Here is a 57,671-nt window from a genome sequence, read left to right as displayed (position 1 = left end):
TGAAAAGATTCAAATTCAATGTGGGAGAGACCTGGTCCGAATTTGAGAAGAATTTCGAAGATTTCAAAGTGGGAAAGATCAACATTCTGATAGGTGTTCAGGCGTACTACGGAAAACTGACGAGAGGTGTCGATCTTCCCGAAAGAATAAAATACGTGATCTTCTGGGGAACTCCTTCCATGAGATTTTCACTGGAACTCGACAAAGCACCGAGGTTTGTTCTTGCCAGGGTTTTAAAGGAAATGGGTTTGATAAAAGCTCAGGAGAACCCAGATGTCGAGGAGCTCAGAAAGATAGCGAAAGAGCATTTAACTCAAAAAGAATTCGTTGAGAAAGTGAAAGAAATGTTCAGAGGAGTGGTTGTTAAAGATGAAGACCTGGAGCTGATCATCCCAGATGTTTACACCTACATACAAGCGTCTGGGAGATCCTCCAGAATACTGAACGGTGTGCTGGTCAAGGGTGTTTCTGTGATCTTCGAAGAAGACGAGGAGATTTTCGAATCGCTGAAAACAAGACTCCTTCTCATCGCAGAAGAAGAAATAATAGAAGAGGCCGAAGCGAACTGGAAAGAATTGGTTCACGAGGTAGAGGAAAGCAGGAGAAGAAGCGAAAGGGAACTGACCGACACGTCAAGATCCCTTCTGATCATCGTGGAGTCTCCGACCAAAGCAGAAACACTCTCCAGATTCCTTGGAAGGGCTTCTTCTCGGAAAGAGAGAAACATAATTGTCCATGAAGCGGTGACAGGCGAGGGAGTGATACTCTTCACCGCGACGAGGGGACACGTCTACGATCTTGTTACAAAGGGAGGAATTCACGGAGTAGAGGAAGAAAATGGAAAATTCGTTCCCGTGTACAACTCTCTGAAAAGATGCAGAGATTGTGGATACCAGTTCACGGAGGATAGGGATGAGTGTCCTGTATGTTCTTCGAAAAACATAGATGATAAGACAGAAACGCTCAGAGCTCTAAGAGAGATTTCACTGGAGGCAGATGAAATCCTTGTGGCAACAGACCCGGATGTTGAAGGAGAGAAAATATCCTGGGATGTGACTCAGTATCTTCTTCCGTCCACCAGATCTTTGAGGAGAATAGAAATGCACGAAATCACAAGGTACGGTTTCAAAAAGGCAAGGGAAAGCGTCCGGTTCGTTGATTTCAATCTGGTGAAGGCACAGATCGTGAGGAGAGTGCAGGACAGGTGGATAGGGTTTGAACTCAGTGGAAAACTGCAGAAAAGATTTGGAAGATCGAATCTCTCGGCAGGCCGGGTGCAATCCACCGTTCTGGGATGGATAGTAGAGAGAGAAGAAGAATACAAAAAGAGCGAAAAAGATTTCACTCTCCTTGTTCTGGAAAACGGTGTGAATCTGGAAGTCGAAGGGAAAATCGCAGACGATGTGGTAACCGTTGTGGAACTACAGGAAGCCGAAGAAGAAAAAAATCCGCTACCACCATACACAACATCTTCGGCACTATCAGAGATTTCACAAAAATTGCGGCTCGGTGTTCAAGAAGTGATGGACATCCTTCAAGATCTTTTTGAAAAAGGTTTCATCACCTATCACAGAACGGATTCAACAAGAATTTCTCTTGAGGGTCAGAACGTCGCGCGAACCTACCTCAGGAAGATAGGAAAAGAGGATATATTCATGGGAAGAAGCTGGTCAACAGAAGGCGCTCACGAGGCGATAAGGCCCGTGAAGCCTATAGATGCCAGGGAACTTGAGGAGATGATCGAAGAAGGTTTGATAGCCGATCTCACCAAGAAACATTTGAGAGTTTATGAACTCATCTTCAACCGCTTTCTTGCCAGTCAATCCGCGGCTGTGAAGGTGAAAAAACAGATCGTGACAGTCGATGTGGATGGTAAGCGGATGGGAATAGAACAGATAGTCGAGATTTTGAGAGACGGCTGGAATCTCTTCGTGCCGTTAACAGTTTCTCCAAGATTTGAACACAGAACCTACAAGATAAAAGAAAAAAAGTTTTACAAAAAACACACCGTTCCTCTCTTCACTCAGGCTTCTATTGTGGAAGAAATGAAGAAAAGAGGTATTGGAAGACCTTCTACTTATGCAAAAATAGTAGAGGTACTTTTCAGAAGAGGCTATGTGTACGAAGACAAATACAAGAGAGTTCGACCAACCAGATTTGGTGTGATGGTCTATTCCTATCTGAAAGAGCGTTATGAGAAATACGTCACAGAAGAGACCACACGAAGATTAGAGGAGATCATGGATAAGGTGGAAAGGGGAGAGAAAGATTATCAAGCAACTCTGAGGCTTTTATATGAAGAAATAAAATCTCTCATGGAGGAGGGGTAATGTATGTGGCTGCTCTTTTTAATTCCGCTTGTTGCACTCGGTTTTGCTGCCGCAAACTTCGCAGCCGTCGTCAGAAAACCAGAGGGGACCGAGCGGATGAAAGAGATTTCCTCCTACATCAGAAGTGGAGCAGATTCCTTCCTTGCACACGAAACAAAAGCTATTTTCAAAGTTGCCATCGTCATAGCGATACTCCTCATGATTTTCACAACCTGGCAGACGGGTGTGGCGTTTCTCCTGGGAGCCGTTATGAGTGCATCTGCTGGTATCGTGGGAATGAAGATGGCCACCAGGGCAAACGTCAGGGTGGCGGAGGCTGCAAGAACCACAAAGAAGATAGGTCCCGCTTTGAAAGTGGCGTATCAAGGCGGAAGCGTTATGGGTCTTTCCGTTGGTGGATTCGCTCTGCTTGGACTCGTCCTGGTGTATCTGATTTTCGGAAAGTGGATGGGACAGGTGGACAATCTGAACATATACACGAACTGGCTTGGAATAAACTTTGTTCCTTTTGCGATGACCGTTTCTGGATACGCCCTTGGATGTTCAATCATTGCCATGTTCGATAGGGTCGGTGGAGGAGTTTACACGAAGGCCGCTGATATGGCAGCCGACCTCGTTGGGAAAACCGAATTGAACCTCCCGGAAGACGATCCCAGGAATCCGGCAACGATCGCAGACAATGTGGGAGACAACGTGGGAGACGTTGCGGGGCTCGGAGCGGACCTTTTGGAGAGCTTTGTTGGAGCGATAGTTTCTTCCATAATCCTCGCTTCTTACATGTTCCCGATCTACGTTCAGAAGATAGGTGAGAATCTGGTACATCAGGTACCGAAAGAAACGATACAGGCGCTCATCAGCTATCCTATCTTCTTTGCTCTTGTTGGTCTTGGCTGTTCGATGCTTGGAATACTCTATGTGATCGTAAAGAAGCCATCTGATAATCCTCAAAGAGAACTCAACATCAGCCTCTGGACATCCGCGCTGCTCACAGTTGTCCTCACAGCCTTTCTGACGTATTTCTATCTGAAAGATCTTCAGGGACTCGATGTAGTCGGATTCCGATTTGGAGCCATCTCACCCTGGTTCTCAGCGATCATAGGCATCTTCTCAGGGATTCTCATAGGATTCTGGGCCGAGTACTACACGAGCTATCGCTACAAACCGACCCAGTTTCTGAGTAAATCTTCTATCGAAGGAACCGGAATGGTCATTTCGAACGGACTTTCGCTTGGTATGAAGAGCGTGTTTCCTCCCACTCTAACACTTGTTCTTGGTATTCTTTTTGCTGATTATTTTGCGGGTCTCTACGGTGTGGCGATTGCCGCGCTTGGAATGCTTTCGTTCGTTGCAACATCCGTTTCTGTTGACAGCTACGGTCCCATTGCGGACAACGCGGGCGGAATAAGCGAAATGTGTGAACTGGATCCCGAAGTCAGGAAGATCACGGATCACCTCGACGCGGTCGGTAACACCACCGCAGCCATAGGAAAAGGATTCGCTATAGGATCCGCTATCTTTGCAGCGCTTTCGCTCTTTGCGTCTTACATGTTCTCCCAGATCAGTCCTTCTGATATTGGGAAGCCTCCTTCACTCGTGCTTCTTCTGAACATGCTCGATGCGAGGGTCATAGCAGGCGCCCTCCTTGGTGCAGCCATCACATATTACTTCAGTGGATATCTTATTTCGGCAGTTACCAAGGCAGCTATGAAGATGGTGGATGAGATCAGAAGACAGGCTCGAGAGATCCCAGGACTGCTGGAAGGTAAGGCCAAGCCTGACTACAACAGGTGTATTGAGATCACAAGCGACAACGCTCTGAAGCAGATGGGTTATCCTGCGTTCATAGCGATTCTCACACCGCTTGTGACTGGTTTTCTCCTCGGAGCGGAGTTTGTTGGAGGAGTGTTGATAGGAACGGTCCTCAGTGGTGCGATGCTCGCAATTCTGACGGCCAATTCTGGAGGAGCCTGGGACAACGCGAAGAAGTACCTGGAAGCGGGTAATTTGGAAGGGTACGGAAAAGGTTCCGAGCCGCACAAAGCGCTGGTTATAGGAGACACGGTTGGAGATCCTCTCAAGGACACCGTTGGACCTTCTCTTGACATTCTCATAAAGATCATGTCGGTGGTCTCGGTGATAGCTGTCTCCATATTCAAACACGTTCACCTGTTCTGATAAACGGGGGCTTCGGCCCCCTTTAAAATTGTGATAGGATTTCATGGGGGGACTTCACGTGGAAAGAAAAAAGCTCATTGCGAAATTTGTCGAAATCGCGTCAGAGAAAATGGGAAAAGATCTTGAAACGGTTGATGAGGAAAACACATTTGAAGAGCTCGGATTCGATTCGATAGACGTGATAGATCTTGTGATGTTCTTCGAGGATGAATTTGCCTTGAGAATAGAAGATGAGGAAATATCGAAAATCCGGAAGGTTAAGGATTTGATCGATATCGTAATCAAGAAGCTGGAGGAGATCGACGATGAGGTATCTGAGGGCTGACGAAAGGTGTCTGATCTGCAGTCTCAGACAGGCGGAGAATCTTCTGAAGAAAACCATCACTTCTCCCGAAAAGAGATGGGTGATCTTCAGAGAAGTTTTCAGGATTATGAGTGAGATGAAGTGGGGTATGAAGCCTCTCGAAGTTAACGGAGAGGTTCACAGGTTCATAATGGAGTACATAAAGGAAGAAGATCCTTTCAAAGAGGAGAAAAGAAGATCGAACGATATGGCCATAAAACTCGTTGAAATGTTCAGGCCAGAAATTTTGAACTCTCCTGACCCTGTGTATTCCGCCGCAAAGCTCGCTGTTTCTGGGAATCTGATAGATCTCGGGATACCGGGATGGAGTGTTGATGAAATCTTTGAAAAACTACACGAGGCTTACGAAAGGCCGTTCGACAGAGAAGACTTCGAGGAATTCAGGAATGTGTTGATGAACGCTTCCACTCTGTTCTATGTGGCTGACAACGCGGGAGAAATCGTGTTTGACAAGTTCTTCATAGAAGTCCTGAAGATGGAGAATCCATCGCTGGAGGTAGTTGTGGCGGTTCGTGGCAAACCCATTATCAACGATGCAACCATCGAGGACGCAAAGTACATCGGTCTGGAAGAGATCGCCACTGTTATTAGCTCTGGAGTGGACGAACCTGGTGTCATGCTTGACAAAGCAAGTGAGGAGTTCAGAAAGGCATTCTTTGAGTTCGATGTTGTGATCTCCAAAGGCCAGGGAAACTTCGAAGGTCTCTACGAAGAGGAGAAAAAGAATCTCTTCTTCCTCCTGACAGCAAAGTGTGATTTCGTTGCCGAAGTACTGAACGTTCCTCTGGGCGGTAAGGTCTTCATCTCTTCTTCCTCCCTCTGATTTCTCTCGTGGAGGTGAAAGAAGTTGATAGAAAAAATCAAAGAGTACGTGCTGAGTACTCTTGGAACGTTGATCACTGCCGTTGGACTCGTTGTTTTCCTCATACCGAACGATATAGCGGCTGGTGGAGTGAGTGGACTTTCGATAATACTTCACAGTTTCGTACCGATCCCCGTTGGTGTGTGGATGTACATACTCAACGGTTTGCTCTTTTTGATAGCTTTCTTGACGATAGGTTTTGATTTCAGCGCGAAGACTATTTATTGCACCTTTGTTTTTAACTTCTTCGTGGATCTTTTCGACCGCATTATTCCCCTTCCAAAGTACACCGGTGATGATCTGTTTCTTGCCGTGTTTTTTGGAACCATCCTCACAGCTTCCGGCCTTGCCATAACTTTCTCCCAGAACGCTTCCACAGGAGGAACGGATATTCTGGCCAGGATTCTGAACAAGTACTTCTGGATATCTATGGGAACGGGGCTGCTCATGGTGGATGTCGCGATAGCGGTGCTTGCAGGACTTGTTTTCAGTGCCAGAACAGGCATGTACGCACTTCTTGGAGTTATTTTGAACGGTATAATGGTGGATTTCATGATGAGAGGTATTGAGCAGTCGAGTGAGGTGATCATTATCTCTGAAAAATGCGATGATATAAAAGACTTTGTGCTGAACGTTCTTCAAAGAGGAGCTACTTACATTCCCGCAAAGGGAGCTTACACCGGCAAAGAAAGGAAGATACTTCTGGTGGTGGTGAGGAGAAGGGAATTGAACGAACTGATCAGGTTCATAAAGAAGGCTGATCCAAAAGCCTTCGTCATAATCAAGGAAGTGAGGCAGGCCCTTGGAGAAGGGTTCAAAGAACTGGAGGAGTTGTGAGATGTACTACAAGGTGGCTGTCTCTGGTTCGGGAAAAGTGCTGAATGTTTTCTCTTCAGAAGAGCTTTTGACTGGTGAAAGAGTGTGGTTGAAGTGGCGAAACGAAAAAGTCAAGGGCTACGTACTGGAACGATCATTTTCACACGAAAACGAAGCAACGCTCAGTGAAAGGGACGGTAAAAGTTTTCTAAGCGAAGGACATGTGAAAACAGCAGAATGGGTGTCTGAAAGGTTTTTCTCACCCGTAGGAATGGTTTTCGATCTGTTTTTCCCACAGGGTATCGACGATTACAAAGAGGAAGTGGTTGTTTCGGAAAGCCCGTTTTTGGATTTCGACAGGATGACTCTGCGCGATTTTCTTGAAAATTTCGGGGAAAAAGCTCTGAAAGAAATGGTGAAAAAAGGCCTGGTGAGGGTGGAGAAAAATTTCTATGTGAAAGAGCCAAGACCTCGTGTGAAAAAGCGATTGTTTCTGAAGAAGAGAATAAGTGAAATTATTCGAGAACATCTAACTGTGAAGCAGAGAATGGTGGTGGAATACCTTCAATTCAACGATGGGGTCCCTCTTGAGGAGCTGCTGGAGGATCTGGAGGTTTCAAAGAGTGTGATTGAAACTCTTCAAAGGAAGAATATAGTAGAAATAGTGAGTGGTGACGTTTTTCCAAAAAAGAGAAGGATCCTTCGCGGTGATTTCAAAGGAAATATCTCGAAGGAAAATCTTTTTTTTGGTCCTACTGGAAGTGGAAAAACCGAGGCTTTGTTCGAGTTGATCGATGTGTATTCGAGGAAAGGAACTGTGCTTTTCCTCGTACCGGAAGTTTCCGTCCTCACCCACACGCTTTCACGTCTGAAGGGAGCCTTCCCGGACTTGAAAATAGGGATTTATCACAGCTACCTTTCCAGAGCGAGGAAAAATCTGGAGTGGTACAAAGCGGCTAGTGGAAAAATCGATGTGCTTTTGGGAACACGCAGTGCTGTTTTTGTTCCAGTTAAGAATCTTTCTCTCTTGATAGTCGACGAAGAACACGATGAGAGTTTTTATCAACACACTCGACCTTCTTACGATGCCGTCATGGTTGCAAGGAAAATCTCTGAAGTTTTCGATGTTCCAATAATTCTGTCTTCTGCAACACCGGATTTGTGGACCTACAGAGAGGCAAAAGAGGGTCGCATCAGAACGTTCAATTTTACGAGAAGGTTCGGGAATCTGTCTGTGGAAGTTGTCGATATGCGAAATGAAGAGAAGATAGGAAGTTTTGCGAAAAAGACCCTTGACAGAATAGAGGAGACCCTCGAGGAAGGCAAGAGAGTTCTCATCTACGTAAGGAGAAAAGGTTTCTGGGGCCGCGTCCAGTGTGAAGTGTGTGGGTACGTGCTCAAATGTGAAAATTGTGATGTGTCTCTGGTGTACCATTCAGATACGCATTCCTTGAAATGTCATCAATGTGGGCGTGAGTACGGATTGGTTGAATCCTGTCCTCGCTGTGGAGGGCGTCTTGTCGGAAGAACAGCGGGAACAGAAAGAGTGGAAAGGGAACTGAAAAGGTACTTTCCGACTCGCAGGATAGCGAGAGTCGATAGAGAGGTTGTCGATAACATCATGGAGCTGGAAAGTTACATAGACAAATTGATCAGAGGCGAGATAGATATACTCGTTGGAACCAGGTTGATCACAAAGAGTCTCAGTGTACCCGAAATAGGTCTCGTATGTATCATGGATGTGGATTCTTTGATCTTCAACCCTGATTATTCGTCTTCGCTTCGTACGTTTCAGTTGATCGTTCAGGCACTTGGGAGAGCATCAAGAGGAGATCAGGGGAAGGCGATTATCCAGACTTACAACCCGGAGGACACGATCATCAGAAAAGCTCTGGAAGAAGATGTGAACGGTTTTTATGCCGAAGAACTCGAAAGAAGAAAAGCCCTTGGTTATCCTCCATACCGTCACCTCATCCAGGTTGCTGTGAAGTCCAAGAATCCGGAAGTTGGAAAGAATTCTCTGACTTCTCTAAAAGAATTTCTGAAAGGCGAGGAGGTTCTTGGACCCGTCGAGCACTGGGTTTTCAAACTGAGAGGATTCTACAGGCACCATCTCATTGTGAAAACAGAAGACTTGGAGAGAGTACTTCCGAAACTGGAAAAAGCGTTGAGAATACTGGGAATCGATGCGATTGTTCGGGTCGATCCACCCACGCTCGAGGTATCGGATTAATCTTGATGTTACTTTATCGTATCTTTTTCTTAATTGAAAGAGGTTGAAGGGGATGCTATTATTAATCTCGGCGACGTTGAGATGAAGGGTCTTCAGAAAGCGGAAAAGAAGAATAGAACCCGGAAAGAGAAGTTACGAACTCAGAGTCGAAGCAAACTTCAAGGTTCTTGTCCCCGGGTCATTGAAATATGGATAGCAGCCCCCCAGTTTGTTGAGCCTGGATCGAATCTTATATGGAGGGTTTGATCCTGGCTCAGGGTGAACGCTGGCGGCGTGCCTAACACATGCAAGTCGAGCGGGGGAAACTCCCTTCGGGGAGGAGTACCCAGCGGCGGACGGGTGAGTAACACGTGGGTAACCTGCCCTCCGGAGGGGGATAACCAGGGGAAACCCTGGCTAATACCCCATACGCTCCATCAACGCAAGTTGGTGGAGGAAAGGGGCGTTTGCCCCGCCGGAGGAGGGGCCCGCGGCCCATCAGGTAGTTGGTGGGGTAACGGCCCACCAAGCCGACGACGGGTAGCCGGCCTGAGAGGGTGGTCGGCCACAGGGGCACTGAGACACGGGCCCCACTCCTACGGGAGGCAGCAGTGGGGAATCTTGGACAATGGGGGAAACCCTGATCCAGCGACGCCGCGTGCGGGACGAAGCCCTTCGGGGTGTAAACCGCTGTGGCGGGGGAAGAATAAGGTAGGGAGGAAATGCCCTACCGATGACGGTACCCCGCTAGAAAGCCCCGGCTAACTACGTGCCAGCAGCCGCGGTAATACGTAGGGGGCAAGCGTTACCCGGATTTACTGGGCGTAAAGGGGGCGTAGGCGGCCTGGTGTGTCGGATGTGAAATCCCACGGCTCAACCGTGGGGCTGCATCCGAAACTACCAGGCTTGGGGGCGGTAGAGGGAGACGGAACTGCCGGTGTAGGGGTGAAATCCGTAGATATCGGCAGGAACGCCGGTGGGGAAGCCGGTCTCCTGGGCCGACCCCGACGCTGAGGCCCGAAAGCCAGGGGAGCAAACCGGATTAGATACCCGGGTAGTCCTGGCTGTAAACGATGCCCACTAGGTGTGGGGGGGTAATCCCTCCGTGCTGAAGCTAACGCGTTAAGTGGGCCGCCTGGGGAGTACGCCCGCAAGGGTGAAACTCAAAGGAATTGACGGGGGCCCGCACAAGCGGTGGAGCGTGTGGTTTAATTGGATGCTAAGCCAAGAACCTTACCAGGGCTTGACATGCCGGTGGTACCTCCCCGAAAGGGGTAGGGACCCAGTCCTTCGGGACTGGGAGCCGGCACAGGTGGTGCACGGCCGTCGTCAGCTCGTGCCGTGAGGTGTTGGGTTAAGTCCCGCAACGAGCGCAACCCCTGCCCCTAGTTGCCAGCGGTTCGGCCGGGCACTCTAGGGGGACTGCCGGCGACGAGCCGGAGGAAGGAGGGGATGACGTCAGGTACTCGTGCCCCTTATGCCCTGGGCGACACACGCGCTACAATGGGCGGTACAATGGGTTGCGACCCCGCGAGGGGGAGCCAATCCCCAAAGCCGCCCTCAGTTCGGATCGCAGGCTGCAACCCGCCTGCGTGAAGCCGGAATCGCTAGTAATCGCGGATCAGCCATGCCGCGGTGAATACGTTCCCGGGCCTTGTACACACCGCCCGTCACGCCACCCGAGTCGGGGGCTCCCGAAGACACCTACCCCAACCCGAAAGGGAGGGGGGGTGTCGAGGGAGAACCTGGCGAGGGGGGCGAAGTCGTAACAAGGTAGCCGTACCGGAAGGTGCGGCTGGATCACCTCCTTTCTAGGAGATGAATGGGGGCTGCTATCCATATTCCAATGGCTCGGGCTCGTAGCTCAGTCGGTCAGAGCGCACGCCTGATAAGCGTGAGGTCGGTGGTTCGAGTCCACCCGAGCCCACCATTGGTGGGGACGTAGCTCAGCTGGGAGAGCGCCTGCTTTGCAAGCAGGAGGTCAGGGGTTCGAATCCCCTCGTCTCCACCAAGGTGAAGGGTCATTGAAAACTGCATAGGGGAAAGTAGGAGGTCAAGGTACTAAGGGCACGCGGTGGATGCCTTGGCGGCGGGAGGCGATGAAGGGCGTGGCAAGCTGCGATAAGCCCGGGGGAGCCGCAAGCAGGCGTTGATCCCGGGATTCCCGAATGGGGAAACCTGGGTGGCCGTTGAGGCCACTCGCCGCCGAAAGGCGGTGCGACACCGGGGGAAGTGAAACATCTCAGTACCCCGAGGAAAAGAAATCAACCGAGATTCCCCTAGTAGCGGCGAGCGAACGGGGAGGAGCCCAAACCAGCGTGGTGTCAAAGCCCGTGGGCGTTGCCACGCTGGGGTTGTGGGACACGGCCGGGCGAGGCCACGGACTCGCCGGGGAGTTACAAATCCCTCCTCTAGCCGAACCACCTGGGAAGGTGGGCCGGAGAGGGTGACAGCCCCGTAGGCGAAAGGGGAGGGACTCCCTGGGCCGTGCTCCCGAGTACCACGGGACACGTGGAATCCCGTGGGAAGCTGGGGGGACCACCCTCCAAGGCTAAATACTACCCGCCGTCCGATAGCGCACCAGTACCGTGAGGGAAAGGTGAAAAGCACCCCGGAAGGGGAGTGAAAGAGGACCTGAAACCGCGTGCCTACAAGAAGTCGGAGCCCCCATTTGGGGGTGACGGCGTGCCTTTTGATTAATGAGCCCGCGAGTTGCCGTCGGTGGCGAGGTTAAGCCGACGAAGGCGTAGCCGTAGCGAAAGCGAGTCCGAACAGGGCGCTCAGTCACCGGCGGCAGACCCGAAGCCGGGTGAGCTACCCCTGGGCAGGGTGAAGGTGGGTTAAAACCCACTGGAGGCCCGAACCGGTGGACAGTGAAAAGTCCTCGGATGACCTGGGGGTAGGAGTGAAAAGCTAACCGAACCCGGTGATAGCTGGTTCTCCCCGAAATGCATTGAGGTGCAGCCTCGGGCGGTCTGTGCAGGGGGTAGAGCACTGATGGGGCTAGGGGGGTTTCCTCCGAACCCCGTCAAACTCCGAATCCCTGCACACAAAGCCCGGGAGTGAGCCCGCGGGGGATAAGCTCCGCGGACGAGAGGGGAACAACCCAGACCGCCGGCTAAGGGCCCGAAGAGGTGGCTAAGTGGTAAAGGATGTGGAGCGCCTAAGACAGCTGGGATGTTGGCTTAGAAGCAGCCATCATTTAAAGAGTGCGTAACAGCTCACCAGCCGAGGCGCTCTGCACCGAAAATGTAACGGGGCTCAAGCCACCCCCCGAAGCCGCGGGTCAGTACCTCCGCTGGAGGTACTGGCGGTAGGGGAGCTTTCCGCTGTAGGGTGAAGGCGGACCCGCGAGGGCCGCTGGACGAGGCGGAAGTGAGAATGCGGGCATGAGTACGCGAAAGGAGGGTGAGAATCCCTCCCCCCGTAAGCCCAAGGGTACCTGGGGAAGGTTCGTCCGCCCAGGGTTAGCCGGGACCCTAAGGTGAACCCGAAAGGGGTAGCCGAAGGGAAGCCGGTTAATATTCCGGCGCCACCTGCGGTCGATGGTACGAGGGGTGACGCAGGAGGGTAGGCGCCGGGGGCAAGTGGCATGCCCCTCCAAGCGGTTAGGGCGATGACGGGCGTAGGTAAATCCGCGCCCCGAGCCTGAGCCGTGATGGGGAGGTCCCTTCGGGGACCAACGGCGCTGACCCCACACTGCCGAGAAAAACCTCGCGTACCGCTTGAGACCGTAGGTGCCCGTTCCGCAAACCGACACAGGTGGGCGGGCTGAGAAGGCTCAGGGGAGCGGGTTAACCCTCGCCAAGGAACTCGGCAAATTGGCCCCGTAACTTCGGGAGAAGGGGTGCCGCGTTAGGGTGAACCCAGGGGAAGGGGCAACCCGGAAACTGGGGGAGCCCGAGGCGGTCGCAGTGACAAGGCCCTGGCGACTGTTTACCAAAAACACAGGTCTCTGCTAACTCGAAAAGAGGAAGTATAGGGACTGACGCCTGCCCAGTGCCGGAAGGTTAAGGGGAGGGGTGAGGCTCCCCTTGTGGGAGCGTAGCTCCGACCCGAAGCCCCGGTAAACGGCGGCCGTAACTATAACGGTCCTAAGGTAGCGAAATTCCTTGTCGGGTAAGTTCCGACCTGCATGAATGGCGTAACGACTGGGGCACTGTCTCGGCGGGGGGCCCGGCGAAATTTCAGTCTGGGTGAAGATGCCCAGTACCCGCGGCTAGACGGAAAGACCCCGTGGAGCTTTACTGCAGCCTGGTATTGGGCTCCGGTGCATCGTGTATAGAATAGGTGGGAGGCTGTGAAGCCGCCTCGCCAGGGGCGGTGGAGCCGCCAGTGGAATACCACCCTCGGTGCACTGGAGTCCTAACCTGACCCTGTGAAGAGCAGGGTGGGGACAGTGCCAGGTGGGCAGTTTGACTGGGGCGGTCACCTCCTAAAAGGTAACGGAGGTGTGCAAAGGTCGGCTCAGGTGGGTTGGAAATCCACCGCAGAGTGCAAGGGCATAAGCCGGCCTGACTGCGAGGCCGACAGGCCGAGCAGGGGGGAAACCCGGCCCTAGTGACCCGGCGGTCCCGTGTGGAAGGGCCGTCGATCAACGGATAAAAGTTACCCCGGGGATAACAGGCTGGTCCCGCCCGAGAGTTCACATCGACGGCGGGGTTCGGCACCTCGATGTCGGCTCATCCCATCCTGGGGCTGAAGCAGGTCCCAAGGGTTGGGCTGTTCGCCCATTAAAGGGGTACGTGAGCTGGGTTCAGACCGTCGTGAGACAGGTCGGTCCCTATCTGCCGCGGGCGTAGGAGGCTTGAGGGGGGTCCTCCCTTGTACGAGAGGACCGGGAGGAGGGGGCCTCTGGTGTACCGGCTGTCGCGCCAGCGGCATACGCCGGGTAGCTATGCCCCTAAGCGATAACCGCTGAAAGCATCTAAGCGGGAAGCGCGCCCCAAGATTAGGCCTCCCATCCCGTTAAGGGAGTAAGGCCGGTCCGAGAAGAGGACCTTGATAGGCCGGGGGTGTAAGCGCCGCAAGGCGTTGAGCCCACCGGTACTAATCGGCCGAGGCCTTGACCTCCGAAATCCCCTATGCAGTTTCCAGTGACCCTTCGAAGTATCCCCGGGTGCCGATACTGGGGCGGGAAACACCCGGTTCCATTCCGAACCCGGCCGTTAAGCCGCCCTGGGCCGATGGTAGTATGGGGGCAGCCCCATGCGAGAGTAGGTAGCGCCCGGGGATTTGTTTTTTTATAGATCATCTTTTGTTATAATAGTAACAAGGGGGTGATATCGTGGCGGAAAAACTTCCTATAAAAACTGTGATGGCAATCCTTGTGGAAAACAGAAGAGAAACGGCAGAGAAAGTTCAGAAGATTCTCACGGCCTGGGGTTGTCTGATCAAGACAAGACTCGGCCTTCACGATGGTGTTCTCGACAACTGCTCAGAAGCGGGTCTCATAGTTCTTGAACTTGTGGGAAGTCCTGAGCAACATAGAGAACTCTGCGACAAACTCAACAAACTTCCGGGTGTGAAAGCAGACTACATGGAACTTTCATTCGATGAAGAATGAAGCCCCTCGAAAAGAGGGGCTTTTGTTTTACCAGGCGGTCCAGGTGACCCAGAGCCTCACGTTGGTGATGGTGACCGTGACGGTGGCATCAGTGGTGGACTCGTATTCGTTTTGACCAAAAATCACCCATAGAGTGACATCTTCGCCGTTGTTTATCTTGTCGAGTGCTGCTTTCAAGGCGCTTGAGTCGTTGGCGGAGATGGAAAGAGAGTATTCGGTTTTTTGAGAAGTATCTATATCGATATTCACATCTCCAGTCTCTGGAATGGACGTTGGTTCTTCAAGTGAAAAATCTATGAAACCATTAAATGTGAGGCTTCCTTCAACTGTGATCTTTCCAGACACTTCGATGTTGTGGAAATGTACTGTTCCAGGAACTCCCGCACTTTGCTGCGCGCTTTTCACATCTTCTGCTTTGATCGTGAAGCTTGTCCACCTTGCTTCTAGTGTAGTAGAACTTCCCGCTGGTACTTCGAACACCTGAGGTTCGATACCGGGGTTCCCAAGGTCGATGGGGATAGGCACCGGGATACATCCGGAAACCAGCATGAGAATACCAGCTGTGATCAGAGCCAACCAGGTGAGCACCTTTTTCATATTTTCACCTCCTTCTCTCTGAATGATAACACTTTGAAATTGTTTCTCAAAGCGTGTTAAAATCACCATGAGAGGTGATTGTATGCCGGTCACGTTTCTCACAGGCACTGCAGAGACTCAGAAAGAAGAATTGATAAAGAAACTACTGAAGGATGGAAATGTGGAGTACATAAGGATCCATCCGGAGGATCCTGACAAGATCGATTTCATAAGGTCTTTACTCAGGACAAAGACGATCTTTTCCAACAAGACGATCATTGATATCGTCAATTTCGATGAGTGGAAAGCGCAGGAACAGAAGCGTCTCGTTGAACTTTTGAAAAATGTACCGGAAGACGTTCATATCTTCATCCGTTCTCAAAAAACAGGTGGAAAGGGAGTAGCGCTGGAGCTTCCAAAGCCATGGGAAACGGACAAATGGCTTGAATGGATAGAAAAGCGCTTCAGGGAAAATGGTTTGCTCATCGATAAAGATGCCCTTCAGCTGTTTTTCTCCAAGGTTGGAACGAACGACCTGATCATAGAAAGGGAGATTGAAAAGCTGAAAGCTTATTCCGAGGACAAAAAGATAACGGTAGAGGACGTGGAAGAGGTCGTTTTCACCTATCAGACTCCGGGATACGATGATTTTTGCTTTGCCGTTTCCGAAGGAAAAAGGAAGATCGCTCACTCTCTTCTGTCGCAGTTGTGGAAAACCACAGAGCCCGTGGTGATTGCCACTGTCCTTGCGAATCACTTCCTGGATCTCTTCAAAATCCTCGTTCTTGTGACAAAGAAAAGATACTACACCTGGCCTGATGTGTCCAGGGTGTCCAAAGAGCTGGGAATTCCCGTTCCTCGTGTGGCTCGTTTCCTCGGTTTCTCCTTTAAGACCTGGAAATTCAAGGTGATAAACCACCTCCTCTATTACGATGTGAAGAAGGTTAGAAAGATACTGAGGGATCTCTACGATCTGGACAGAGTCGTGAAAAGCGAAGAAGATCCAAAGCCGTTCTTCCACGAGTTCATAGAAGAGGTGGCACTGGATGTATATTCTCTTCAGAGAGATGAAGAATAACTGGTACAGCCTCGCGGCCCTTCTCTCAACCATATACAGCAGGCACCTCGATGTGGAAGCAAGACCTGTGAAGTTTGAGGAAATAAAGAAGTTCCCTCCAGAAAAGACCATCGTTGCCTATTCCTTCATGAGTTTTGACCTTGATACCGTCAGAGAGGAAGTCAAAACATTGAAGGAAAGGGGATACACGCTCATCGCGGGAGGACCGCATGTGACAGCCGATCCAAAAGGCTGCTTGAGAATGGGATTCGATCACGTTTTCACGGGGGATGGAGAGGAGAATATTTTGAGGTTCTTGATGGGGGAGAGAAAAAAGATCTTCGATGGTATCTCAAAGAGAGTCAACTTGAACCACTACTCACCTTTCCTACCTTCGAAAGGAATCTACATGCCCATCGAAATCACGAGGGGATGCCCGTTTTCTTGTGCGTACTGTCAGACACCGATCATCGCTGGAAGACAGGTGAGACACCGTGATGTGGACGTCGTTGTTCACTACGCGAAACTCGGTGTGAAACACGGAAGGAAGCTCGCTCGTTTCATAGCTCCCAACTCCTTCGGCTATGGTTCGAAGAATGGAGTAACACCCAATGTAGAGAAGATAGAAGAACTCCTGTATGGACTCAAAAGGGTTGGTATCGAAGAAATATATTTCGGAACGTTTCCTTCCGAAGTGAGGCCAGAGTCTGTGACCGACGAAGTACTCAAAGTGGTGAAAAAGTACGTCAACAACCGTTCCATAGTGATAGGTGCCCAGAGCGGAAGCGACAGGATCTTGAAGATCATAAAGCGTGGCCACACGGTTGAACAGGTAGAGGAAGCGATAGAAAAGATCTCTCTTCACGGTTTTATTCCACACGTTGATTTCATATTCGGCTTCCCGTTCGAAACGGAAGAGGATGTGGAGAAAACTTTCAGCTTTATTGTTAAAATAGTGGAGAGATACGGCGCAAAGATCCATGCGCACACCTTCATGCCGCTTCCCGGGACGGAACTTTTCAATGCTGGGCCCGGAAGACTCACAGAGGTTCATTACAAATTTCTGGGGAGGCTCGCTTCAAAGGGTATTCTCGACGGTTACTGGATGAAGCAGGAAATGCTTGCGAGGAAGGTGTACGAAATTGCGAGTGGCGGCAGTACAGATGTTACCAGCGATCGGTGACTTCGAAGGAAATCTGGAGAGAATAGAACAGTTCATAGAGATGGCTGTTTCGGAAGGAGCCGAAGTCGTTGTCTTTCCGGAGCTCACAATCAGTGGGTACACCTGGGACGAGGCGATTCTGAAAAGGGGAGCCTTGTTTTTTTCAGAAGTCGCAAAGAAAAAGCTCTTGAAGCTTTCAAGGGAAGGACAGATACTGATAGCTGTTGGTACACCAAGGATCGTTCTGGGAAAGCTCAGAAACTCGCTTGTGATTTTCAAGAAGAAAAAGGAATTGCTTTTCTACGATAAAACACATCTCTTTCGTGGAGAGAAAAACGTCTTTGAACCTGGGGAGTATTTTCTTGTGTTTTCTTACAGAGGGGTAGTTTTTGGCACGTTGATCTGTTATGAGATCGGCTTCCCTGAAATATCACGTATTTTAACATTCAAAGGGAGCAAAGTGATTCTTTCGGCCTTTGCTTTTGGGAAAGCTCGGGGGCACACGTACGATGTTGCCACAAGATCCAGGGCGGTTGAGAACGGAGTTTTCCTTGTGGCATCCTCCATGTGCGGCGAAGGTTTTGTGGAATTCGTCGGAAGAACGAGAATAGTGGGTCCAAACGGAAAGGTTATGAACGAGATAGAGAGCGGTGAAGGTTTGATCTGTGAAGATCTCGATCTAGATGCTGTTTATCATTACAGATACGACGAAGAAGGAGATTCTCACGCTTACCTTAGAAACTACATATCCCACCTTTACACGCTTCAGAAGGGGAGGTTATGAGGGTGAAATACTTCGGAACCGACGGAATAAGGGGAATCTTTGGTGAAACACTCACAGATGAGCTGGCCTTCAAGGTGGGCAAAGCGCTGGGAGAGATTGTCGGAGAAGGGAAAGTTATCGTGGGAAAGGACACGAGGGTTTCGGGGGATTCGCTCGAAGCGGCTATTTCCGCTGGCCTCACGTCCATGGGGGTGGACGTTCTTCTGTGCGGCATTCTTCCAACGCCCGCGGTGGCTCTCCTCACGAGGATCACCAGGTCGTTCGGTGTTGTCATTTCGGCTTCTCACAATCCTCCAGAATACAACGGCATAAAGGTGTTGAAGGGTGGATACAAGATACCGGACGAGATGGAAGCAGAGATAGAGAAGAGACTGGAAAACGGGAGTTTCTTAACCCGCTCGGTTGTCGGCAGGACAAAATCGTTTAGAGAAGGAAGGGACATGTACATCGGAGCGGTCCTTGAAATGTTCAGGGATCTCGATCTCACAGGTGAGATGGTATCCCTGGACCTTGCGAACGGTGCCACAACGACAACTGCCAGAGAGGTTTTTGAATTCCTTGGAGCGAAAGTAGAGGTGTTCAACGATTCCCAGGACGGACTCCTCATAAATCAAGGATGCGGAGCCACTCATCCCAGGTTTTTGGCCGAAGAGATGAAGAACGGGAAGGTGGGATTCACCTTCGATGGTGATGGAGACCGTGTGATAGCTGTAGACGAAGAAAGAAACGTTGTGAACGGAGATAGGATCATAGGGATCCTCGCAGTTGGGTTGAAAGAAGAGGGACGTCTAAACAGCGATACCGTGGTGGGCACCGTTATGACGAATGGAGGCCTCGAAGATTTTCTCAAAGAAAAAGGGATAAGACTTCTTCGAACGAAAGTTGGAGACAAATACGTTCTTGAAAAGATGCTCGAAAGTGGAGCGAATCTGGGAGGAGAGAGATCCGGTCACATAATAATCCTCGACAGAAGCACTACGGGAGATGGTTTGATAACCGCTTTGGAGCTGATGAGAGTCCTCAAGCGATCGGGAAGAAAGCTTTCTGATTTCGCGAAGGAGATACCAGATTATCCGCAGATCACAAAGAACGTAAGGAGAACGGAGCGAATGTCTCTCGAAAATGAGAATCTGAGAAAGATCGTTGAAGAGAGCACTTCCAGGGGCTACCGTGTGGTGATAAGACCGTCCGGTACAGAGCCCGTTATAAGAATCACGGTTGAGGGAAAAGACAGAGAGGAGATAGAAAAGATCGTGGAGGAGATTTCAAGGGTTCTCGAGAGTTGATATCCCGTATTCTATCCATATCTTCGCGAGGGTCAACATTTCTCCCCATCCGACTGCACACTCGAGCTTTATTTTCATGTCCTCTTCGTTGAGGACGATCGTGTGGTCTTCTACCTGAACCCAGGTGCCGTTGTAGCTTGAAGGGAAGAACTCCATCTTGACGCGGGATCTGAATCCATCTTCGTATGTGTTCCAGGAGAACTCTATGAGATTGGGAGGTTCTAACCTATGGATGATACCTTCGTCCGTCACTTCCTCCCCAAACGTTTTTCTGAACCACCTGAAGAAGATCTTTCCTCCTTCCTTGAGTTCCATCTTCATACCATCGGTGAACCAGCCGTCCCAGCCGTTTTCGTTAACGAATACCCTCCACACCTTCTCCAGGGGAGCTCTGATGTGAACGCCCGCCGTTGTGGGAGGTATCTTCATCCTTCTCCCTCCTGTAGACATCGGTTATTTCTTTTTCCAGTTTCAGGAAGGCTTCGACTACTTCTGGTGAATAGAGCTTCCCGGAAAGGGATTCTATCTCTCTGAACGCTTCTTCAAGTGGTTTTGGGTTTTTGTAGGGTCTTCTGGAAACCATGGCGTCGAAACTGTCCGCCACTGCTACGATGAGGCCAGAAATGGGTATTTCTCTCTCCTTCAGTCCCCTGGGATACCCGGACCCATCCCATCTTTCGTGATGCGTGAGAGCGATCTCCGCTCCAAGTTGAAGGATAGGGGAGTTGCTCCGGCTGAGGATCCTGAATCCGATGGTGGTGTGTTGTTTCATGATTTCGAATTCTTCCGGTGTGAGAATACCGGGCTTCAACAGGATTCTGTCGGGTATTCCGATCTTTCCAATATCGTGGAGGGGAGCGGCGAACTGAATCTCTGTGACGAAAACCTCGCTCATTCCCATTTCTTCAGCAATCCTTCCTGAGAGCCATCCAACCCTCTCTGTGTGTCTGTGTGTCTCCATGTCCCTGTATTCGGAAAGCATGTTCAGTATTTCCAGAACTTCGAAGAGAAAGTCTTCGTATTCTGTGAAGAACTCCTCCGCGGTTTTTTCCAGAAGGAAGAGTTTTTTCTTCAACGATTTCAGATAGCTGTTTCTGTACATATGGAAGACTCTGTTTCTGAGGGCGTGGGTTATTTTCAATCTCAACAGTTCGAGATTGACAGGTTTTTTGATGAAATCATCGGCTCCTGCCTCCACACATTTCTTTACTATTTCAGTGTCGTCGTACGCGGTTACGACGAAGACCACACAGGATGGATTCTTCGCTTTTATCTTGTTCACCACTTCTATTCCACTCATCCCTGGTAGCATCACGTCTACCAGCGCGACATCGACGTTTTCCGAAAGCTCGACGGCTTTCTCTCCGTTTTCTGCTTCGATCACGTTGAACCCGGAGAGCTTCAGGTACTGTCCCATGGCTTCCCGTGTGATGTCATCATCTTCCACGATCAGTACTGTCATTTTTATCCCTCCTGAGGGGAAGGGTTATTACGAATGTGGTCCCGTCCTTTTTTATGACTTCCATCGAACCATTCAGATAGTTCACCAGTTTCTTCACTGTGAAGAGTCCAAATCCGTTTTGTTCCTTCAAACCCGGTCCTGTGTCAGAAACACGCAAGTTGATTTTATCATTTTTCTTTTCTATTTTGAGAACCACTCTTCCAGAAGGTGTGTACTTCACCGCGTTTGAAAACAGGTTCAAAACCAGTGCGAGGAAAGCATCTTTGTCGATTTCGAGTTCGTCGAATTCCATTTCGATGTCTGTTTCAAGGTTTTTGAGCCGAGCCGTTTCCAGAATCGGTTCCAGGGCTTTTTCCACGTCATTCTTCCTCAGAACTTCGCTTCTTCCTATCGACGTTTTGAGGATCCTTTCTATCTCTTCTGTCATTTCGTGGCAGAGTTTTTCTATGTTTCTAACCACAGGCGAGGTCTCTGGGAACTGTTGTTTCAAAAGTTGAGCACTCACGTAGATGGCGTTCACCGGGTTTTTCAAATTGTGGGCGAGGTTCTTGGTGAGTACAACGTACATATCCTGAAATTTTTGTTTTTCTTCCAGAAAGGATATGTACTCCTCGGCAAACTTTGAAAAAGCATCTCTTAACTTTGGAAAATAAGAAGACACTTCTTGTGAAAAATATTTGCTGAGCATCTCTCTCACTCTGTTTTGATCATCTTCACGCAGGATTTCCGGTATGATTCGCAGGATTTCGATGAGAAAGTTGTAAAGGTTCGTGACGGCAGAAGAAATTCGTTCGGGAGGAATCTCGAGTTCCTTTGAGAGCTTTTCTGCTTCTTCTTTGGGTGTCTCCACGTACTTTTTAACGAAGTGCCACATCAAAAAGATACTGCCCGATGCCACATGGTAGGGATATGCACTTCTGAAAAAGTAGAAAAAAATCGAGGAAATGGAATAAAGAAACAAACTCACCGAAAGGAGTGTTGTCTGCGGTTTTCTGATGAGGAGAAGAAGAGAAAAAAGAGCGAGCGAAACGCTCTCAAGGTGGAGGGTGAAGTCAAATCTCAAAACTGATACAGCAAAAAGAATAACAAATGTGAGAACAACGAGCCATTTGAAAGAATTCTTTTTCTTCCCGATCAGAAAGAAAAAGAAACCTTCAGCGAGGATCAGCTTGGAGCTGCTCAGAAACATCCACGCGTTTTTGGGATTCATGAGGAAAATCCGAAGGAAAAAGAGGGAAAGTAGAGAAGAGAACAAACAGGAAAAAGCGAGGATGGTTAAATCCTCATCCTTTCTTGAGCTGGTGTAGTGTGTGAAAAACGAGAGAAAGAGCGCCGCAAAGTTCAGAGCAGAGACGATCACTACGTTTGTCGTTTCAGGAAATAGGAAATACATAACGACCATACCAAAAAGTGAGATTATAATAAAGGGTCCATGCTATCTACCCCCCTTGATTTAATCTAACACATGAGTTTGTAACATGTCAATAATTGACTGTTATTTCGTCAATTGATTCAGTTGAAAACTATCATTTGTTAAAGCAGTTTCGTTTGATACTGAATTTAATAAAATGAATCAAAACGAAAGACTGGGCAGGCGGTATGTTGAGAGTTATAAAGATCACCGAAGTCTTCAGGAATGGCTCTCAGGATAGGACTTGAATAAATAGAAGAGATCGAGTATAATAAATCACGGATGTGGGGCCGTAGCTCAGCTGGGAGAGCGCTACCTTCGCACGGTAGAGGTCGTGGGTTCAAGTCCCATCGGCTCCACCAAAAAGCCCCTGCGCGTGCAGGGGGTTATTTTTTTAATTTAAAGGGGGAGTTGGATGTGTTTCTGTTGAAACAGATCGGTGTGATTAGATCTCCTTTCAAAAGTCCCTCCGAGTGTCCTTTCCAGGGGAGATTTTCTCAGGAGAGATTCACGATCGAACTCTTTCCTGAATACGAGGAAGGGCTGAAGGACATCGAAACGTGTACACATCTGATCGTTCTTTACTGGCTTGACAGAGCGAACAGAGACAGATTGATCGCTATCCCACCGTTTGACAAGCGTGAGCACGGTGTTTTCGCGACACGCTCTCCCCACAGGCCGAATCCCATCGGTTTTTCTGTTGTGAAACTTTTAGAAGTGAGGGGAAGGGAACTGGTTGTAGAGGGACTGGACGCTGTTGATGGAACCCCCGTTGTCGATATCAAACCCTACTCTTCGAAAATAGACTGCGTAGAGAACGCCAGAATTGGATGGTTCGAGGAGGTGTAGAGAAATGAAATTCAAGGTTTTTATCTCTGTTTTTCTGATTCTCTCGGTCGCGTTGTTTTCGGAAGGAATCGTGATAAAAGATCTTCTTGGAAAAGAAGTGGAGGTTCCTTCGAACGTGAATCGAATCGTGGCAGTGGGTCCCGGGGCGCTCAGGTTGATTGCGTATTTGAAAGCCACCGATATGGTTGTCGGTGTGGAAGACTTTGAGAAACTCAGACCTTACGGGAGGCCATACATACTTGCGTATCCGGAGCTCAAGAAACTTCCGAGTGTTGGTCCTGGAGGACCGGGAAAGCTTCCAGATCTGGAGTCTTTGATAACCCTGCAACCCGACGTTGTCTTCATCACGTACGTTGACAGGAAGACGGCGAAGGACATACAGGAGAAAACGGGGATTCCTGTTGTCGTTCTCAGTTATGGGAATCTGGGGACATTTGAAGACGAGGATCTCTTCAGATCGATCGAGCTGGCGGGAAAGATTCTTGGAAGAGAAGAAAGGGCCCATGAAGTGGTTGATTTCATAAGGAAAGCGCAGGAGGATCTCGTAACTCGATCTGAGGGTGTCGAAAGCCCTACCGTCTACGTTGGTGGAATCGGATACAAAGGAGCTCATGGAATCGATAGCACGGAGGCGAAGTATCCTCCTTTCGTGGTCCTACACGCGAGGAACGTTGTGGACGAACTGGGAGAAGGACACAAATTCATAGATCCTGAGAAGCTACTCGTTTGGAATCCAGAGTACATTTTCATCGATGAAAACGGTTTGAGCCTCGTACTGGACGATTATTCGAAACACAGAGAATTCTACGAGAGTTTGAGTGCTGTCAAAAGAGGAAAAGTTTACGGCATTCTCCCTTACAATTACTACACCACCAACATTGGAACGGCTCTGGCCGATGCGTACTTCATCGGAAAGGTTCTCTATCCCGAACGTTTTACCGATATCGATCCAGAGGAAAAGGCGGATGAAATTTATGAATTCCTCCTCGGGAAAAGGGTTTACGGGGAGATGGCTGAGCAATTTGGAGGATTTGGAAAGATAGATCTTCCTTCAGGAAGGATCCTCCGTGGAACGTGGTGATTTACAAGAATTACGTTGCGAGAAGAATTCTCACGATTCTGTTTTTATCATTTTTGCTGGTGCTTGTAGGGATCTATTCTCTATCACATGGTGGATACTCTCTGTCGCTCAAAGATATTATCGGCGCATTTCTGGGGAAGGGTGACAGGAAGGCGCAACTTGTGATCTGGAGTGTCAGATTTCCAAGAGTAGTCACCGGTATCCTCGTTGGTGCTTCTTTGGCGGTCTCTGGAGCTGTTATGCAGGGAGTTTTGAAAAATCCTCTTGCCAGCCCCTTTACAACGGGTACATCTCATGGCGCTATGTTCGGTGCTTCCTTAGCCATCGCACTGGGAGCAGGGTATTCTGAGAGCACTGGTAGTGTCACACTGAACAATCCCTACACCATCGCTCTCTTCGCTTTTCTTGGGGCGATGAGTTCTTCTCTTGTCATTCTTTTGATTGGAAAACTAAAAGAAATCACTCCAGAAGCTATAGTGCTGATGGGTGTCGCCATGGGTTCTCTCTTCACGGCTGCCACCACGTTGATCCAGTACTTTGCCGATGATCTGGAACTCGCCACGATGGTTTACTGGAGCTTTGGAGATCTTGGAAGGACAACCTGGAGAGAAAACCTCATACTTCTGGTGATATTTTTGACGGTTTTCGCTTATTTCCTCTGGAAGGCGTGGGATATCAATGCGATGGTTGTGGGAGACGAAATCGCAAAGTCGACGGGGATTGAAGTGGAAAAAGTGAGATTGATTCTGGTAGTGCTCTCTACTTTGCTGACAGCCATCAGTGTGGCGTTCGTCGGTATAATCGGTTTCATAGGACTGCTGGCACCCCACATGATGAGAATCCTCTTTGGAGAAGATTACAGATTTTTGATTCCTCTTTCCGCGCTGTGTGGTAGTGTTTTGCTGTTATCGGCCGATACTGTGGCACGCGTTCTTCTATCTCCCACAGTTCTTCCTGTGGGGATTGTGACTTCTTTTCTCGGGGCACCTCTTTTCATCTATCTGCTCCTTCACGGGGAAGAAAGGTGACAGAGATGCTTCGAATAAGAAATCTCTCGTTCAGTTACAGAAACAAAAAGATCCTAGATAATGTCACTTTCAGCGCGCAGAAGGGAGAACTCATCGCTATCCTGGGGCCAAACGGTGCAGGAAAGAGCACGTTGTTGAAGTGCATAGCAGGTATCCTGAAGTGCCAGGGCGTAGAGATTTTTAGTAAACCTCTCGAACAATACACCAGAAGAGATCTGGCCAGGATAGTAGGGTACGTTCCACAGAGAATCGATCCCGGAATGTTGAACGTTTACAATCTGATCCTTCTCGGGAGGAAACCATACGTAAGCGTAAGCCCCTCAAAAGAGGATATCGAGATTGTAAACAGGGTGGTAGAACGATTGAATCTCCAACATCTGGTGTTTCAGAGAGCGAAGAATTTGAGCGGTGGCGAACTTCAAAAGGTGAGTATTGCCAGGGCACTCGTTCAAGAGCCGGAGATACTTTTGCTGGACGAGCCAACGAACAATCTCGACCCAAAGAATCAGATCGAGATCATGGAGATAGTTCAAGATTTTGTGAAATCAAGAAAGATGGCACTAGTCGTGATGCATGAGATAAACCTGGCTCTGCGATTTGCTGATAGGTTCATTTTCATGAAGGATGGAAAGATTGTACGCGACGGTGAAAGATCGATTTTGACACCAGATCTGTTCTGGGAAGTGTACGGGGTGAACGGAGTTGTGAAAGAGATTCTTGATACACCTGTTTTTGTTTTGAGAGGCAAGGAATCTCCGGGATCCCGTGAAAATGCTGGCTAGCAAAAACAAAAATCCCCGCAAATGCGGGGATTTCGTTTGCTTTTTCTTGTGAAAACTCAGTCTTTCGGGAAGACAATGAACTTGATTGCCGTTCTGGTTTCTCCGTTGATCTGAACTTCCGCGAAAGCGGGAACGCAAACGAGGTTGATTCCACTTGGAGCAAGATAACCCCTTGCGATGGCTATGGCCTTCACGGCCTGGTTAACAGCACCCGCTCCAATTGCCTGAAGCTCGGCCTTTCCTTTTTCTCTGATAACTCCTGCGAGAGCTCCTGCGACTTTGTTGGGGTTGGAATTAGAAGCAACCTTGAGTACTTCCATGTGTTTCTACCTCCTCTACGGTGAGTGTTCTTCTATGCCCTTCAACGACATTGGTTTATTGGTTTTCGAGTGGCGCGCCCGGCAGGACTCGAACCCGCAACCATCGGATCCGAAGTCCGACGCTCTATCCAGTTGAGCTACGGGCGCGTCGCTGGGGTGACCAGCGGGACTCGAACCCGCGACCACCTGATCCACAGTCAGGCGCTCTACCAACTGAGCTATGGTCACCACGAAAAAAATGGCGCGCCCGGCAGGACTCGAACCTGCAACCCTCGGATTAGAAATCCGATGCTCTATCCTGTTGAGCTACGGGCGCACCAGAAACGTTGGAGCGGGCGACGGGACTCGAACCCGCAACCCTCGGCTTGGAAGGCCGATGCTCTACCAGTTGAGCTACACCCGCCCTTCAAAGACCCTCCAAGCACTAAAAATATTATCATAACTCTTTGGGAACGTCAAGTGGGATATACAACGTGTGAGTTTTGAAGTTCTCAAACGATCAGCTGATTTTCTCTGTTGAAGAAAGCTTTGTATCCCAGATAGAGAAACACGCTCACACTGATCGTGACTCCACCAAGTATTCCAAGCATTATTGCGATCTGATACTTTATCGCAGTGATCGGAGAGGCTCCAGAGAGGATCTGTCCCGTCATCATCCCGGGGAGGAACACGATACCCATACCAATCATGGAGTTGAGAGTTGGCAGTATCGCCGAATCGAACGCCCTGTCACTGAACATTCTCACAGCATCTTTTGGCCTTGCACCCAGCATCAAAGCGGCTTCCACAATATCTTTTTGAATCGTTATTGACTCAGAGAGTGTCTTCACTCCGAGTGAAACACCGGTCATGGAGTTTCCGATGATCATACCCGCAAGAGGGATCACGTACCTCGGATCGAACCAGGGAGAGATCCTGACTACCACGTACAGAAAGTACACGAGACTGAGAAGCGTTCCTGTGCTCACAGAGATCGCTATGAAGAGCTCCAGACGTTTTTTCACCCTTGCAGGAAGAGAGAGCCTTGCCCTTTTGTAAACGTTGTAGATGGCGAAGATCTCCATAACGAGAACTGCCAGAATTGTGTAGAGAGGTGAAGGGTGATCGAGTATGTAACTCAGTACAAATCCTGCCATCACCAGCTGGAAAGTCATCCTGATAGATGCCACCAGAACTTCCTTTTCTCGCGGTATTCTTCTTATTCTCAGTATGAGCATCAGAACCACAACGAAAATGTAGGCGCTCAAAAGCTGTATCAGACCGATATCAACTGGTCCCATCACAAAACCCTCCCGTTTTTGAGTTCGATCAACACGTCTGCGAATTTTCTCAATTCCGGGTTATGAGTCACCATGACAAGCGTTTTTCCCCGACTTTTTGCAAAGTTGGACACTTTTTTGATGATTTCAATGCCGGTTTTTTCGTCCAGAGAGGAAGTGGGTTCATCGAGGAGCAACACCTCAGGATCCATGAGAAGAACCCTTGCCAGAGCGAGACGCTGTTTTTCACCGCCGGAGAACTTTTCTGGATCATCGTTCAGGTCTTTTTCGAGCATGACGAACTTTAGGATTTTTCTCAACTCTTCATCATGTGGAATCTTTTTTCCAGAAAATTTCAGGCCCATGAGGAGATTCTCCTTCACGTTGCCGGGAAACACAACGGGAAACTGAGGAAGCATCACCACTTTCCTTCTGAGTTCAACCGAGTCGATCTCCGTCAACGGTGTGCCCTTGAAGAAAATTTCTCCACTATCCGGTGAAATCAGTTTGTTCAGCATCTTTAGAAGAGTTGTTTTTCCCGTACCGCTCTTTCCTGTAATAACGGTAATTTTTCTGGCCGGTATGTGGAGTTCCTCGATGTTCAATATATCCTTGTATTTCACGTTCTTTAGAACAAACACGATCTTTCCTCCCCTTGAATATTTCTGGATATGTTGCTATAATAAATGGCAGGTGGAGAGGTGGCCGAGCGGCCTAAGGCGCTTGCCTGCTAAGCAAGTGTGGGGGTTTCCCCACCGTGGGTTCGAATCCCACCCTCTCCGCCAGTTTTTTATATATGTGCCCGTAGCTCAGTTGGATAGAGCGCCAGACTGCGGATCTGGAGGTTGGGGGTTCGAATCCCCCCGGGCACGCCATCTTTTTTCAAGGATCTCCCACACTATTCCGTATCTGTAACCCCTGGTGCTCACCGTCATCCTCGGCGAATATTTTCTCAAAAGAGCAATGGTCACGATTCCTCCTGCGAGTATTGTCTTCTCTCGTCCTTCAGGAAGCACTTTCAAGTTCTTCACGTCTTCAAAGCTCATCCTTTTGATCTTGTCCACGAGTTTTTCAACCTCTTCTAATTTTAAGACGCTTCCGTGAAGAATTTCTAGATCCCATTTCCCCTTCATCAATGCAGCGAGCGCGACAAAACTTCCCCCAACTCCAAAAAGCTCGTCCTTTTTTACCTCGGGAAGTCTCTTCATCACGTACTCAACTATTCCGTCCACCGGCTCGATGTAGGGAAGTGTTAGGGAAAAAGTGCGATTCAGAACGTGTGTTCCAAGTTCTAAACTCACGTATCCATCTTTCCAGGCGAGTTCGAGGCTACCTCCACCGAGGTCGGCCACCAGGATATCCTTTTTCCCGAAATCTTTCGCTACAGAAATATAAGAATAGTACGCTTCCTTTTCCTCCGGTAAAATCTCTCCCCTGCCCCCTGTTATCTGTTGGAAAATGTCGGGATGCTTCCTAAAAAATGCCGTTCCAAATATGTGAAGTTCCGCCCCCATTTTTTCAGCTTTTTCCACACATTCTTTGAACACTTCTTTCGCCTTCTCGAGGTTTCCGGAGGCTATTCCGACTTCGTGGACCTCTTCAAGAATGGTCTCTCCTTTCTCCGAAACGACAAGGAGAATGAAGGAGTTGGTTCCCATATCCAGCACTGCGATCATTTCCCCACCTCCTGGTGTTAGAATATTCCTGGGAGGTGAAAGCGTGAGTGTACAGCTCGAGGTCGTGGACGTGTCCATTCCAGAAAATGCCAATATTATTCTGGGACATTCTCATTTTATCAAGACGGTTGAGGATCTGTACGAGGTGATGGTGACAACGAATCCAAACCTCAAGTTCGGTATAGCCTTCAACGAAGCGAGTGGGCCATGTCTCATCAGGTACGAAGGAAACGACGAAGAGTTAGTGAATCAGGCGATCGAGACGGCAAAAAAGATAGGTGCCGGCCACACCTTTGTGATCTACATAAGGGGTGGTTACCCCATCAACATCCTGAACCAGATCAAAAACGTTCAGGAGGTATGCAGGATATACACGGCAACAGCGAATCCTTTACAGGTGATCGTTGGTATCACTTCTCAGGGAAGAGCGGTCCTCGGAGTGGTTGACGGGTACTCACCCAAGGGTGTGGAAGGTGAGGAAGACAAAAGGAAAAGACACGCGTTTCTTAGAGAGATCACAAAGTACAAAAAATGATCCCCCGCTTATGCGGGGGTTTTGTTTTTCCTTTTCTCTACCTGCTTTCTGAGTCTGCAGAAGGAACACACCTCTGCCGTCGTTGGATAACCACATTCTTTGCATTCCCTGAGTCCTTCCACTTCGAATTTTGGCTCTTTTTTTCTTTTCAAAAATCCAAGATAAAAATTCAGAGTGATTCCGGGTTGTTCTTCTTCGAGTTCCCGCAGGATCTTTTTGTATACGAGTGAAGTTGCTCCCACGGAGAATGGACAGGCCATCTCGAGGTGTGGTATCTCGTTCAGAGTTGCGTACAGTTTTATGTCTTCTTCGTAGTTCAAAACGAGTGGTTTGGCCTTTGGAACGAGTTTTTCATGGGTTTTTGGAAGGAGCGGCCACTGTCTCTCCAGATATCCTTCCTGCCAGTGAAGGATGTTTCCCAGCAAAACGGACGCCTCATCGTTCAGGTTGTGCCCCGTGACCACCACATCGTAACCGTTTTCGTAGGCAAATTTGTTCATGAGATACCTTCTCACGACCCCACAAATAGAACAAACAGGTCTCCTCAACATAATGGAGATTTCCTGAGTGGAAAGGCCTCCGAAGTATTCCGTTGCATCGACTATGTGAAGTTTAGTGTTGAGAAGCTCTGCGTTTTTTTCAACGATTTCCTGAGCTTTCTGAACCATTCCGCTTTTTCCGGCTCTGATGAATAGTGCGTCCACCTCGTAGCCAAGTTTTTTCAACATGTGCCACAGGGAAACACTGTCCTTTCCACCGGAAACAGCTATCAATATTTTCGAATTTCTGCCGAACATTTTGAACTTTTTTATCGCTTTCTCCACCCTTTGTTCTATGAATTCGTTGAAGTGTTCTTTGCAGAGCTTTATGTTGTAGTGTCTCAACTTAACCGAGGCGGGTTTTCCACACTTGGTACACTTCATTTTTTTCCCTCCTTTCGAGAAAAGTGTCGTTTAAATTCGGTTCGATTAAATTGTATCATGGATATTTCACCGGTTGTAGATCCGTACGAAAAATCGAATTCGGTGAATCTAATTGTTACCTTTTGCTTTACTTCTGAGAGAACTTTGAACATTTCTGAAAGATGTTATGTCCATAAGGGTGATATAATGAAATTGGAAGACCCGGAGGTGATACTATGTTTGATAAGTTCTCGGAGAAGACAGCTCAGATATTTGTAACAGCCCAGGAGGAGGCAAAAGAACTCGGGCATTCGTACGTCGGAACGGAGCACCTTCTGCTTGCAATTCTAAAAGTAGATAGAAGCCCGGCCGTCGAACTCCTGGAAGAAATGGGAGCCTCGTACTCCAAGGTGAGATCCGAGATCATCTCCATGGTTGGCATGGGGATGAGAGGCTTTGTCCCTTCTCCTCAGATGACTCCAAGAGCCAAAAGAGTGACTGAACTCGCATACGAAGAGGCGAAGATTCTTGGAAGTGACAAGATAAACCCGGAGCACCTTCTCCTTGGTATTCTGAGAGAGGGAGAAGGGATTGCAATACACATTCTGAGGAAACTCGGAGTAGATATCGCTACTCTGAGAAGAGAGATCATAGATATCTACTCCTACTCCTCGAACAAAAATCTGGAGTATGAGGAAGAGGAGGATTACACTTACAGAAGCGTGAAGCAACTTGAAGGCTTCGGTGTGAATCTCACAGAACTTGCAGCTAAGAAAGAACTCGACCCAGTTATTGGAAGAGAAGAAGAAATAGAGAGAGTGATGCAGGTCCTCGTCAGAAGGAAGAAAAACAATCCTGTTCTCATAGGAGATCCTGGAGTTGGAAAGACAGCGATAGTCGAAGGTCTGGCTCAGAGGATAGTCGCTGGAGATGTGCCCGAGATCTTGAAAAACAAGGTGATCTTCTCTCTTGACGTGGCAGCGCTGGTTGCGGGAACCAAATACAGAGGTGAATTCGAAAAGAGGATGAAGAAGCTCCTTCAGATCGTGACCAAGGATAAGAACATTATCCTCTTCATAGACGAGATACACACCATAGTTGGTGCTGGATCGGCTGAGGGAGCAATCGATGCTGCGAACATTTTGAAGCCTGCTCTCGCACGTGGAGAGATAAGCTGTATAGGTGCCACCACACCGGACGAATACAGAAGGTACATTGAAAAGGATGCGGCTCTGGAGAGAAGGTTTCAGAAGATATATGTGAAAGAACCAACTGAGGAAGAAACGCTCGAAATATTGAAAGGTTTGAAGAGAAAATACGAAGCGCATCATAAAGTGATTTATACCGACAAGGCTCTGGAGGCGGCCGTTTACCTTTCCAAGAGATACATAACCGATCACTATCTACCTGACAAGGCGATCGATGTGATAGACGAGGCAGGTGCCAGAGCGAGATTGAAGGTGTTCGTGCTTCCTCCAGAACTGAAGGATATGAAGCTAGAACTGGAAAGAATAAGAAGCGATAAGGAGCTCGCTGTTCTGAACCAGGATTACGAAAAGGCTGCACAACTGAAAGAAGAAGAGATGGAGCTGGAGGCGGAATACAGAAAAAGGTACGCAGAGTGGAGAAGACGCGCAGAAACAGCTGTGGTAAAGGTGGATGTAGACGACGTGGCTGAAGTGGTGTCTTCCTGGACGGGTGTTCCTCTCAGAAAGATCGAGGAAACAGAAGTCGAAAAGCTTCTCAATCTCGAAGAGGCTCTCCACCAGAGAATCGTTGCTCAGGACGAAGCCATAAAAGCTGTAGCCAGGGCCATAAGAAGAGCAAGAAGCGGTTTGAAGGATCCAAGAAGGCCGATAGGTGTGTTCCTGTTCCTCGGTCCAACGGGTGTTGGAAAGACAGAGCTTGCAAAGGCGCTCGCAGAGTACCTGTTCGGGGATGAAAGGGCCCTCATCAGGTTCGACATGAGCGAATACATGGAGAGGTTCTCCGTTTCGAGGCTCATAGGAGCACCTCCAGGATATGTGGGTTACGAAGAGGGAGGTACTCTCACGGAAAAAGTGAGAAGAAGACCGTTCTCGGTGATCCTGTTCGACGAAATAGAGAAAGCACATCCGGACGTGTTCAACATACTGCTCCAGATAATGGACGATGGAAGACTCACGGATTCCCAGGGACGTGAAGTTGATTTCAGGAACACGATCATCATCATGACCAGCAACATCGGAAGCTCTTACATCAACAAATCCAAGAGAACTCTTGGGTTTGTGGGTGACAACAACGAAGAGAAGGAATTCGAGAAAATAAAGGATCTCGTTCTGGAAGAGGTGAAAAGAACGTTCAGACCTGAGTTCCTGAACAGGATCGATGAAACGATCATATTCCATCCGTTGAAGAAGGAACACATCGAACAGATCATCGACATACTCTTGAGAGACCTCAGAAAGAGACTCTCGGAGAAGAACATGAAGCTTGTACTGACAAAGAGTGCAAAAGAGTTCCTGGTCGAAAAAGGATTCGATCCGGTGTACGGAGCAAGACCTCTGAAGAGGGCCATACAAAGATACGTGGAAGATCCTCTCTCTGAGGAGATCCTGAGAGGCAAGTTCAACGAAGGAGATACGATCGTCTGTAGGGCTCGCAAAGATGCTCTTCGATTCACCAGAAAGGGTGAAAAGAAGGAGAAGGTGGTCCAGTGAAGAAGTTCGTCTGTTCCAACTGCGGCTACGTTTCTCCAAAATGGTTCGGAAGGTGCCCTCAGTGCGGTGAATACGATACAGCAGAAGAGGTTCAAAGAAGAAAAAACAGGGAGGGGAGCCCCTCCCTGTTTTTAAATTTAGAAGACGCTGGAGAAATTTCCCTTGAAAGGCTATCCACTGGCTTTTCAGAACTGGACAGGGCTTTCAGGGGAGGAATTGTCCCCGGACAGGTGATCCTGCTCTCCGGTGAACCCGGGATAGGAAAGAGCACGATAGCGCTTCAAATCGCTGAAAGGTTCGCTGAAAGAGGACTGGTTGTTTACGTTTCCGGTGAAGAATCCCCTCAGCAGTTGAAATTGAGGGCGGACAGGCTTCTGTTGAAGAGGAAAAAGGACATCCTTTTGACCTTGGAGAACGACATCGATGAAATAATATCTTCTCTACAAAACAAAAGAGTGAGTTTTATGGTGGTTGACTCTATTCAAACGGTTTTTTCTTCGGATCTTGGAAGCAGTCCTGGAAGCATCTCTCAGGTAAAAAACGTGACGATGAAAACGATCGACTTCGCGAAGAGAAGAGGTGTGCCAGTTCTCCTGGTGGGACATGTGACGAAAGAAGGGGAAATAGCAGGACCGAAACTGGTGGAACACATGGTGGACACCGTGGCGTATTTTGAAGGGGACAGACGTACAGGATTGAGACTCTTGAAGATTACAAAGAACAGATTCGGACCTTCCGACGAAGTGGCGGTCTTTGAGCTCAAAGAAAACGGTTTCGTCCAGGTGGAGAATCCTTCCTTTACTGAAGGAGATGCGGATCTTCCAGGAAATGTCCTCACGTGTGTTTTTGAAGGCACGAAGCCCTTTGTTGTGCAGATACAGGCACTCGTCTCCAAGAACAGAACGTTCTCTCCCAAGAGGGTGTGTAAAGGCGTAGATGTGAACAGAGTGATGCTTTTGATTGCCGTGATCAGTAAATATCTGAAGCTTCCCATAGAAACACACGATGTTTATGTCAACGTTGTAGGGGGACTCAGAGTAACGGATCCCGCAGCGGATCTTGCGATAGCGCTTTCCATTGTGTCTTCCTATCTGGAAGTTTCCCTGCACAACACGGCGGCCGTTGGCGAAATTGGTTTGGATGGAAGGGTGAGGAAGGTTTACAATATTAATAGAAGATTGAACTCTTTGAAGAGTTCTGGAAGGATAATAGTTCCTCCGATCGAAGAAGAGCAAAAAGGAGTTTTTGAGGTGCGTGACCTCAAAGAGGCCGTCTCTATAATTGGGGGTGAAATCCTTGGTACCCCAGGAGCTGATTGAAAAGATAAAACTCATATCACCGGGAACGGAGTTGAGAAAAGCACTGGATGACATAATCAATGCCAACTTTGGTGCGCTTATTTTTCTTGTTGATGATCCAAAAAAATACGAAGATGTTATCCAAGGGGGATTCTGGCTGGACACCGATTTCTCGGCGGAGAAACTGTACGAGCTTTCAAAAATGGATGGTGCGATAGTTCTTTCTGAGGATATCACAAAGATATACTACGCGAATGTTCATCTTGTGCCGGATCCTACGATACCAACAGGAGAAACCGGTACAAGACACAGAACGGCAGAAAGGCTGGCGAAACAAACGGGAAAAGTCGTGATAGCAGTTTCAAGAAGGAGGAATATCATCTCACTCTACTATAAAAATTACAAGTACGTTGTGAACCAGGTGGATTTTCTCATATCGAAAGTGACGCAGGCGATCAGCACTCTGGAAAAATACAAGGACAATTTCAACAAACTTCTTTCGGAACTTGAAGTTCTGGAACTGGAGAACAGAGTCACTCTCGCTGACGTGGTGAGGACACTGGCAAAAGGGTTCGAGCTTTTGAGGATAGTAGAGGAGATAAGACCCTACATAGTAGAGCTCGGTGAGGAAGGAAGACTCGCAAGGATGCAGCTCAGGGAGTTGACGGAAGACGTGGACGACCTTCTGGTTCTTCTCATAATGGATTACTCTTCCGAAGAGGTGGAAGAAGAAACGGCTCAAAATATCTTGCAGGATTTCATCACAAGGAGAGAACCGTCTCCCATTTCGATTTCCAGAGTTTTGGGATACGATGTGCAGCAAGCCGCACAGTTGGACGATGTACTTGTTTCCGCAAGAGGCTACAGACTCCTTAAAACAGTGGCGAGGATTCCGCTCAGCATAGGATACAACGTGGTCAGAATGTTCAAAACACTCGATCAGATCAGCAAAGCTTCTGTTGAGGACTTGAAGAAAGTCGAGGGAATAGGAGAAAAAAGAGCGCGGGCCATTTCAGAAAGTATCAGTTCCTTGAAGCATAGAAAAACTTCCGAGTAGTTGTGGTAATATATCCCAATGAGGAGGTTTTTTAAAAATAATTTGAGAAATTTATCACAAAATGGTGAAACCAATTCTGTGAGGAGGTGCTTTGCCTTGGCGGACGTGACGGTTGTTATAAATGGTAGAACGCTTACGGTACCTGACAACTTGACGGTCATTGAAGCCTGTGAAAAGGCGGGAATAGAGATTCCGGCCCTGTGTCACCATCCAAGACTCGGGGAATCAATAGGTGCGTGTAGAGTCTGTGTCGTTGAGGTGGAAGGAGCGAGGAATCTTCAACCTGCGTGTGTGACAAAAGTGAGAGATGGTATGGTGATAAAGACCTCCTCTGACAGGGTAAAAACAGCCAGGAAGTTCAACCTCGCGCTTCTTCTCTCTGAACATCCCAACGATTGTATGACGTGTGAAGCGAATGGAAGGTGTGAGTTCCAGGATCTGATCTACAAGTACGATGTGGAACCCATTTTCGGATACGGTACTAAAGAAGGGTTGGTCGACAGGAGCAGCCCTGCTATAGTCAGAGATCTTTCCAAATGTATCAAATGCCAGCGCTGTGTTAGAGCATGTTCCGAACTTCAGGGAATGCACATCTACTCTATGGTGGAGAGGGGCCACAGAACTTATCCCGGCACTCCTTTCGACATGCCTGTTTATGAAACAGATTGTATAGGTTGCGGCCAGTGCGCTGCGTTCTGTCCGACGGGTGCTATAGTCGAAAATTCGGCGGTAAAGGTTGTTCTGGAGGAACTGGAGAAGAAAGAAAAGATCCTCGTTGTTCAAACCGCACCATCGGTGAGAGTGGCAATTGGCGAGGAATTTGGATACGCTCCCGGTACCATTTCTACCGGTCAGATGGTTGCTGCTCTCAGAAGACTCGGCTTCGATTACGTCTTCGACACGAACTTTGGGGCAGACCTTACCATAATGGAAGAAGGAAGTGAATTTCTCGAAAGACTCGAAAAAGGCGACCTTGAAGACCTCCCCATGTTCACTTCCTGTTGTCCTGGTTGGGTGAACCTTGTGGAAAAGGTTTATCCCGAACTCAGAACGAGGCTTTCCTCTGCCAAGTCTCCACAGGGAATGCTCTCCGCTATGGTGAAGACCTACTTCGCGGAAAAACTCGGAGTGAAACCGGAAGACATTTTCCACGTGTCCATCATGCCCTGTACCGCGAAAAAGGACGAGGCTCTGAGAAAACAGCTCATGGTGAACGGTGTTCCAGCGGTGGATGTTGTTCTCACCACAAGGGAACTTGGGAAGCTCATAAGGATGAAGAAGATACCGTTTGCAAACCTTCCAGAGGAAGAATACGACGCACCGCTTGGAATCTCTACGGGAGCGGCGGCACTCTTTGGCGTTACAGGTGGTGTGATGGAGGCTGCTTTGAGAACTGCGTACGAACTCAAAACGGGAAAGACGCTACCGAAGATCGTTTTTGAAGAGGTGAGAGGACTCAAAGGTGTCAGGGAAGCCGAAATAGATCTGGATGGTAAAAAGATAAGGATCGCTGTGGTTCACGGTACAGCCAACGTGAGAAATCTGGTGGAGAAGATTCTGAGAAGAGAAGTGAAGTATCATTTCGTTGAAGTGATGGCGTGTCCCGGCGGATGTATCGGTGGAGGAGGTCAGCCCTACAGCAGAGATCCGGAGATCCTCAGAAAGAGGGCGGAAGCCATCTACACCATCGACGAGAGAATGACTCTGAGGAAGTCCCACGAGAACCCTGCCATAAAGAAGCTGTACGAAGAGTACCTCGAACATCCGCTCAGTCACAAAGCTCACGAGCTGCTTCACACCTACTACGAAGACAGATCAAGGAAGAAAAGAATTGCGGTAAAATAAACAGGGAGGGGAAACCCTCCCTTTCTTTTTCAGGAGGTGATTAGATGAAGAAAGTAACGATCGTGGTTTTGCTCCTGACGATATCCATTCTTTTCGGAGAAACACTTTTGAATCCATTCGGGCCTGCATTGATACCCGTTGTTCCTATCATGAACGGGAAGATACCGACGGATGTGAAGATCGAAATCTGGAAAAATCCAGAGGAAGCGGTTGCGAAGATAGTTTCAAAAGAGGTTGATTTTGCTGTCCTTCCCGTGACCGTTGGTGCGAATCTATACGGAAAGGGAGTAAGGATAAAACTCGTGGGTGTACACGAGTGGAAGGTGTTCTATCTTGTTGCATCTGATGATGCTACCTTTGATGGATGGGAGAGTCTTCGAGGGCAGGAAGTTTACACACCTCACGGAAGAGGACAGACGGTGGATGTTCTGATGAGGTACTTTTTATCAAAAGCAGGACTCACTCTCGACAGAGATGTGAAGATACTCTACGCACCTCCCCAGGAAATAGTCGCACTCTTCAAATCAGGAAAGGTGAAGTACGCGGCTCTTCCCGAACCATTCGTTTCCATGTGTCTTGACAGGGGAAAAGTGGTTCTAGATTTTCAGAAAGAGTGGGGAAAGGAACTGGGAGTACCCGGAAGGATTCCGATTGCCGGTCTGTTCGTGAGGGAAGGTGTGGACAAAGAAACCGTTGAAAAAGTAGAGAAAGCCCTCATAGATTCTATCAGGTGGATGAAAGAAAATCTTGATGAAACCGTTCAACTTTCTTCTGAAAAATTGGGTATTCCCGCAAAGATTCTGAAATCGTCACTGGAGAGAATAGAGTTCGAATATGTACCTGTTGAAAAATGCAGAGAGGAAGTCGAGACCTTTCTGAAAAAGCTGAACGAACTCTATCCCGAAGGGTTTGAAAAGATACCAGACGAAGGATTCTACTGGAAATGAGAGCGGTTTTTGGAATACTTCTTGTTCTGATAGCGTGGTACCTTTTGCACTTTCTTTTCCCATCTTCTCTCATATTGCCGGGTCCTGTGGAAACCTTCAAAGTCTTTATTAAAATGTTGAATCGTGAAACCTTCGAGGCCCTTTTGAGCACACTCTTGAAGGGCCTCGTTTCCACTTTCATCGTCATCGCTGTGGGACTTCCCGTTGGTTTCTTCATGGGTATCAGCGACAGGGTGTACGAATTTCTACGTCCTTTGGTCACGGTGGTGCAGGCGGTACCCGTTGTTTCCTGGCTCGTCGTTGTGATCTTTCTCTGGGGAATAGGCTGGCAGGGTCCTGTCGTCATCTCTTCCCTTTCCCTCATTCCAGTTGCCATTTTCACAACGGTTTCCGGGGTAAGAAGCGTGGACAGAAAGCTGTTGGAAGTGATGAAGGTCTACAGGGTGCCGCGGAGGATGATTTTGAAGGAGGTGTATCTTGGTTCGATCTGGCCCTTCGTTCTCTCGATTCTGGAGGTGTCTTCTGGAAACGTGTGGAAAGCGGTTGTTATGGGGGAGTACCTTTGCGGTGACAGTGGACTGGGAGTTCTGATATCCTGGGCACGGCAGTACGTGGACGTTCCTCGGGTGTACGCACTCACCATTTTCACAGTGGTTCTGGGGATATCTTTTGAAAGATCTGTGAAGGTTCTCGCAAGGAGAGTGTGGAAGAAGTGGAGGTTATCCTGAAGGTAGAAGGATTGAGGAAAGACTTCAACGGTGTTAAGGTGATAGAAAACTGGGGTTTTTCAGTTGGTAAGGGTGAAAGGGTGGCTCTTCTTGGGCCGTCTGGCTGTGGAAAAACAACCTTTTTGAGGATTGTATCAGGTCTTGAAGACTATCAGGGAAAGGTGAAGGTTTTCACGGATAAAATCGGATACGTGTTTCAGGAACCCAGGCTGATTCCGTGGAAAACGATAACGGAGAATTTGATGTTGATCAGAAGAGATACAGACAGAATAGCATCCCTTCTCGAGAAAGTGGAGCTGAAAGGTTTTGAAAATCACTATCCATGGCAACTCAGCGAGGGAATGAAACAGAGGGTAAACTTTGTGAGGGCACTCCTTGTGGATCCTGATCTTCTCCTTCTCGACGAACCTTTCGACGCACTGGACTTGAAGACAAAGATGAAGGTGATGGATTTGCTGGTTGATTTATGGCAGAAGAGGAGGTTCTCCATCGTTTTTGTGACACACAACGTGAAGGAGGCTGTTTTTCTGTCGGAAAGGATCTTTCTCCTATCGGGAAGGCCTTCAAAGATACTCGACGAAGTGAAGCTGAAAGAGAAAGCCATAGATTTCACTGATGAGAAATTGTTCAGGCTGGAAAAGATGGTGATCGAAAGGCTCCTCAACCTACTTCGATGAGTTTTATCTCTTCCGGGAGTTCTATTCCTTCCACGTCGATTTCCTGAACGTCTTCTCTTGCCCACTCCAAGAGTTTCAGATCTCTGTATAGATCGGCCACTTTGAAGCCGCTCAAACCGTGCTGTTTCACACCGAAGAACTCTCCAGGGCCCCTCGTTTTCAGGTCGTACTCGGCTATTTTGAACCCATCTGTGTTGAGTGTGAAGAATCTCAGCCTCTCCATTGCCTCCTCTCCCACGTCTCCAACAACGAGGAAGCAGTAAGCCTCCTGACCTCCCCTTCCCACTCTTCCACGAAGCTGGTGGAGCTGGGCGAGGCCAAACCTCTCTGGGTTTTCTATCACCATCACGTTCGCTCTCGGAACGTCTATCCCGACTTCTATAACCGTTGTGGAAACGAGGATGTCGTACCTTCCTTCGGCGAACTCTAACATGACTCTGTCCTTTTCTTCCTGAGAAAGCCGTCCGTGCATGAGACCCAGTTTGAACTCCGGGAAGACTTCTTTCGAGAGGTATTCGTACATCTCCACAGCGGACTTCACGTTCAGTTTGTCCGACTCTTCGATGAGCGGATAAACGATGAAAGCCTGTCCTCCCCTCATCACTTCTTGCCTCACGAACTCGTAGACTTCGTTCACTCTATCCATTGGAACGAGCATGGTCTGCACTTCTTTCCTTCCAGGAGGCATCTCGTCTATCACTGTGACATCGAGGTCCCCGTAGAAGGCAAGGGCCATGCTTCTGGGAATGGGAGTGGCACTCATCACCAGTGTGTCCACCATTTTTCCCTTGTTCATGAGGGCTTCTCTTTGCTTCACACCGAAGCGGTGCTGTTCGTCGATTATGACCAGTCCCAGGTTCTTGAAATGAACGTCTTCCTGTATCAGTGCGTGTGTTCCTATCACCACATCTATCTGACCGTTCCTGAGGCCGGATTTTATTTTCTCCTTCTCTGAGGGCGTGGTTGCTCCTATGAGGAGTGCCACGTGGATGTTGAACTTCGAAAAACTCTCGACGGTTCTTCTGTAGTGCTGGATCGCGAGGATCGAGGTTGGCACCATGAAGGCCGTCTGGAAACCCGCTTCGTAGTTGTCGAGTATGGCAAGCTGTGCCACGACGGTCTTTCCAGAACCCACATCTCCTTGAAGAAGCCTGTTCATCGGTTTTTCAGAGATCATATCGTTTCTTATCTCCTGGTGGGCTCTTTTTTGAGCATTTGTCAGCTTGAAGGGAAGGGACTTTATAAACTCCTCTGCGAGTTTTCCTTCTATTTTCTTTGGAATCCCTCCGTGCTTTTCCCGCTCTTTTCTGATCTTCTGGAAAGCCAACTGAAGTACGAAGAGTTCTTCGTAAGCCAGTCTCTCTCGGGCCTTTTCGAGGTGATAGAAGGTTTTGGGAAAGTGCATGCCGTAGTACGCGTCTTTCACACCAAGCAGTTTTCTCTTCTCAAGAATCCTTTCTGGAAGGGTTTCTTTCAACGAACAGCAGAGTGATGGGATGTTTTCCTCGAAGATCTTTCTCATTTGTTTTTGTGAAATTCCCGAGGTCAAACGGTATATGGGAAGTATCCTTCTTACATATTCTCCCTCTTTCGGTGTTACCTCGGCGTTGTGGATTTCGTACTGGCCCGTGTACGCGTTCGATTTCACGGTGCCGGTCACGAAAACTTCTTTTCCAGTGAGCTGTTTCAGATAGGTCTGGAGGTAGTCCTGGTTGAACCATTTCAAGGGAACGTGCACCAAACCGTCAGACAGAACGGCAGTCAAGATGTTCATGTTCTGGAATTTTTTTGTCTCAACGCTCACGATCTTTCCCTGGGTTGTCACCTTTTCACCGGGAAGGAGATCGTTCAGTTTGAAGATCTTTCTTCTGTCTTCGTAATCCCTCGGGAAGAACTCGAGGAGGTCTCTCAGCGTTTCTATTCCGAGTTTTTTTAGTTTCTTCTTTCTGTTGGGTCCCACTCCTTTTGCGTACTGGATATCCGTTGAGAGATCGACTTCTTCTCCAGAACATTCCAAATAGTCTATGAGAAACCAGCTTCTCAGCTTTTCTATCATTTCCAGAGATTTCTGGATTCTGTACCTTTTTCTTGCTTCCGGAAGGTTGGGAATTTCTTTCACGTAGTCAAGAAAAGCTTGAAGTTTCTCCTCGAGGTCTTTGTTTTCCAGTAAAGGATCATCCAGCTCCTTCAGGAGCTGGTGAATTCTCCGTGTGTTCACCTGATTCTTGAGCATTTTCTCGACTTCGTTGAGGAATTCTTCTAACAGTGTCGGCAACGCTTCACCCCACAAGAAAAGAGAGGATGTAAAGTATCTGGAACACAACAAAAGACACCATCATCAAAACGATGAGGGCGAAGACAAGCACGAACCCCTTATTCCACATAGCCTATGTAGGGAAGGTTTCGGTATTTTTCATCGATGTCGAGACCGTAACCAACCAGGAATTTATCATCCACTCTGAATCCCACGAAGTCCAGAGGAATTCCATGATCGTGGACGGTTTTTTCTATGAGACTCACTATCCTGAAATCTCTTGGATTGTATTTTTTCAGGTATCGGACTATGTGCTGCAAGGTGAGACCGGTGTCAACGATGTCTTCCACAAGGAGCACGTATTCATCGTGTATCGATTCATCGATCCAGGATTTCACTCTAATCTTTCCCGTTGAAGAGGTACCCTGATAGCTCGAGACATGAATGAAAGAGTATTTGACGTTCAGTTTCCTTATGTTCAACATGAGGTCGCTGAAGAAGTGTATGGATCCCTTCAAGATGCATACAGCGTGTATGGTGTCTGTTTTACCCAGGTAGTACTCTTCTATTTCCCGTGCCAGTTCCTTGATTCTCTTCTTGAGAGTCTCTTCGTCTATCAGCACCTTTATCATCACTGCACCTCCATGACGACTACTTTTCTTTCTTTCGGCTTTTCAAAGAGCTCGAGGATGTTTCCCACACGTTCGTACGAATCGAAGAGTTTCAAAAAATCATCAACGGGCAGGAGATTGAATTTCAGGTACTTCGTCTTGTAGTGCATCGGAATGATGACTTTCGCGTTCAGCAAATCCGCTACTTCCTTTGCCTCCTTTGGCCCAATGGTGTAAGTTCCACCGACGGGTACCAGCAGGACATCGATCTCACCTATTTCTTCTACCTGAGCGGGGGTAAGCACGTGTCCAAGGTCTCCCAGGTGGCATACTTTTATGCCTTCCCCTTCGAATACGAAGACGATGTTTTTGCCCCTTTCTCTTCCATGCGATGGGTCGTGAAAGGTCTCCACACCTTTTATTTTCACACCGTTCACGGTGTAAGCACCGGGTCTGTCTATCACACGGAAGTTTCCCTTCACAAGATGGTGAGCGTTGTGATCGAAATGCTGATGACTTTCCGTTACAACATCAGCGGTTACGTTTGGTATGGGATATCCCACACTCTCATCGAAAGGATCTGTAACGATCGTTTTTCCTTCCATCTCCAGGGCGAAGCATGCGTGTCCAAACCAGGTGATCTTCATAGCGATCCCCCCTCAATCCACCTTCAACACCCTTATGGTGTTTGTCGTTCCCACCTTTCCTGGAACGCCGGAAGTGAGAACCACCAGATCCCCTTTTTCTGCCAAACCCATTTCTTCTACTTTCTTCAGCCCTTTTTCGATAAACTCTAATTCCTGGGAACATTTTTCAGCGAGAACGGGTATCACCTTCCTCACGAGAGAAAGTCTGTAGTAGGTTTTCTCTTCTGGTGTCAGGGCCACAATGGGTTGAGAAACGTTGTACTTTGAAACACGAACAGCGGTACTCCCGGATATGGTAGGTGTGATGATCAGCTTCGCGTTCAGAGATTCAGAGAGCTGCCAGCAGGCGTGTGATATAGCCTCAGATATGTCGCTGGTATCGTATTCTATCGTTCTGAAAAATTCCAGTTTTTTTTCGGCTTCTTTTGCTACTTTACTCAGCACCTTTATGGCTTCCAGGGGATGTTTTCCAACCGCTGTTTCCGCTGTGAGGAGCAGGGCGTCCGCTCCATCGAAGATGGCGTTGGCTATGTCGGTGACCTCTGCCCTCGTGGGGAACGGATTTTCTATCATCGATTCGAGTATCTGAGTTGCGACTATGACTGGTTTGGAGTAGTACTTGGAGAGTTTGATGATTTCTTTCTGAACGATGGGGACTTCTTCTATGGGTATCTCCACTCCCAGGTCACCGCGTGCGACCATGATTCCATCGCTCACCTTTATTATCTCCTCGAGACGCTCCAGAGCCTTTTTCGTTTCTATTTTGGAGATTACAGGTATTTCCTTTCCGTGTTTTCTGATCTCTTCTTTTGCCTTGAGCACGTCCTCTGGCTTTCTCACAAAAGAAAGAGCGAAAAATTCAACGTCATGCAACGTTCCGAGTTTTATGAATTCTCTGTCTCTGTCCGTTATGGATTCCACCGAAAGATCGGCCGTCGGTACGTTCACACCTCTCCTGTGTGTGATCTTTCCACCGACTTTCACCACTGTTTTCACTTCTGTATCGGTTGTTTCAATTACCTCAAGCACTATCTCTCCATCGCTCAGCAGAATGGTGTCTCCTTTCTTCACGTCCTTTGGAAGAGAGCTGAGATTCACCGAGACTATGTGTTCGTTTCCAAGTATTTCCTTTGTGGTGAGAGTGAAGATCTGGCCTTCTTTTAATTCCACAAACTCTTTTTCGAGGTATCCGGTTCTGATCTTCGGCCCCGCAAGATCGATCAGAATGGCTACGGGTTTTTTCTTTTTCTCTCTCAGATCTTTTATTTTGAGTATTTTCTGTTCCTGCTCGTTCCAGTCACCATGTGAGGTGTTTATTCTGAAGACGTTCACTCCAAGGTCTATCATCTTTTCTATCATTTCATAGCTGTCTGTTCTTGGTCCGACCGTACATACGATCTTTGTACTTCGCACGATTTCACCCCGTTCATGAAAGCATATGTGCTATTTCGTAAAGTTTTTTGTCGATCGTTTTCTTTGTGGAGAGCGCTTCCATTATAGGAACTCTCACGAACTTGTTCCCTTGGAGCGCTATCATCACGTCTACCTCTCCGTCCAGAAGAGCATCGACCGCTTCAACTCCCATACTCAGTGCCAGTCTTCTGTCGAAAGCCGTTGGAGAACCACCTCTCTGTACGTGTCCGAGTATGGTGATCCTCGTTTCGTAGCCTATCCTGTATTCGAGGTGTCTTGCGACGGTATAGGCACTCGCTGCCCCTTCAGCGACTATGATTATGCTGTTGATCTTTCCTCTTCTCCTTTCTTCGAGAATTCTATCGGCGAGCTGTGAATAATCCACCGGAATCTCTGGTACGATGATGGCTTCTGCACCAGTCACCAGTCCCGCCATGAGAGCGATGTAGCCGGAATGCCTCCCCATGACTTCCACAATGAAAGCTCTCTCATGCGAGCTAGCGGTGTCTTTGAGCTTTTGAACAGCATCCATCACCGTGTTCAAACACGTGTCCACCCCTATGCACATGTCAGTCAACCCAATGTCGTTGTCTATGGTTGCTGGTATACCGACAACGGGTATTTTGTGTTCTTCGTAAAGAAGATGAGCGCCGGTGAGACTCCCTTCACCACCTATGACGACGAGTCCTTCTATACCATGTTTTTTTATCTGTTTCGCAGCGAGTTCCCTGCCCTCTTCTGTCTTGAACTCCTCACATCTGGAAGTTCTCAGAATTGTTCCTCCCTTTTCTGTGATTCCTGCCACATCTTTGTACTCGAGTTTTACAAAATCGCCGTCGATGAGGCCTGAGTAACCTCTTCTCACTCCGATCACTTCCAGTCCCTGCCTGACACCGTACCTGACCACGGCTCTCACAGCTGCGTTCATTCCAGGTGCGTCTCCGCCGCTTGTAAGTACTGCTATCTTCTTCAAGGCGATCAGCCTCCCTGTGAATTGTTTGTTCTCTTCAATGAGAGTTTAGCATATGCATCAAAAGTGATAAAATGTACATGGGTTCCCTATGTCAATTTACCACTTCTTCGTGATGTTAACAAACCCTGAATCTTGGTGTAAGGAGGATTAAAATTTTGAGGTGGGAAACTTTAATTGAGGGAAGTGAACTGGAGGTAAAGATGATCGAAGATATATTGAAAGAAAACGAAATACCTTACGTAGTTGAAACGTGTGATGATGTTACACCAAGAGCGATTTTTGGTTCTTCAGCCCTCATGGTGATAAAAGTACCGGAGGAATTTTTAGAAGAAGCAAAGAGAATTCTGGAGGAGATGCGGGAATGAAGAGAACGCCTCTATTTGAAAAGCACGTTGGATTCGGTGCGAAAATGGTGGATTTCGCGGGGTGGGAGATGCCTCTTTATTACACATCCATATTCGAAGAAGTGATGGCAGTCAGAAAATCGGTGGGGATGTTCGATGTCTCTCACATGGGGGAATTTCTCGTTAAAGGGCCCGAGGCGGTTTCTTTTATTGACTTTCTTATAACGAACGACTTTTCTTCACTTCCGGATGGTAAAGCGATTTACTCTGTCATGTGCAATGAAAACGGTGGAATCATCGATGATCTTGTTGTGTACAAGGTGAGTCCTGATGAAGCTCTCATGGTGGTGAACGCGGCAAACATTGAAAAGGACTTCAACTGGATAAAATCCCATTCGAAGAATTTCGATGTCGAAGTATCGAACATTTCAGATACGACAGCGCTCATAGCGTTCCAGGGGCCAAAAGCACAGGAGACCCTCCAGGAGCTTGTTGAAGACGGTCTCGAGGAAATTGCCTATTATTCTTTCAGAAAGAGTATTGTAGCCGGTGTAGAGGCTCTTGTCTCAAGAACGGGATACACGGGTGAGGACGGTTTCGAACTGATGCTTGAAGCGAAGAATGCACCGAAGGTCTGGGATGCTCTGATGAATCTGCTCAGAAAAATCGACGGCAGACCAGCAGGTCTTGGGGCGAGGGACGTCTGCCGACTCGAAGCGACTTATTTGCTGTACGGTCAGGACATGGATGAGAGTACGAATCCTTTCGAAGTGGGGCTTTCCTGGGTTGTAAAACTGGACAAAAACTTCGTGGGGAAGGAAGCGCTGCTGAAAGCGAAGGAAAAAGTGGAAAGAAAACTTGTGGCGCTTGAGCTCTCTGGAAAAAGAATAGCAAGAAAAGGCTATGAAGTTTCAAAGAATGGAGAGAGAGTGGGAGAGATCACAAGCGGTAACTTCTCTCCAACTCTTGGGAAGTCGATAGCGCTGGCTCTCGTTTCAAAATCGGTGAAGGTTGGAGACCAATTGGAAGTAGTGTTTCCTGGTGGAAAGCTTGTAGAAGCTTCTGTGGTAAAAAAACCATTTTACAGAGGCAGTGTGAGGAGGGAGGTTTGAAGATGAAAAAGTACACGAAAACTCACGAATGGGTGGTGGTTGAGGACAAAGTGGCAACGGTTGGAATAACGAATCACGCTCAGGAACAGCTCGGTGATGTGGTCTACGTGGATCTTCCTGAAGTCGGCAGAGAGGTGAAGAGAGGGGAAGTTGTGGCGAGTATAGAATCCGTGAAAGCCGCAGCGGACGTGTACGCTCCTCTCAGTGGGAAGATCGTGGAAGTGAACGAGAAACTCGATACTGAACCTGAACTCATAAACAAGGATCCAGAAGGAGAAGGCTGGCTTTTCAAAATGGAAATATCCGATGAAAGTGAACTCGAAGATCTTCTGGATGAACAGGCTTATCAGGAATTCTGTGCTCAGGAGTAGTTTCTCATAGAAATCCGGAGGTGTCCTGATGAACTATCCTTACATTCCCCACACGGATGAAGACGTCCGTGCCATGTTGGACTTCATAGGGGTTTCTTCCGTAGAAGAGCTTTTCTCTTCGATCCCTGTTTCTGCCAGGTCGTCTCTGAATATTCCGGAATCCAGAGATGAGTTCAGTGTTTTCAAGCGGTTGAAAGAGATTTCTGAGGTGAACGCTTCTCTTGAAGACTACGCTGTCTTTCTCGGAGCTGGGGTTTATAAAAGGTACGTTCCCACGGTTGTTTACGATCTTGCGATGAAGCCCGATTTTCTCACCGCTTATACACCGTATCAGGCGGAGGTATCCCAGGGAACCCTCCAGGCTCTGTTTGAATACCAGACCATGATATGTGAACTGACAGGAATGGAAGTGGCGAACGCATCCATGTACGATGGGGCCACCGCTCTGGCGGAAGCGGCTTTGATGAGTTTTCGACTCACCGGGAAAGATAAGGTGGTTGTGGCAAGGTCCGTTCATCCCGAATACAGAGCAGTCTTGAGAACCTATCTCGAAAAAAGAGGTTTCACCGTGGTGGAAGCCGGATACGACGAAACGGGAAGGGTCCTGTTAGAAGAGGTCGATGAAGAAACGGCGGCGATAGCCGTTCAGTATCCCAATTTCTTTGGAGTCATAGAAGATCTCGATTATGTCAGAAGCCGATCGGGTAATGCTCTGCTGATAGTGGTTGTAGAACCAGTTTCACTCGCTCTTCTGGAACCTCCAGGAAGTTACGGGGCAGACATCGTGGTTGGTGAGGGCCAGTCGCTGGGACTTCCCATGTGGTTCGGAGGATATTCCCTTGGAATCTTTGCCACAAGAGAGAAGTACGTGAGGCAGATGCCAGGGAGATTGATTGGACAGACCGTGGATCAAGCCGGTAACACAGCCTACACCATGATCCTTCAGACCAGAGAACAGCACATAAGGCGAGCCAGAGCCACTTCGAACATATGTTCCAACCATGCCCACGCCGCTCTGATCGCGGCTGTTTACATGAGTGTGATGGGGCCTGACGGTCTGAGGGAGGTAGCCAGGCGTTCTTACAGCGCTGCTCATTACCTCCAGGAAAGACTGGAAGAAATGGGATTCAAACTGTGCTTTTCGGGAGAATTTTTCAACGAGTTCGTTTTCAACGTGCCAGAAGATTATCCTGATCGGTGGAGGAAAATGATGGCGAAAAAGATCCTTGGGCCGTTGCCTCTGAAGGGTTTTTACCCGGAACTTGGAGACACAGCACTCGCGTGTGCCACAGAGGTGATTTCCAAAGAGGATATAGAAAAGTTCCTGGAGGCGATGAAATGACGATATTTGAGAGGTCCAAAAAGGGAAGAAAAGCATTCCGGCTTCCCGAGAGCGACATTCCAGAATATTCGCTTCCGGATCGATTTCTCAGAAGGACACCTCCGGAGATTCCCGAGGTGAGCGAACCTGATGTGGTGAGGCATTACACCGATCTTGCCAGAAAGAACTACTCTGTGGATCTCGGAATCTACCCCCTCGGTTCCTGCACCATGAAGTACAATCCCAAACTGAACGAAAAAGCTGCGAATCTCGAAGGATTCAGAGAGATACACCCGTATCAGCCCGTCGAAACTGTTCAGGGCAGTCTTCGGCTCATGTACGAGCTGAAAGAAATGCTGTGCGAGATAACGGGAATGGATGACATGACACTTCAACCCGCTGCCGGAGCTCACGGAGAACTCACGGGAATGCTGATAGTGAGAGAGTACTTTAAAAGCAGAGGGGACACTGAGAGAAAGAAAGTTCTTGTACCAGATTCTGCCCACGGTACTAATCCAGCATCTGCTTCGATGGTCGGTTTTGAGGTGGTGGAGATAAAGAGCAAAAACGGTATGGTGGATGTGGAAGATTTGAAAAAACTACTGGATGAAGAAGTGGCTGCGGTAATGCTCACAAATCCAAACACACTTGGACTCTTCGAAAAGGACATTCTGAAAATAGCGGAAATGACGCATGAGTGTGGTGCTCTTCTCTATTACGATGGCGCGAACCTCAACGCGATCATGGGTAAAGTGAAACCAGGAGACATGGGGTTCGACATCGTTCATTTGAATCTGCACAAGACGTTTTCCACTCCCCACGGAATGGGAGGACCTGGATCTGGACCAGTTGGTGTGAAAAAGCATCTGGTGGATTTTCTGCCCTTCCCCCAGGTAAAGAAGAACGGAGAACTTTACGAACTCTTCGTTCCGGAAAAGACCATAGGACGTGTGAGGAGTTTCTTTGGAAATTTCCCGGTTCTCGTAAAAGCGTACACGTACATTCTCACGATGGGAAGAGACGGCCTTGAAAAAGTGAGTGAAATGGCCGTTTTGAACGCGAACTACTTGAAGAAAAAAATAGAAAAGTTCCTGGAGATTCCATACAATGGGTTCTGCATGCATGAATTCGTGGCGAGTGCGGAGAAAGTGTTCAGGGAAACCGGTGTGAGAACACTGGATATTGCGAAGCGAATACTGGACTTTGGTGTGCATCCTCCCACAGTTTACTTTCCACTCATCGTTCCGGAAGCACTCATGATAGAACCAACTGAGACTGAAAACAAAGAAACGCTGGATAAGTACGCCGAAATCCTTGAAAGAGTGGTAAAAGAAGCCTATGAGAATCCTGATGCTTTGAAAAACGCTCCTCACAACACACCGGTTCGAAGGGTCAACGAAGTGCTCGCTTCGAAGAAACCCGTGTTCAGGTGGAGGGGATAGTATGAAGCGCTTTGTCGAAACCGATAAGGCTCCAAAGGCCATAGGCCCGTACTCTCAGGCGGTCGTTGTCGGAAACATGATGTTCGTTTCGGGTCAAATTCCCATAGATCCAGAAACCGGTGAACTCGTTCAGGGCACCATAGAAGAAAAGACTGAGAGAGTTCTGGAAAATCTGAAAGCAATACTGGAGGCGGGCGGTTTCTCCCTGAAAGACGTCGCGAAGGTGACGGTGTTTACGACCAGTATGGACTACTTCCAGAGGGTCAACGAGGTGTATTCCAGATACTTTGGAGACCACAGGCCCGCTAGGTCGTTTGTGGCGGTTGCTCAGCTCCCGAGAAACGTAGAAATAGAAATAGAAGCGATCGCTGTGAAGGAAGGGGAGTGAAGGATGTATCTTCAGGATGTGATATTGAAACTGAACGATTTCTGGGCGTCTAAAGGTTGTCTTCTGGAACAACCTTACGATATGGAAGTCGGTGCCGGAACGTTTCATCCTGCAACGTTCTTTGGTAGTCTGAGAAAGGGTCCTTGGAAAGTGGCCTACGTTCAGCCGAGCAGAAGGCCGACCGATGGTAGATATGGAGAGAATCCCAACAGATTGCAGAGGTACTTCCAGTACCAAGTGATCATAAAACCCTCCCCTGAAAACTCTCAAGAACTGTACCTTGAGTCCCTGGAGTACCTCGGTATAAACCTGAAAGAACACGACATCAGATTCGTAGAGGATAACTGGGAGTCTCCCACCCTCGGAGCGTGGGGCGTTGGCTGGGAAGTGTGGCTGGACGGCATGGAGATAACTCAGTTCACATATTTCCAGCAGATTGGTGGAATTTCCCTGAAGGACATTCCTCTCGAGATAACCTACGGTCTGGAAAGGATCGCCATGTATCTTCAGGGAGTCGATAACGTCTACGAGGTGCAGTGGAACGAAAACGTGAAATACGGTGATGTGTTCCTTGAAAACGAAAGAGAATTTTCGGTTTTCAACTTCGAAGAAGCCAACGTAGGACTCCTTTTCAGACATTTCGATGAGTACGAGAAGGAGTTTTACAGACTTGTGGAAAAAAATCTTTACCTTCCCGCTTACGATTACATTTTGAAATGTTCTCACACGTTCAATCTTCTCGATGCGCGCGGAGCGATAAGTGTGTCTCAGCGACAAACCTACGTGAAGCGTATTCAGGCGATGGCAAGAAAGGCTGCGAGAGTTTTTCTGGAGGTGCAGGCTAATGAGAACAGCCCTGCTTGAGGTGGGACTCGAAGAACTTCCCGCGAGCGAATTCCGAAGTATTCTGAGGCAGCTCGAGGAAAAATCGGCTGAGCTTCTTAAAGCGTACAGAATTTTTTCCGGATCTGTTGAAGTCTTCGTTGGAAGCAGACGTTTTGGTGTGATTCTCAAGAATCTTCCGGAGAAACAGGAGGATTTTACCGAAGAGAAGAAAGGTCCACCACTGAACGTTGCTTACGATGAAAACGGTAAACCGACCAAAGCGCTCGAAGGGTTTTTGAGGAACAACAACGCTTCCCTGGAGAACGTGGTTCACAGGGAGGGGTACGTCTATTTATCGCGAGTTGTTGAAGGAAAGCCTGTCGAAGAAGTTCTCTCAGATCTGTTCAGAGATCTCGTTTTGGGTTTGAATTTTAGAAAACCCATGAGGTGGGGTTCCGGTGAACACGAATACATCAGACCTGTTCACTGGATTGTGGCGATGGTTGATGGAAGAGTTCTTGACCTGGAAATCTTCGGTCTTAGATCGTCCAGAATCTCTTACGGCAAAAGGTATCACGCTGGATCAATCGAAATTCCCGATCCGGAAAGGTACTACGAATCTCTCAAAAAAGGATTCGTGATTTCTTCCCACCTGGAGAGAAAAAAATTCGTCCTCGAACAGATCGATGAATTTGAAAAAAGAAGTGGTATGAAGATCGAACGCGATGAAGAACTCATCGAAGAGATAGTGGCGATAACGGAGTATCCCAGAATCGTTGTTGGGCAGTTCGACCGAAAATATCTTGAACTTCCAGAAGAGATTATAGTGACCGCCGTGAAACATCACCAGCGCTCTTTTATAGCACATAAAGAGACCCTGACGAACACCTTTGTGGCTTTTCAAGACGGTCCACAGCCACCGGAGAACGTGGTTAAGGGATACGAGAGAGTTATAAACGCTCGATTGGAAGACGCGCGATACTACTTCCAGAAGGATCTCGAGACTCCGCTGGAAAAGATGAATGAAAAGCTCAAAGAAATCGTTTTTCAGGAGAAACTCGGAACACTCTACGATAAGGTAGAAAGGATAAAGAAAATATCACAGAGGCTATGCGAAGATCTGAAACTTCCAGAGTCGTTCACGCAGAAGGTCTTAGAAGCCGCCTCTATATGCAAAGCAGACATCGCTTCGAAGGTGGTGTACGAGTTCCCGGAGCTCCAGGGTGTTATGGGCAGGATCTATGCCCTGAGGGAGGGAATAAACGAAGAAATAGCAACGGCCATAGAGGATCATTACTCCGAAGAGCCACAGACAGTGATAGGTTCCATTCTTGGAATAGCGGATAGAATCGACACCATCGTGGGAAATTTCGCCATAGGCAACGTTCCCACGAGTTCTAAAGATCCGTATGGCCTGAAAAGTAAAGCTGACACAATCTTCAGGATCATAAGGAAGAACGAGTGGGATATTTCTCTGGAAGAGCTTCTCACTTTCGCTTCTTCACTGGTGAAGTACCATCTTTCTGAAGAACTGGAAACGTTCTTTGCAGGCAGGTTCTATCAGTTTCTGATCAACGAACTTGGAATATCCTTCGACGTGGCAAGAGCGGTGAATCACCTGTGGAAGAAGCCCCTTCGCGGGATCCTCTCTGCGGAAGCCCTCCAGGAGATATCTGAAAAACCCGAGTTTCAGGATCTGTTCGTTGGATTTGAGCGAGTCCACAACATAACGAAGAATCACGACTCCACCAAATTCGATGGAGCCCTCTTTGAGAAAGAAGAAGAGAAAAAGCTAATGAACAAGTTCTACGAAGTCAAAGAAAAAGTTTTGAAAGCTCTGGAGAGGTTGAACTACCGTGAGGCGCTTCAGTATCTGATCGAACTGAAACCCTACATAGACGAGTACTTCGACAACGTCTTTGTGATGGTGAAGAGGGACGACTTGAGAGTGAACAGGCTGGGCTTTCTGAAAAACATCGACGAACTCTTCATGATGATAGGAGACATGACTTACTTAGTCAAGAGATCTCAGGTATAGATCCAGAAGTTTCTGAAGGGTTTCCTCGAATGAAGCTTTTTCAAAGACACCCTGTTTCAAGAAGGAATCGATCTCATCTTTCATTTCCACAGCTTTGTCAACGAGTGGATTGGTTCCGCTCTTGTAAGCACCGATTTCAATCAGATCTTTTGCGGATTCATAAGCCGACATCAGCGATCGGAGGCGGTTCGCCGCCTCTCTGTGTTCTTCGGTGACGATATCGTTCATCAATCGGCTCACGCTTGCAAGAACGTCGATCGCCGGGTAGTGATTCGATTCGGCAAGTCTCCTCGAAAGAATTATGTGCCCATCTACGATGGATCTGACAGTGTCGGAAATGGGTTCGTTGAAGTCGTCCGCTTCAACGAGCACAGTGTAAATCGCTGTTATGCTACCTTTGTCTGAGTTTCCTGCCCTTTCGAGTATCTTTGGAAGGCCGGCAAAGGCACTTGGTGGATACCCCCTGGTGGTGGGAGGTTCTCCCACTGCGAGCCCCACTTCTCTCTGAGCCATGGCCCATCTGGTGAGAGAATCCACCATCAGAAGAACATCGTATCCCAGATCTCTGAAGAATTCCGCTATACTGGTGGCGGTGAGAAGAGATTTCACTCTGGCAAGGGCAGGCTGATCGGAAGTTGAGACCACCAGTATGGACCGCTTCAGCCCCTCTTCTCCAAGGTCCCTCTCTATGAATTCTCTGACCTCTCTTCCGCGCTCCCCGATGAGGGCCAGCACGTTAATGTCCGCCGTCGTGTTTCGTGCGATCATTCCAAGAAGTGTGCTTTTTCCAACACCGCTGCCCGCGAAAATTCCAATTCTCTGGCCCTTGCCCACTGTTATGAAACCATCTATTGATCGTATACCCACCGGTAGAGGATCTTTTATTCTTCGTCTTTTTAGAGGGTTTGGAGGGTTGTTGGTCAGAGGGTATCTGTCTTCCGGAACGAAGGGCTTTCCGTCTATTGGACGTCCCAGACCATCGAACACCCTTCCGATCATCTTTCTGCTGACACCGACTTCGAGTACTTTGTTAGTTCTGATGACTTCACAGCCCATCTTCAATCCGGAGACATCCTCGTAGGGCATGAGAATAACACTTTCTTCTCTGAAACCAACTACCTCTGCGAGTGCGTTCTTGCCGTTTTGAAGTGAAATTTTACACATTTCTCCTAGAAAAGCGTCTGGCCCTTTTGATTCCACGGTGAGCCCCACCACTCGTGTGACTCTTCCGTTGAATTTATTGAAATCTTCTTCACTCAACTTCTTTTTCAGTTCTTTCAGGATGTCCTTCAAAACCTACCACCTCTTCGAAGATGTCCTCCACGAGTTCCCATTGATGAGAGAACGTTTTGTCCAGAATTCCAAAATCTGTCTCGACAATGACGCCGCCTCTTTCTACATTGGGATCCGGTATCAATGTTTCTCTGCTGACTTCACTGAGGTCCAGTTTTTTTGCATCTTCTGGATTTATTCTGATCTTCACATTTTTGATGCCCACTACTTTTGATAAGGCGCTCCTCAACTTTCTTTCCACTGTAGACTCGTCCATTTCCTTTTCAAGGATCTTTTTGAAAAGGATCTTGAGTATATCGAGAAGCTCTGGAAGTATCTCTTCTATTTTCAGGTTTATCTGTTTTTGGATCTCTTTTTTCAAACCGAGAATGTACTTCTGGAGATCGTTTCTCATTGTTTTTGCTTCCTCTAAGACCTTCTTCGCTTCGAGCTTTAAAGTTTCAACCTCGCTGGAAGCGCTCCTTAAGATTTCCTCTGCGTCTTTTCTGGCACCTTCAATGATTTTTCTGGCCTCTTCCTGAGCTTCAGAGAGGATCTTTTCTCTCATTTCTTTGATCTTTTGGATTTCCTCTGATGTGTTCTCTTTTGTTTTTTCTTCTTGCACTTTTTCTTCTTTTTCTATTTTCCTTGGAAGGTCTATGTAGAACACCTCATCTTTTCTGAGAAGCATACTACATGATCAGCTCCTCTCCGCCACCTCTTGCAATGACGATCTCACCGGCCTCTTCCAGCCTTCTTATGATGTTTATTATCTTCTGCTGGGCTTCCTCCACATCTTTGAGTCTCACAGGACCCATGTATTCGAGTTCGTCTTTCAACAGCGCAGCGGCTCTCTTTGACATGTTCTTGAATATCTTCTCTTTCAGCTCGTCGGAGGCTCCTTTCAAAGCGAGGGCCAGATCCCTCGTATCCACTTCCCTCAGCACAAGCTGTATCGATCTGTCGTCGAGCTTCAGAATGTCTTCGAAGACGAACATCCTTCTTCTTATCTCGTCGGCCAGTTCGGGGGTCTCCTGAACCAGTTTGTCCATGATCTTCTTCTCGGTAGTTCTGTCCAGACTGTTCATGATCTCTGCAGCTGTATCGATTCCACCCACCTTGCTGAACGTCTGGCTTACAAATCCAGAGATCTTTTTCTCCAAGTTCCTTTCTATCTCTTTAACAACTTCTGGAGAAGTGCGTTCGAGCAGGGCTATTCTCTTCAGAACTTCTGTCTGAAGCTCTTCGGGAAGCGCTCCAAGAATCTGAGCCGCGACAGGAGGATCAAGATAGCTCAGAACAACCGCTATAGTTTGCGGATGTTCGCTTTGGAGAAAATTCACGAGCTGGACGGGATCTGTGTCTCTTACGAAGCTGAAAGGTTTGACCTGCAGAGAGGATGTTAACCTTTCTATGATTTTTCTTGCTCTTTCAGGCCCAAATGCTTTTTCCAGAACTTTTTTTGCGTACTCTATACCACCTTCTGATATCATTTCTTTTGCTTTGGCGAGGCTCAGGAATTCTTCCAAAACCTGCTTTTTTTCCTCTGGAGAAACCCTTCCAATATTTGCGATTTCCACCACCAGCTGTTCCACCGTCTCCTCATCAAGGTGTTTCATCACCTGGGCTGCTTTTTCGGGTCCAAGGGCCACCAGAAGGACTGCGGCCTTTCTTTTGCCATCAGTCTTTTTCTCGGGCATATCCTCATCCCCTTTCAAAGAACCACAGTCGGACTATCTCGGCGATGTCGGAAGGTGAACGGGAAAAAATGTTCTCCAGCTCTTCTACAAGTTCGAGCAGTTCCTTTTCTTCTGGTGATACCTCTTCCTCCTTCAATTCTTCCTGGAGGATTTCTTTCACCTCTTCTTCCAGTTTTCTTCTCCGTTCTTCTGCGAGTTTCCTTGCCCTTATTCTTCTTATTTGAACGATCACAAGATAGATGAGTATGAACGTGAGAAATCCAAGCAGGGCTATTCCCACCGAGTACAGAACGAATCTTCTTCTCGTTTCAATCTGTTTCAACTCTTCCTGAAGAGCCCTTTCGATGGAGCGATCGAATGGCAAAAAGGCAACCGCGACGCTGAGAGAAGCGGAAGACGTTATGGATCCCACTCCTTTTTCCACAAGATCGTTTATCACACCGCTCCAGTCACTGCTGTTTTGCAGGACAGAAGAAGAAGCATCGATTATGACGGCGACGGAAAGCGATGAGATTTCTCCCTCGCGGTTCTGTATTATCTTCTGATACACTTCGTTCAGTTCGTAGTTGGTGATGGTATGGGTTCGTTCGTAGGTACTCGTTCCTTCAGACGTGACTGATGGATAAGTGAGAGGCGGTATGTTCGAATCCGTTCCCGCTGGTCCTCCGGTTGGAGGAAGGTTTTGGCTCTTCTCCACCTGCGTCTCCTGACTCCTCACCAGACCTTCTCTTCTGGCAGGTGCTTCGTACTTTTTCATCTCCGTTTCTATCTTGGACCAGTTGATCGATATGTCGGGTATTACCTCCACTCTTCCAGGACCGAAGACGCTTTCCAATGCTTTCTTTATTTTGCTTTCGTAGTATTTTTCAAGCTGTTGTTTCAATTCCAGTTTGCTGGAAGCAAGGAAAGTTCCTTCGTCTGTTTCTAACATATCGCTCAGCGATCTGGAGTAGTTATCCACTACCCTCACGTTCTCCGGTTTCAACCCTTCAACGGCTCCTGAGACGAGTTCAACGATTCCTCTCACCTGTTCGCGGGTGAGTTCTGCACCGGGTTCCAGGACCACGAGAACTGAAGCTCGGGGTTCCGCCATCTCACCACGAACGTAATAGGTGTACTTCGGAAGGACCAGATGAACTCTTGCATCTTTCACACCTTTTATCGTCATGATGCTTCTTTCGAGTTCCTCCTGTAAAGCGATCTGATATTTGACC

The 57,671-nt window shown here is 48.2% G+C and carries 48 protein-coding genes, 9 tRNA genes, 3 rRNA genes and 1 pseudogene (2 of these 61 cut by a window edge); 39 read left to right on the top strand and 22 right to left on the bottom strand.

From position 1 onward, the window contains the following. The 12 genes from rgy to T2812B_RS03995 form a co-directional block, all read left to right on the top strand. Positions 1-2,330 carry the 3' portion of a reverse gyrase gene (gene rgy / locus T2812B_RS04050; protein WP_231556612.1) on the top strand. 979 nt of this gene lie to the left of the window's left edge, so 2,330 of the gene's 3,309 nt are visible here — the last part of the coding sequence; its start codon lies off the left edge, out of view; it ends in the stop codon at positions 2,328-2,330. Between the two features lie 3 nt (positions 2,331-2,333). Then, positions 2,334-4,505 carry a sodium-translocating pyrophosphatase gene (locus T2812B_RS04045; protein WP_008193952.1) on the top strand — a complete coding sequence of 724 codons (2,172 nt, stop codon included), beginning with the start codon at positions 2,334-2,336 and terminating at the stop codon, positions 4,503-4,505. A gap of 58 nt (positions 4,506-4,563) precedes the next feature. Continuing rightward, complete coding sequence (locus tag T2812B_RS04040) at positions 4,564-4,830, top strand: acyl carrier protein (protein ID WP_008193950.1); 267 nt, start codon at positions 4,564-4,566, stop codon at positions 4,828-4,830. Then, positions 4,811-5,692 carry a DUF89 domain-containing protein gene (locus T2812B_RS04035; protein WP_008193947.1) on the top strand — a complete coding sequence of 294 codons (882 nt, stop codon included), beginning with the start codon at positions 4,811-4,813 and terminating at the stop codon, positions 5,690-5,692. The genes T2812B_RS04040 and T2812B_RS04035 overlap by 20 nt, the downstream gene beginning before the upstream one ends. A gap of 24 nt (positions 5,693-5,716) precedes the next feature. Next, positions 5,717-6,568, top strand: coding sequence for a YitT family protein (locus T2812B_RS04030; protein ID WP_004082812.1), 852 nt, complete (start codon positions 5,717-5,719; stop codon positions 6,566-6,568). A 1-nt stretch (position 6,569) separates the two neighbouring features. Next, positions 6,570-8,780 carry a primosomal protein N' gene (priA, locus tag T2812B_RS04025; protein ID WP_008193944.1) on the top strand — a complete coding sequence of 737 codons (2,211 nt, stop codon included), beginning with the start codon at positions 6,570-6,572 and terminating at the stop codon, positions 8,778-8,780. Between the two features lie 230 nt (positions 8,781-9,010). Continuing rightward, positions 9,011-10,570 (top strand): 16S ribosomal RNA (locus T2812B_RS04020). A 42-nt stretch (positions 10,571-10,612) separates the two neighbouring features. Further along, positions 10,613-10,689 (top strand) — tRNA-Ile (locus tag T2812B_RS04015). Positions 10,690-10,694: 5 nt separating this feature from the next. Beyond that, positions 10,695-10,770: transfer RNA gene (locus T2812B_RS04010), tRNA-Ala, on the top strand. A 40-nt stretch (positions 10,771-10,810) separates the two neighbouring features. Continuing rightward, positions 10,811-13,832 (top strand): 23S ribosomal RNA (locus T2812B_RS04005). Positions 13,833-13,874: 42 nt separating this feature from the next. Further along, positions 13,875-13,991, top strand: a 5S ribosomal RNA gene (gene rrf / locus T2812B_RS04000). The 16S, 23S and 5S rRNA genes sit together here with 2 tRNA genes alongside, the layout of an rRNA operon. 55 nt (positions 13,992-14,046) lie before the next feature. Then, on the top strand, positions 14,047-14,325 hold the full coding sequence (locus tag T2812B_RS03995) for a hypothetical protein (protein WP_008193941.1): 279 nt from the start codon (positions 14,047-14,049) through the stop codon (positions 14,323-14,325). A gap of 27 nt (positions 14,326-14,352) precedes the next feature. On the opposite strand, the gene T2812B_RS03990 is transcribed toward T2812B_RS03995, so the two are convergent. Continuing rightward, the gene (locus tag T2812B_RS03990; RefSeq protein WP_008193938.1) at positions 14,353-14,922 is read right to left on the bottom strand and encodes a hypothetical protein; all 570 of its coding nucleotides are present in this window, start codon (positions 14,920-14,922) and stop codon (positions 14,353-14,355) included. An 82-nt stretch (positions 14,923-15,004) separates the two neighbouring features. Here T2812B_RS03990 and holA point away from each other — a divergent pair, with 82 nt between their 5' ends. From holA to glmM, 4 genes are read left to right on the top strand one after another with little or no spacing between them, the layout of a single operon-like run. Continuing rightward, on the top strand, positions 15,005-15,979 hold the full coding sequence (gene holA, locus T2812B_RS03985; RefSeq protein WP_008193936.1) for a DNA polymerase III subunit delta: 975 nt from the start codon (positions 15,005-15,007) through the stop codon (positions 15,977-15,979). Beyond that, positions 15,948-17,141, top strand: coding sequence for a TIGR04013 family B12-binding domain/radical SAM domain-containing protein (locus T2812B_RS03980; protein ID WP_008193935.1), 1,194 nt, complete (start codon positions 15,948-15,950; stop codon positions 17,139-17,141). The genes holA and T2812B_RS03980 overlap by 32 nt, the downstream gene beginning before the upstream one ends. Further along, positions 17,122-17,904 (top strand): carbon-nitrogen hydrolase family protein, encoded by a 783-nt coding sequence (locus T2812B_RS03975; RefSeq protein WP_008193933.1) that lies wholly within the window; start codon positions 17,122-17,124, stop codon positions 17,902-17,904. Before T2812B_RS03980 ends, T2812B_RS03975 begins: the two co-directional genes overlap by 20 nt. Then, complete coding sequence (gene glmM / locus T2812B_RS03970; protein WP_004082821.1) at positions 17,901-19,190, top strand: phosphoglucosamine mutase; 1,290 nt, start codon at positions 17,901-17,903, stop codon at positions 19,188-19,190. Before T2812B_RS03975 ends, glmM begins: the two co-directional genes overlap by 4 nt. Here glmM and T2812B_RS03965 read toward each other — a convergent pair. The 3 genes from T2812B_RS03965 to T2812B_RS03955 are packed head-to-tail and all read right to left on the bottom strand — an operon-like array spanning position 19,170 to position 22,045. Further along, positions 19,170-19,619 carry an SRPBCC domain-containing protein gene (locus T2812B_RS03965; protein ID WP_008193929.1) on the bottom strand — a complete coding sequence of 150 codons (450 nt, stop codon included), beginning with the start codon at positions 19,617-19,619 and terminating at the stop codon, positions 19,170-19,172. The genes glmM and T2812B_RS03965 overlap by 21 nt on opposite strands. Next, a complete protein-coding gene (locus T2812B_RS03960; RefSeq protein ID WP_004082825.1) occupies positions 19,546-20,652 on the bottom strand; it encodes a cyclic di-GMP phosphodiesterase in 1,107 nt (368 codons plus the stop codon). The genes T2812B_RS03965 and T2812B_RS03960 overlap by 74 nt, the downstream gene beginning before the upstream one ends. Next, positions 20,627-22,045 carry a HAMP domain-containing sensor histidine kinase gene (locus T2812B_RS03955; protein ID WP_008193926.1) on the bottom strand — a complete coding sequence of 473 codons (1,419 nt, stop codon included), beginning with the start codon at positions 22,043-22,045 and terminating at the stop codon, positions 20,627-20,629. Before T2812B_RS03955 ends, T2812B_RS03960 begins: the two co-directional genes overlap by 26 nt. A gap of 304 nt (positions 22,046-22,349) precedes the next feature. Between T2812B_RS03955 and T2812B_RS03950 the strand changes: the two genes are divergently transcribed. The 5 genes from T2812B_RS03950 to T2812B_RS03930 all read left to right on the top strand — a co-directional run bounded on the left by T2812B_RS03950 (position 22,350) and on the right by T2812B_RS03930 (position 25,803). Then, positions 22,350-22,425, top strand: a tRNA-Ala gene (locus T2812B_RS03950). Positions 22,426-22,480: 55 nt separating this feature from the next. Then, positions 22,481-22,912 (top strand): tRNA (N6-threonylcarbamoyladenosine(37)-N6)-methyltransferase TrmO, encoded by a 432-nt coding sequence (gene tsaA / locus T2812B_RS03945; RefSeq protein WP_004082829.1) that lies wholly within the window; start codon positions 22,481-22,483, stop codon positions 22,910-22,912. Positions 22,913-22,916: 4 nt separating this feature from the next. Next, a complete protein-coding gene (locus T2812B_RS03940) occupies positions 22,917-23,993 on the top strand; it encodes an iron ABC transporter substrate-binding protein (protein ID WP_008193923.1) in 1,077 nt (358 codons plus the stop codon). Beyond that, entirely contained in the window at positions 23,987-25,021 is a 1,035-nt protein-coding gene (locus tag T2812B_RS03935; RefSeq protein WP_008193921.1) for an iron ABC transporter permease, read from the top strand. The genes T2812B_RS03940 and T2812B_RS03935 overlap by 7 nt, the downstream gene beginning before the upstream one ends. Positions 25,022-25,026: 5 nt before the next feature. Beyond that, positions 25,027-25,803 carry an ABC transporter ATP-binding protein gene (locus tag T2812B_RS03930; protein WP_010865069.1) on the top strand — a complete coding sequence of 259 codons (777 nt, stop codon included), beginning with the start codon at positions 25,027-25,029 and terminating at the stop codon, positions 25,801-25,803. A 56-nt stretch (positions 25,804-25,859) separates the two neighbouring features. Here T2812B_RS03930 and T2812B_RS03925 read toward each other — a convergent pair whose 3' ends face one another. The 7 genes from T2812B_RS03925 to T2812B_RS03895 form a co-directional block, all read right to left on the bottom strand. Then, on the bottom strand, positions 25,860-26,123 hold the full coding sequence (locus tag T2812B_RS03925; RefSeq protein ID WP_004082838.1) for a stage V sporulation protein S: 264 nt from the start codon (positions 26,121-26,123) through the stop codon (positions 25,860-25,862). A 70-nt stretch (positions 26,124-26,193) separates the two neighbouring features. Next, positions 26,194-26,270: transfer RNA gene (locus T2812B_RS03920), tRNA-Arg, on the bottom strand. Positions 26,271-26,275: 5 nt separating this feature from the next. Then, positions 26,276-26,351, bottom strand: a tRNA-His gene (locus T2812B_RS03915). 11 nt (positions 26,352-26,362) lie between these two features. After that, positions 26,363-26,439 (bottom strand) — tRNA-Arg (locus T2812B_RS03910). A gap of 11 nt (positions 26,440-26,450) precedes the next feature. Then, positions 26,451-26,526 (bottom strand) — tRNA-Gly (locus tag T2812B_RS03905). A gap of 88 nt (positions 26,527-26,614) precedes the next feature. After that, positions 26,615-27,403: an iron export ABC transporter permease subunit FetB gene (gene fetB / locus T2812B_RS03900; protein WP_004082840.1), complete on the bottom strand. Its 789-nt coding sequence runs from the start codon at positions 27,401-27,403 to the stop codon at positions 26,615-26,617. Next, entirely contained in the window at positions 27,403-28,023 is a 621-nt protein-coding gene (locus T2812B_RS03895; RefSeq protein ID WP_004082842.1) for an ATP-binding cassette domain-containing protein, read from the bottom strand. The genes fetB and T2812B_RS03895 overlap by 1 nt, the downstream gene beginning before the upstream one ends. Before the next feature lie 54 nt (positions 28,024-28,077). Here T2812B_RS03895 and T2812B_RS03890 point away from each other — a divergent pair. Next, positions 28,078-28,167, top strand: a tRNA-Ser gene (locus tag T2812B_RS03890). A 13-nt stretch (positions 28,168-28,180) separates the two neighbouring features. Then, positions 28,181-28,257: transfer RNA gene (locus T2812B_RS03885), tRNA-Arg, on the top strand. A 15-nt stretch (positions 28,258-28,272) separates the two neighbouring features. Here T2812B_RS03885 and T2812B_RS09890 read toward each other — a convergent pair. Next, a pseudogene (locus T2812B_RS09890) lies at positions 28,273-29,040 on the bottom strand (guanosine polyphosphate pyrophosphohydrolase); the annotation flags it as partial. Positions 29,041-29,101: 61 nt separating this feature from the next. Between T2812B_RS09890 and T2812B_RS03880 the strand changes: the two are divergent. Next, positions 29,102-29,593 (top strand): adenosine-specific kinase, encoded by a 492-nt coding sequence (locus T2812B_RS03880; RefSeq protein ID WP_004082847.1) that lies wholly within the window; start codon positions 29,102-29,104, stop codon positions 29,591-29,593. Between the two features lie 8 nt (positions 29,594-29,601). Here T2812B_RS03880 and ttuA read toward each other — a convergent pair whose 3' ends face one another. After that, positions 29,602-30,516, bottom strand: coding sequence for a tRNA-5-methyluridine(54) 2-sulfurtransferase (ttuA, locus tag T2812B_RS03875; protein WP_004082849.1), 915 nt, complete (start codon positions 30,514-30,516; stop codon positions 29,602-29,604). A gap of 215 nt (positions 30,517-30,731) precedes the next feature. Between ttuA and T2812B_RS03870 the strand changes: the two genes are divergently transcribed. The 7 genes from T2812B_RS03870 to T2812B_RS03840 all read left to right on the top strand — a co-directional run bounded on the left by T2812B_RS03870 (position 30,732) and on the right by T2812B_RS03840 (position 39,746). Continuing rightward, positions 30,732-33,194 carry an ATP-dependent Clp protease ATP-binding subunit gene (locus tag T2812B_RS03870; RefSeq protein ID WP_004082850.1) on the top strand — a complete coding sequence of 821 codons (2,463 nt, stop codon included), beginning with the start codon at positions 30,732-30,734 and terminating at the stop codon, positions 33,192-33,194. After that, positions 33,191-34,513 carry a DNA repair protein RadA gene (radA, locus tag T2812B_RS03865; RefSeq protein ID WP_004082860.1) on the top strand — a complete coding sequence of 441 codons (1,323 nt, stop codon included), beginning with the start codon at positions 33,191-33,193 and terminating at the stop codon, positions 34,511-34,513. Before T2812B_RS03870 ends, radA begins: the two co-directional genes overlap by 4 nt. After that, the gene (gene disA, locus T2812B_RS03860) at positions 34,491-35,549 is read left to right on the top strand and encodes a DNA integrity scanning diadenylate cyclase DisA (protein ID WP_004082863.1); all 1,059 of its coding nucleotides are present in this window, start codon (positions 34,491-34,493) and stop codon (positions 35,547-35,549) included. Before radA ends, disA begins: the two co-directional genes overlap by 23 nt. A 96-nt stretch (positions 35,550-35,645) precedes the next feature. Further along, complete coding sequence (locus tag T2812B_RS03855; protein ID WP_008193913.1) at positions 35,646-37,394, top strand: NADH-dependent [FeFe] hydrogenase, group A6; 1,749 nt, start codon at positions 35,646-35,648, stop codon at positions 37,392-37,394. 44 nt (positions 37,395-37,438) lie between these two features. Then, positions 37,439-38,341 (top strand): ABC transporter substrate-binding protein, encoded by a 903-nt coding sequence (locus T2812B_RS03850; RefSeq protein WP_008193911.1) that lies wholly within the window; start codon positions 37,439-37,441, stop codon positions 38,339-38,341. Further along, on the top strand, positions 38,338-39,069 hold the full coding sequence (locus T2812B_RS03845) for an ABC transporter permease (RefSeq protein WP_004082869.1): 732 nt from the start codon (positions 38,338-38,340) through the stop codon (positions 39,067-39,069). The genes T2812B_RS03850 and T2812B_RS03845 overlap by 4 nt, the downstream gene beginning before the upstream one ends. Beyond that, the gene (locus T2812B_RS03840) at positions 39,054-39,746 is read left to right on the top strand and encodes an ABC transporter ATP-binding protein (RefSeq protein WP_004082871.1); all 693 of its coding nucleotides are present in this window, start codon (positions 39,054-39,056) and stop codon (positions 39,744-39,746) included. The genes T2812B_RS03845 and T2812B_RS03840 overlap by 16 nt, the downstream gene beginning before the upstream one ends. On the opposite strand, the gene recG is transcribed toward T2812B_RS03840, so the two are convergent. The 5 genes from recG to pfkA all read right to left on the bottom strand — a co-directional run bounded on the left by recG (position 39,730) and on the right by pfkA (position 45,644). Next, complete coding sequence (gene recG / locus T2812B_RS03835; protein WP_008193905.1) at positions 39,730-42,021, bottom strand: ATP-dependent DNA helicase RecG; 2,292 nt, start codon at positions 42,019-42,021, stop codon at positions 39,730-39,732. The genes T2812B_RS03840 and recG overlap by 17 nt on opposite strands. A 98-nt stretch (positions 42,022-42,119) precedes the next feature. Next, positions 42,120-42,632: a hypoxanthine phosphoribosyltransferase gene (hpt, locus tag T2812B_RS03830; RefSeq protein WP_004082875.1), complete on the bottom strand. Its 513-nt coding sequence runs from the start codon at positions 42,630-42,632 to the stop codon at positions 42,120-42,122. Continuing rightward, positions 42,632-43,258 (bottom strand): MBL fold metallo-hydrolase, encoded by a 627-nt coding sequence (locus tag T2812B_RS03825; protein WP_004082876.1) that lies wholly within the window; start codon positions 43,256-43,258, stop codon positions 42,632-42,634. The genes hpt and T2812B_RS03825 overlap by 1 nt, the downstream gene beginning before the upstream one ends. Positions 43,259-43,270: 12 nt before the next feature. Then, complete coding sequence (gene pyk / locus T2812B_RS03820) at positions 43,271-44,671, bottom strand: pyruvate kinase (protein WP_008193903.1); 1,401 nt, start codon at positions 44,669-44,671, stop codon at positions 43,271-43,273. A 13-nt stretch (positions 44,672-44,684) separates the two neighbouring features. Then, on the bottom strand, positions 44,685-45,644 hold the full coding sequence (gene pfkA, locus T2812B_RS03815) for a 6-phosphofructokinase (RefSeq protein WP_004082880.1): 960 nt from the start codon (positions 45,642-45,644) through the stop codon (positions 44,685-44,687). 200 nt (positions 45,645-45,844) lie between these two features. On the opposite strand from pfkA, the gene T2812B_RS03810 reads away from it, so the two are divergent. The 8 genes from T2812B_RS03810 to glyS are packed head-to-tail and all read left to right on the top strand — an operon-like array spanning position 45,845 to position 53,485. After that, a complete protein-coding gene (locus T2812B_RS03810; protein ID WP_231556599.1) occupies positions 45,845-46,009 on the top strand; it encodes a putative signal transducing protein in 165 nt (54 codons plus the stop codon). After that, positions 46,006-47,100: a glycine cleavage system aminomethyltransferase GcvT gene (gcvT, locus tag T2812B_RS03805; protein WP_008193893.1), complete on the top strand. Its 1,095-nt coding sequence runs from the start codon at positions 46,006-46,008 to the stop codon at positions 47,098-47,100. Before T2812B_RS03810 ends, gcvT begins: the two co-directional genes overlap by 4 nt. Continuing rightward, the gene (gene gcvH, locus T2812B_RS03800; protein ID WP_081501933.1) at positions 47,097-47,471 is read left to right on the top strand and encodes a glycine cleavage system protein GcvH; all 375 of its coding nucleotides are present in this window, start codon (positions 47,097-47,099) and stop codon (positions 47,469-47,471) included. The genes gcvT and gcvH overlap by 4 nt, the downstream gene beginning before the upstream one ends. Positions 47,472-47,499: 28 nt before the next feature. Further along, positions 47,500-48,813 carry an aminomethyl-transferring glycine dehydrogenase subunit GcvPA gene (gene gcvPA / locus T2812B_RS03795; protein ID WP_008193889.1) on the top strand — a complete coding sequence of 438 codons (1,314 nt, stop codon included), beginning with the start codon at positions 47,500-47,502 and terminating at the stop codon, positions 48,811-48,813. Beyond that, positions 48,810-50,234 carry an aminomethyl-transferring glycine dehydrogenase subunit GcvPB gene (gcvPB, locus tag T2812B_RS03790; RefSeq protein ID WP_008193885.1) on the top strand — a complete coding sequence of 475 codons (1,425 nt, stop codon included), beginning with the start codon at positions 48,810-48,812 and terminating at the stop codon, positions 50,232-50,234. The genes gcvPA and gcvPB overlap by 4 nt, the downstream gene beginning before the upstream one ends. Position 50,235: 1 nt before the next feature. Then, positions 50,236-50,622, top strand: a complete 387-nt coding sequence (locus T2812B_RS03785; RefSeq protein WP_008193883.1) for a RidA family protein — start codon at positions 50,236-50,238, stop codon at positions 50,620-50,622. Positions 50,623-50,625: 3 nt separating this feature from the next. Then, entirely contained in the window at positions 50,626-51,486 is an 861-nt protein-coding gene (locus tag T2812B_RS03780; RefSeq protein WP_008193880.1) for a glycine--tRNA ligase subunit alpha, read from the top strand. Next, positions 51,467-53,485, top strand: a complete 2,019-nt coding sequence (gene glyS, locus T2812B_RS03775; RefSeq protein WP_008193878.1) for a glycine--tRNA ligase subunit beta — start codon at positions 51,467-51,469, stop codon at positions 53,483-53,485. Before T2812B_RS03780 ends, glyS begins: the two co-directional genes overlap by 20 nt. Here glyS and fliI read toward each other — a convergent pair. The 4 genes in view from fliI to fliF are tightly spaced (at most 4 nt apart) and all read right to left on the bottom strand, a layout consistent with a single transcriptional unit that may run on beyond the window. After that, a complete protein-coding gene (gene fliI / locus T2812B_RS03770) occupies positions 53,462-54,778 on the bottom strand; it encodes a flagellar protein export ATPase FliI (protein ID WP_008193876.1) in 1,317 nt (438 codons plus the stop codon). The genes glyS and fliI overlap by 24 nt on opposite strands. Continuing rightward, the gene (locus T2812B_RS03765; protein WP_008193874.1) at positions 54,738-55,448 is read right to left on the bottom strand and encodes a FliH/SctL family protein; all 711 of its coding nucleotides are present in this window, start codon (positions 55,446-55,448) and stop codon (positions 54,738-54,740) included. Before T2812B_RS03765 ends, fliI begins: the two co-directional genes overlap by 41 nt. A 1-nt stretch (position 55,449) precedes the next feature. Beyond that, positions 55,450-56,457 (bottom strand): flagellar motor switch protein FliG, encoded by a 1,008-nt coding sequence (fliG, locus tag T2812B_RS03760; RefSeq protein ID WP_008193872.1) that lies wholly within the window; start codon positions 56,455-56,457, stop codon positions 55,450-55,452. A 4-nt stretch (positions 56,458-56,461) separates the two neighbouring features. Then, positions 56,462-57,671, bottom strand: partial view of a flagellar basal-body MS-ring/collar protein FliF gene (gene fliF, locus T2812B_RS03755; protein ID WP_008193870.1) — the 3' portion only. Its footprint extends 389 nt past the window's final position; only the last 1,210 of its 1,599 coding nucleotides appear in the window; its start codon lies off the right edge, out of view; it ends in the stop codon at positions 56,462-56,464.

Origin of the sequence: Thermotoga sp. 2812B, from assembly GCF_000789335.1 — a bacterium.
GTDB classification, from domain to species: Bacteria; Thermotogota; Thermotogae; order Thermotogales; family Thermotogaceae; genus Thermotoga; species Thermotoga maritima.
Note: the sequence above shows the minus strand (reverse complement) of the source record. Positions and strands in the feature narration are given on the sequence as shown.

Coding starts and splice junctions, on each gene's coding strand:
- T2812B_RS04045 (WP_008193952.1), top strand. CDS start 2,334: ATGTGGCTGCTCTTTTTAATTCCGCTTGTTGCACTCGGTTTTGCTGCC.
- T2812B_RS04035 (WP_008193947.1), top strand. CDS start 4,811: ATGAGGTATCTGAGGGCTGACGAAAGGTGTCTGATCTGCAGTCTCAGA.
- priA (WP_008193944.1), top strand. CDS start 6,570: ATGTACTACAAGGTGGCTGTCTCTGGTTCGGGAAAAGTGCTGAATGTT.
- T2812B_RS03990 (WP_008193938.1), bottom strand. CDS start 14,922: ATGAAAAAGGTGCTCACCTGGTTGGCTCTGATCACAGCTGGTATTCTC.
- holA (WP_008193936.1), top strand. CDS start 15,005: ATGCCGGTCACGTTTCTCACAGGCACTGCAGAGACTCAGAAAGAAGAA.
- T2812B_RS03980 (WP_008193935.1), top strand. CDS start 15,948: ATGTATATTCTCTTCAGAGAGATGAAGAATAACTGGTACAGCCTCGCG.
- T2812B_RS03975 (WP_008193933.1), top strand. CDS start 17,122: ATGTTACCAGCGATCGGTGACTTCGAAGGAAATCTGGAGAGAATAGAA.
- glmM (WP_004082821.1), top strand. CDS start 17,901: ATGAGGGTGAAATACTTCGGAACCGACGGAATAAGGGGAATCTTTGGT.
- T2812B_RS03965 (WP_008193929.1), bottom strand. CDS start 19,619: ATGAAGATACCTCCCACAACGGCGGGCGTTCACATCAGAGCTCCCCTG.
- T2812B_RS03960 (WP_004082825.1), bottom strand. CDS start 20,652: ATGACAGTACTGATCGTGGAAGATGATGACATCACACGGGAAGCCATG.
- T2812B_RS03955 (WP_008193926.1), bottom strand. CDS start 22,045: ATGTATTTCCTATTTCCTGAAACGACAAACGTAGTGATCGTCTCTGCT.
- T2812B_RS03940 (WP_008193923.1), top strand. CDS start 22,917: ATGAAATTCAAGGTTTTTATCTCTGTTTTTCTGATTCTCTCGGTCGCG.
- T2812B_RS03930 (WP_010865069.1), top strand. CDS start 25,027: ATGCTTCGAATAAGAAATCTCTCGTTCAGTTACAGAAACAAAAAGATC.
- T2812B_RS03925 (WP_004082838.1), bottom strand. CDS start 26,123: ATGGAAGTACTCAAGGTTGCTTCTAATTCCAACCCCAACAAAGTCGCA.
- fetB (WP_004082840.1), bottom strand. CDS start 27,403: ATGGGACCAGTTGATATCGGTCTGATACAGCTTTTGAGCGCCTACATT.
- ttuA (WP_004082849.1), bottom strand. CDS start 30,516: ATGAAGTGTACCAAGTGTGGAAAACCCGCCTCGGTTAAGTTGAGACAC.
- T2812B_RS03870 (WP_004082850.1), top strand. CDS start 30,732: ATGTTTGATAAGTTCTCGGAGAAGACAGCTCAGATATTTGTAACAGCC.
- T2812B_RS03850 (WP_008193911.1), top strand. CDS start 37,439: ATGAAGAAAGTAACGATCGTGGTTTTGCTCCTGACGATATCCATTCTT.
- T2812B_RS03845 (WP_004082869.1), top strand. CDS start 38,338: ATGAGAGCGGTTTTTGGAATACTTCTTGTTCTGATAGCGTGGTACCTT.
- hpt (WP_004082875.1), bottom strand. CDS start 42,632: ATGATAAAGGTGCTGATAGACGAAGAGACTCTCAAGAAGAGAATCAAG.
- T2812B_RS03825 (WP_004082876.1), bottom strand. CDS start 43,258: ATGAAGATCACCTGGTTTGGACACGCATGCTTCGCCCTGGAGATGGAA.
- T2812B_RS03810 (WP_231556599.1), top strand. CDS start 45,845: ATGATCGAAGATATATTGAAAGAAAACGAAATACCTTACGTAGTTGAA.
- gcvT (WP_008193893.1), top strand. CDS start 46,006: ATGAAGAGAACGCCTCTATTTGAAAAGCACGTTGGATTCGGTGCGAAA.
- gcvPA (WP_008193889.1), top strand. CDS start 47,500: ATGAACTATCCTTACATTCCCCACACGGATGAAGACGTCCGTGCCATG.
- gcvPB (WP_008193885.1), top strand. CDS start 48,810: ATGACGATATTTGAGAGGTCCAAAAAGGGAAGAAAAGCATTCCGGCTT.
- T2812B_RS03785 (WP_008193883.1), top strand. CDS start 50,236: ATGAAGCGCTTTGTCGAAACCGATAAGGCTCCAAAGGCCATAGGCCCG.
- T2812B_RS03780 (WP_008193880.1), top strand. CDS start 50,626: ATGTATCTTCAGGATGTGATATTGAAACTGAACGATTTCTGGGCGTCT.
- glyS (WP_008193878.1), top strand. CDS start 51,467: ATGAGAACAGCCCTGCTTGAGGTGGGACTCGAAGAACTTCCCGCGAGC.
- T2812B_RS03765 (WP_008193874.1), bottom strand. CDS start 55,448: ATGCTTCTCAGAAAAGATGAGGTGTTCTACATAGACCTTCCAAGGAAA.
- fliG (WP_008193872.1), bottom strand. CDS start 56,457: ATGCCCGAGAAAAAGACTGATGGCAAAAGAAAGGCCGCAGTCCTTCTG.